We start from the raw sequence: 57671 nt of genomic DNA, 5'->3' as shown, positions 1-57671 counted from the left end.
ATTGATGATTTTTATCCGATCATTTATCCGTTAAAAATCCGTAAAAATGCTGATCTTGTCCAGTTGTGGCATGCTGTCGGCGCCTTTAAAACATTCGGCTACAGCCGAATTGGCCTGCCGGGAGGACCGTCGCCGCATTCGAAAAACCATAGAAACTACACAAAGGTAATTGTCAGCTCTGAAAATATACGGAAGCACTATGCAGAGGGCTTCGGCGTCGATATTGAGAACGTCATCGCAACCGGCGTACCGCGAACAGACTTTTTCTTTGATGAAGCGAAGAAGGCATTTGTGAAAGAACGACTATATACAGAATATCCGTTTCTGAAGGATAAGAAGGTCATTCTATTTGCACCTACCTTCCGCGGAAATGGTCAGCAATCAGCTCATTATCCTTTTGAGGTGCTTGATTTTGACCGTCTGTATCGTGAGTTAAAGGATGAATATATCTTCTTATTTAAAATTCATCCGTTCGTCCGAAACGACGCCAATATCCCTTATCAGTACAGCGATTTCTTTTATGATTTCTCTTCTTTCAGAGAAATTAACGAGCTATTGCTTGTAACAGATGTTCTGATTACGGATTACTCTTCTGTGTGCTTTGAGTATGCCTTATTAAATAAACCGATGATCTTCTTCAGCTATGATGTAGATGATTATATTCGCAAACGTGATTTCTATTACGATTACTTTGACTTTATCCCTGGTCCTCTTGCGAAAACGTCCGAGCAAATGATTTCAATCATTAAAGAAGAGAAGTATAACTTTGAGCAAATTGATTCATTTGTTCATTATTTCTTTGATGATCTTGACGGGAAAGCTAGTGAACGTGTTGTCGATCAAATTGTCTTCCCTCAGGAAGAGGAGCCGTCAGACGATAAAGTCCTTAAAAGATAAATGAAAAACACCTTTTGCAGCTGCAAAAGGTGTTTTTTTTATTGATATTCCGGAACATCAAAGTAAAGCGTATAACCGTCCAGCAATGAATACAGGCTGTACATTCGGTTTACTTGTTTGTACGCCCAGCCGATGTCTGTTGCGTATTGGTGTGTGGCTGTGGCTGACCATCTCATTTTGTACAATGTGTCCTGATTGTAAGCCGTGTTGTGGATATACGATGAGCCTATGAATTTTGCGCCGCCGATTATAGCAGCTTCTGGTGTGAACCAGCCCTGCTCATACGCATATTTCGCGCCGTAGTAATTCGGGTTGCTGTCGTAGGCACCAATTCCGTACATGTTATATACGGTTTTTCCATTATAGGTTAAGCCATTGGCTAAATCAGATGTTCCGTTGCCTGTTTCAAGGAGAGCGTGTGAGATTAAATACAGCTCATTGATTCCGTATTTATTGGCGGCATCAATAAATGCCTTTGCTTCCCCTGTCAGGATGCCTTTGCCGGCAAGCACCTTCTGATTGACTTCAGTAGCGTTTAGCCCGGCTGTCTGTGACAGCTTGAGAAATTGGAAGTAGTATTTGCTGTCTCTGGAAAAGTTATTCGGGTCCACGTATTGAACCACTTCATCACAGCTTGCGTTTCGCCAGCCTAAATTAATCTTGGCCCAGCCGTTTGTCTGGCCGATGATTTTTACCTTATCGCCTTTTTTAAATTGGCCGATCACGTTCGTCGGGCTGACTTCCGGCGTTGACCGGATATTTAGTGCATCAGCCGTAACGGTTGATGTTGCTGTATTAATGTACGTGAGCGATACGTAAGCCGCTCCGTCTGTTTGCGGACTCACTTTCATTTGTTTTTGAACCATATCACGAAGCGAAATATTGTAATTTGTTTTCATGATTTGCGGCCCGTTTTTGACTTTCACGATAGATGATGCCCATCCGTATAATTGTTTTAGCTTCGTTGATGCCGCAGCAGCTGCATCATTGCCCGTGAACTGTTCGTTTACGCTGATTTTATAAAGCGTATTGCTTTTCGTTGTGTAGCTCGGAGTTAAACCTTGCGATTTAAGATAGGTTAACCCATTGTTCAATGCAGTTTTGCTGCTGAGCTGGGCTGTCACGATTTTGTATTGTGTATATGCCGTCTGGCCTGTTTTTGCTGTTGTGCCTGCAGCATTGTTTTGTTTAAAAAATGCTAAAACGCGGTTAATGTCTTCCTGGCTGATGATTGCCTCAGTCATGATGTTATAGCTGCTTGCTGTTGTCTGACCAGTTTTCTGGCTTGCTGCTGATATATGATTTGATTTAAAAAACGCGAGTGCCTGATTGACTTTCGCTGTATCAAGCAAGGATTTAGTTGTGATTTTAAACGTGTCAGCCAATTGTTTTTTGACTGATTTTGCAGATGCACTCAACTGATTTTTCTTTAATACATTCAGACCCTTTGTGACTTTTGCTTGATCTGATGTTTCTTCTGAGATGAGCTGATATTGGTATACTGCTGTTGTACCAGCTGTAGTTTTTGTCGCTTTTACTTTTTTCTGGGCAAAGAAGGCCGCTGCTTTGTTTGCTTGCTGCTCGCCTGAAATCTTTGCTATCGTAATGTGATAGGCTGTAGACGTTGTCGTTTTTTTGATGGCAGATGATGTATAATGCCACTTTTTCTTTTTAAAGAAAGTGTCTACTTTTTGCAGCTGCTGTTTTGTTAAACCTTTCATATTTACGGTATACGAGGCGCTTTTGCCAACCTTTTGATAACTTCCAGATACACCGGTGTTTTTCTTAATTTGGCTGATGGCGTCCTTTACCGTATTCAGCCCTTTGAAATAAGCTGATTGGACATTGTATGACTCTGCAGTTGCGTTTTGATTGATAGTCTTGTAGCTTCCTGTAATGCCAGTGCTTTGTTTCAGCTGATTTAATAGATTCTTGGCATTTGTTTCACCTGAAATGGCGGCTGTTGTGATCGTATAGTAAGCTTGTCCTTTGACCGTTTCTGTTAATGATGCCTTAAGGCCCGTTTCTTTTTGGAATGCGCTTTTGATCTGTTCGGCCTTTCTGTCTCCCACGATTGTGCCAGACTGAATGGTGGTGATAGACACTGTGTGGGTGATGGGCTGATATGAGCTTTTAATCCCCGCTTGCTTAGCCAGGCTTTGGATAAGCGCCTTAGCTTTTGCCTCATCAGCGATGTCTGATGTTATCACGTTCACATAGGGCTGCGCTGCTCCGGAAGCTTTTACAGTGCCGGCCACTCCCGTCTCCTGTTTAAGCTTGGTCAGCAATGAGTTTGCCTGTTTTTCTCCGGAAACGGCCCCCGACGTGATGGTGACATACGGCTGTTTGCTGCCGACAGGGCTTGACGTGCCTGTAATCGCAGTCCGTTTATTGAGTCCGCTCAGTATGGCTTTCGCTTCTGCTTCGCTTTGTATGCCTGCTGCGGAAATTTGGTAGGTCGTTGTCGTGCCTGAAGCCTGATAGGATGCATCCCAGCCAGTATCTTTTTCCAGTTTGGCGACAGCCTGGGATGCCTGGCTGTCTGTACTGAACGTTTTTGACGGCTCTACCTCATATGTCGAGTAGTCCGTATATGCTGCAGCCTGTGCAGAATCAGATATGGCAAAAAAGGCAAGGGACGCGGCGGACAGAAGCATCGGTGCGATTAATCTCTTTTTCATTCCTTCTCCTCTTTCTTTTTCAATGAGTATATAAAACTAGTTTATTTATCGGCACGCGTAAGCTTCATTTATAGGTGCATCACTTCCATTTTTTAAAATAAAAAAACTTAATCTCGACGTGAGATTAAGTTTAAATATGAGACACGATCAGTGTACATGTTCCTTTTATTATGAAATCGGGCATTTGGGCAGGCAATATAAAGTGATCACCTTCTTTGAGCGGGCATGTTTCGTCTTCATACATCAGCAAACCGCTTCCTTCTATGACGCTGCATAGCAGAAAGGATTCATCCTGAGATAGCTCAGCCTCGCCATTTATGTCCCATTTATATACTGAAAAATATTCCCCTTGGACAAATGTTTTGATGGTTATTCCTTTTCTTGATTCGGTCGATTCATCTATATACCCGTCCACATGGGGAACGGTAGCCGCATTGACCGCTTTGGCAAAATGAAGCTCTCTTGGCTTCCCGTTGTCATCAACCCGGTCATAATCGTACACCCGGTATGTGGCATCTGAATTTTGCTGTGTTTCTAAAACAAGTGCCCCCTTACACAAGGCGTGCAGCGTTCCGCTCGGCACATAATAGAAATCACCCGGTTTAATTTTGATTCGCCTCAGCAGCCCTTCCCAGTCTCCGCTGTTGATCATTGTGACAAGTTCGGTTTTTGAGCGGGCTGTATGCCCGTAAATGATTTCCGCGTTTTCCTTACAGTCGATAATGTACCAGCATTCCGTCTTGCCGAGCTCACCCTCTTCGTATTCTCCGGCATAGTAATCATCAGGGTGAACTTTAATTGACGTATCTTCCTTCACATCCAGCAGCTTTGTCAGAAGCGGAAATCGCTCCCCCTCCACGCCGCCGAATACTTCCCGATGCTCATCCCAAAGCTCAGTCAGTGTCTTTCCTTTATATGGGCCATCCGCGACAGCGCTCGGTCCATTTGGATGTGCGGAAATGGCCCAGCATTCCCCCGTTTTTTCTGAAGGAATACCGTATCCAAATCTATCTCGTAAAGCGGTGCCGCCCCAGATTTTTTCTTTAAACACAGGCGTTAGAAAAATCGGTGATTGCGTCATGATCCGTACCCCTCCCCTATAAATAGCTGATCATTATTTTCCCGATGCGCCTCCCTTACAAACGCCCGTATGTCTGTCTGCTTTTCGATGACAACATATGTACAAAGCATTATGTATCAATGACCCCTTTTGAGAAAACGCTTCCTATTTATTATATCACTTTCAAAAGAAGGTTTGTTTCAGCCTTTTCCTTATGAAGAATAATTCTCCTTTATTGATACAAATTAAGAAAAACCGTCAATTTATGTTTTATAAAGGGGAGAGAAACTATGCAAATCGACTCTGATCTCCAACGCAATATAGAAACATTGAAAAAAAAGTTGGGACAAAACGACGATATCATGTTTTATACGTTTTCATTTGGAGGCAGCAGACAGAAAGCGTGCCTACTGTATATTGACGGTTTGACAGAAAATAAACTTCTAGCGCAATACGTCATTTCTCCATTACAAAAAGAAGCGTTAGACAAAAAAGAGGGCTTGATTGAAGAGTTATCCGCTTTTTTTTTCGGCTATCGCCACAGCGTTGTTTCTTCAATAAACGAAATTGAACAGCTCGTTTTTTCTGGCCAAGCGGTTTTGCTCGCAGACGGTTACGACGGAGGATTGGCATTTGATACAAAAACGATAATGACGCGCAACCTTGAAGAGCCTACATCTGAAGTCTTGGAACGCGGGCCAAAGGTTGGTTTTATTGAAAAACTGCGGACAAACACGGCGCTTTTGCGGGAGCGGTCTAGTGACCCTAATCTCGTCATTAAAGAAATGACCATCGGCAAAAGGACGAAAAAAAAGGTAGCTGTTGCTTATATTCAGGATATTGCTCCTGATTATGTCGTAAAAGAAGTGTTTAATCGGCTAAAATCCGTCATGACAGATGATGTGTCAGAATCAGGTTCACTTGAACAGCTCATTGAGGATGAACCTTTTTCGATCTTTCCCACAATATTAAGCACAGAACGTCCTGATCGTGTAGAAAGCTCGTTGTTAGAAGGACGGGTTTCGATTTTAGTAGATGGTACGCCATTTGCATTGATTGTACCGGCAACGGTTGATGAATTTATTCATTCACCGGATGATTACAACCAGCGCTGGATTCCCATGTCTCTTATTCGTTTGATTCGCTATACGAGCATTCTGATTACCATTTATTTGCCTGGCTTATATATTTCTCTCGTTACCTTCCATACCGGGCTTTTGCCGACGAGAATGGCCATTTCAATTGCAGGCAGCAGGCTGAATGTCCCTTTCCCGCCTTTTGTTGAAGCCTTTAATATGATATTTACGATAGAACTGATCAGGGAAGCCGGTTTAAGGCTGCCAAAGCCGATCGGACAGACGATTGGGTTTGTCGGGGGGGTTGTTATCGGACAAGTAGCCGTACAAGGCCAAATCGTCAGCGCATTAATGGTCATTGTAGTATCAATTACCGCATTGGCATCCTTTACCGTTCCGTCATACGCTTATAACTTCCCGTTGCGGATTATTCGTATCGCGGCAATGATAAGCGCGGCAGTGTTGGGCATGTATGGCGTCATCATGGTCTTTCTGTTAGTGATCGGCCATTTAATGCGTTTGAAAAGCTTTGGCCAGGATTACATTATTCCGATAATGGCACAGCCCGGACAAGATTTGAAAGACACTGTTATTCGCGTTCCCACCCTATTTTTAGAAAGAAGACCTACCCGCAAAGGCACAAAAGATAAAATCAGACAAAGGTGATGGCTATGAGGCAACCAGAGGACAAGCTTACATTTATGCAGACGCTTATTATGGTAAGCAGTACAATGATCGGTGCCGGTGTCTTAACCCTTCCCCGCTCAGCAGCTGAAACCGACAGTCCGAGCGGATGGATCATGATCCTGCTGCAGGGCGTTATTTTTATTATTTTCGCGCTGCTTTTTTTGCCTTTTCTTCAACGAAACAGGGAGAAAACGATTTTTGAGCTCAACAGCATTGCAGCCGGAAAAGTGATCGGTTTCTTATTGAATGTATTTATTACCTTTTATTTTATCGGTATCGTATGCTTTCAAGCACGAGTTTTGGGTGAGGTTGTCGGATTTTTTCTTTTAAAAAACACTCCGATGGCAGTTGTCGTGTTTATTTTTCTGGCGGTTGCCATCTATCATGTGGCCGGGGGCGTTTACCCCATTGCGAAAGTATATGCGTATATCTTTCCTATCACTATTATTATTTTCCTTATGCTTCTGATGTTTAGCTCTCGGTTATTTCAACTTGATTTTATCCGGCCTGTATTTGAAGGCGGCTATCGAAGTTTTTTCTCTTTATTTCCTAAAACTCTTTTATATTTTTCAGGATTTGAAGTCATTTTTTATCTCATTCCCTTTATGAAAGATCCCAAGCAGGTAAAAAAAGCTGTCGCTTTAGGCATTGCAACCACGACTGTTTTCTATAGCATTACTTTGTTTATGGTCATTGGCTGTATGAGTGTAGCTGAGGCAAAAACAGTGACGTGGCCGACGATTTCACTCATTCATGCATTAGAAATCCCGGGTATTTTTATTGAACGGTTTGACCTGTTTTTACAGTTAACTTGGACAGCCCAGCAATTTGCATGTATGCTTGGCTCCTTTAAAGGGGCGCATATCGGATTAACAGATATCTTTCACCTGAAAAATAAAAACAATCCGTGGCTGCTTGCTGCATTGCTGGCTGTTACATTTTTCCTGTCAATGTTTCCTGAAGATCTTAATGCCGTGTTTTATTACGGTACACTTCTCGGATATGTATTTCTAGGTGTCATTGCAATACCATTTCTTATCTGGTTTTTAAGCTGGGTACAGAAAAAACTGGGGAGGGATCAGCTGCAATGAAGACAATGATGAAGCTTGCAGCTATGGTTTTGATGCTGCAGATGCTTTGCGGATGCTGGGATGTCAAAGATATTGAAAAACTGTCTTTTGCCAGAGGACTTGCCATCGATGAGACCGATGACCATCAGTATAAATTAACGTATCAAAACCTTCTTCCCCAAAGTGAAGACAGCCAAGCATCCGGAAAACCCGAATTTGTCAATGTGACGTCCTACGGGAAAACCATTTTAGAAGCAGTCAGTGATGTATCCATCAAGGACCCTCCTATCTATAGCGACCATTTAAAAGTCATTCTTTTGGGAGAAAAGCTAATGAGGAATCAAAACATTGATCAGGTCTTCAACCATTTCATCCGGGATGATGAGCTCCGGCGCAGCAGCTATTTGATGGCTGCCAGAGGGAAAGCCGGAGATGTTTTTACGAAAGGAAGTCCGAAGCAGCAGCAGACGATGCCTTCCGAAAAGCTGATTGAACTGACCAATAACAGCGGGTATAACGGGAAGATTATGATGCCGCTTCGCATCGGCAGGGCTTCTATCTATTGCCAAAATGGCTACAGTTTTCTCATTCAAGCCGTAAAAAATCAAAAGGGAAAAGCGAAGTATGACGGGGCAGGCATTATCAAAAGCGGCAGCAATAAACTCGTTGGATTTCTTTCAGCTGATGAAATCCAGACACTGACATGGGTCATGGGAACGATCCAAGGCGGCGTCATGCCGACGACAGATAAAGGACATCCGATAACGTTTGAGATTAAGAAGTCGAAATCTAAAATCAAGCCGGCGATTGAAAACGGAAAGCCTGTCTTTCAGGTTTCTGTCAAAACAAAGGGTATCCTGACAGAAGACCAAAATCCGAATGAAAACTCCTTTCATAAAAGCTATTTACACAGGCTTGAGAACATTTTTGAGAAAAAGCTTGAACGCGATGTAAAGAAGGTTATGGATAAACTGCAGCATGAGTATAAAAGCGATCCGATCTTTTTATCCGACTACATCCGGATTCAATATCCTGAATACTGGCATAAAGTAAAAGGACATTGGGATGACATATTTTCTGAGGCTGATTTTAAATATGATATTTCTTTCAAAATCATTAACTTTGGCACCGTCGGGAAGTAAACGCTGAAAAGGGTGCGCCTAATTACGCACCCTTTTTTTATGTTCCGGCAGTCTGCTGTTTTCCAGCTGATCCTCCCTGCCCGTTTTTGTTTCTTAAATCCTGCTCAATTTCTTCAAGGCTTTTTCCCTTTGTCTCTGTCACTTTAAAACGGACAAATAAGAACGCCATGATACCGATCGCCGCATAAATCAGGAATAAATAACTGATGCCGATCGCTTCCATTAATACTGGATAGGTTAATGAAACAATCAATGTCCCAACGTGCAGCATCAAGGTAGATACCCCGGTTCCGATCCCTCTGACATGGAGCGGGAATAATTCAGGGAGCATCACCCAGACCACCGGGCCCCAGCTGACCGCAAAGACAACAATAAAGACACCTAAACAAATGACTGTCGTCCATGAGGCAGCAGGAGTGTTATCGAAAAAGAGATTCACCAGAGCGAGTACGATCAAGCTGATGACCATCCCGGCATTCCCGAATAACAATAGCGGCTTTCTCCCGATCTTATCTATGATTTTTATTGCTACTAGTGTTATGAGAACATTAACTGCGCCAATACCGACCGTTCCTAATATCGAAGCAGAGTTTCCGAACCCGACGTTTGTAAAGGTTTTTGGCGCATAATAAATGATCGTATTCGTTCCAATGAATTGCTGCAGAAACGCCAGCCCCAAGCCGGCAATCAGCGCGGGCCTCACCCAAGGATCGAACAGCTCCTTCAGGCCCCCTTCATCCTGCTTTTCCGCCTCCTCAATATCATGTATTTCCTGATCAATATCTTTCGTTCCGCGCAATTTTTCAAGAACCTTTTTCGCTTTTCCTTCTTCGCCATTCGTGAACAGCCAGCGCGGACTCTCCGGCATAAACAAAATGCCAATAAGCAGGAGCAGTGACGGCACAGCAGCCAATCCAAGCATCCAGCGCCACGCTTCGGCATCGGCAAATATGTAATTGACAATGTAAGAAAGAAGGATGCCGACCGTGATCATCAGCTGGTTCAGAGATGACAGCGCCCCGCGCTTATGTTTTGGCGCCAATTCAGATAAATAGAGCGGCACGATCGTAGTCGATGTTCCGACTGCAAGTCCTAAAATGATACGAAACAGCACCATAACTCCCGTATTCGGGGCGAGTGCCACACCCAGCCCTCCTATGCAAAACAGCAAGGCGGCCGCCATAATCGCTTTTTTTCTTCCGAAACGGTCAGTCAGCTTACCGGCCGCCCCTGAACCTAATATCGCCCCAACCAATAAGGAGCTGACGACAAGGCCTTCCGTAAAGGCATTCAAGCCTAAGTCCTTTTTCATAAACAAAATAGCTCCGGAAATCACTCCGGTATCATAACCGTATAACGCGCCTCCAAGAGCGCCGAAAAAATATAGCCATATATTCGACTGCTTTTTCATAAAAATGACTCCCTTTCTCCCTCAGCTGCAATACCTTTGTCTGTAGAGTTTTTTAGAAATCTTTTAACCTCTTTTTCTGGCCGTTAAACCTTTTCAATCCTGCCGATCATGAGTTTCCAATTATTCACTTGTATTTTTTTCAATAGCACCGAAACATTTTGCCTTCTGCGGCGTCCAATATAAGGTGGTTCAGCACTTCATCATTATTCATTTTCAAAAACAGGAACTTATAAATATAGGAATTTTTATCGAAAAATGTCTTTCGAGTAGTTGCCCTATGGCAAAATGAGTGGTACGCTTCAAATATTAAAGAAACGAGAGGTATAGATATGGAAGAACGATCACAGCGCAGAAAGAAAAAAAGACGGCTTAGAAAATGGGTGAAAGTCGTTGCCGGTTTGATGGCTTTTCTTGTCATTGCGGCAGGCTCTGTCGGCGCCTATGCTTATGTAAAGCTGAATCATGCTTCTAAAGAAGCCCACGTCAGCCTGGCGCGCGGAGAACAATCCGTAAAACGGATTAAAGAATTTGACCCTGGGAAAGATTCTTTCTCTGTATTGCTCTTGGGGATTGATGCCAGAGAGGAAAACGGTGAGAGTGTCGATCAGGCAAGAAGCGACGCGAATGTGCTGGTAACATTTAACCGGAAAGAAAAAACAGCTAAAATGCTGAGCATTCCGCGTGACGCCTATGTCAACATTCCAGGCCACGGCTACGATAAATTTACACACGCTCATGCCTACGGCGGCGTTGACCTCACTGTGAAGACAGTTGAAGAAATGCTGGATATTCCCGTCGATTATGTCGTAGAAAGCAATTTCACAGCTTTTGAAGACGTCGTAAATGAACTGAACGGCGTCAAAGTAACGGTAAAAAGCGATAAAGTCATTCAGCAAATCAAAAAAGATACAAAAGGAAAAGTGGTTCTTCAAAAAGGAACACATACGCTTGATGGAGAAGAAGCGCTCGCTTACGTAAGAACACGTAAGGCGGACAGTGACCTTTTACGCGGACAACGGCAAATGGAAGTGCTGAGCGCGATTATCGATAAATCAAAATCATTGAGCTCAATTCCGGCTTATGATGATATTGTAGATACGATGGGACAAAATCTGAAAATGAATTTATCTCTGAAAGATGCCATCGGCCTGTTCCCGTTCATCACTTCATTGAAATCAGTTGAGTCTATTCAGTTGACGGGTTATGATTATAAACCTGCCGGAGTTTATTATTTCAAATTGAATCAGCAAAAACTGCAGGAAATCAAAGAAGAGCTGCAAAACGATTTAGGTGTGTAATGAACGGGATGGCGATGATGCCATCCCGTTTTTACATACTTCCTTGTTGAAAATTATTTGAGTAACGTTTAGCCTTGATTTATATGGTTTATGTTTCTCAGAAAAGCTGAACATACTACACGAAGCAGCTTCATTTTTAAGGAGGTTTCCCCTACATATGAAATTAATTGCGATTGATTTAGACGGTACATTACTAAATAAAGAAAGCGTCATTTCTGCTGAGAACAGAGCGGCTATCAAACGGGCCGTTGATGCCGGCATCCTCGTCACCATTTGCACGGGAAGAGCAACATTTGATGTAAAAGCGCTGCTGGAAGACTTGGATATCCCTATCATTGCGGCAAATGGCGGAACGATCCACGATAAGGGTTACCGTTTGATCAGCCGGACATTAATGGATCAGGAGGCCGGCAAAGCGATCGCTGATTACTTACTCTCAAAAAATATTTACTTTGAGGTCTATACAGATGACCATCTGCTGTCTCCTTTTGACGGCGAAGCCAAGCTGCAAGCGGAGCTTGATATTCTAAAAAGCGCGAATCCAAACGAAAAGACGGATGAATTGTGGCAAGGAGCCATGACGCAGTTCAAGCAGTTTGGCATTAAGCCAATCCCGCATATCGAATCGGTTTTTGACGGCAGCGAAAACATTTATAAGCTTCTTTGCTTCTCCTTTGATATGGACAAGCTGAAACAAGCGAAGGAAGAATTGAAGCATCACAAAAAACTGGCACAAACCTCTTCCGGAAAACATATCATCGAAATCCTGCCGGCCTCTTCAGGTAAAGGACGCGCGCTGACAGAGCTTGCTGACATATACGGAATTGACACACAGGATATCTATGCAATTGGCGACAGCCCGAACGATTTGTCCATGTTTGAAGTCGCGGGACACCGTATCGCCATGGAGAATGCGATCGATGAATTAAAAGAAAAAAGCACCTTTGTTACAAAAAGCAATGACGAAAATGGTGTGGCTTACTTTATTGACCAGCTTCTTTCCGGCCAATATGCATAAAGAAAAGACTCCAGAGATTCTGGAGTCTTTGTCTTTTATTGCACCCGTATACTTCCCGCATATTTATCTTTCCAATACGTGCTCGTGTTCATATTGGTGATGGTCACACCGTTTGATAATGTGACATGAACAACTTGTCCGTTTCCGATATAGATGGCCGGATTTAGGCTTGTTGACTGGAAAAACACGATGTCTCCCGGTTTCAGGTCCGCCTTCTCAATCTTAGTTCCGGCTTTGAACTGGCTTGTTGCGTAGCGAGGCAGAGAAATACCGGCTGCTTTCTGGTACACATACTGGACAAAGCCCGCTGTATCAAAACCTGTCTCTGGAGACACTCCGCCCTGTTTGTAGGGAACTTCTCCGACATAAAGCGTTGCCTCCGACACAATCGGATTTTCTTTTGGAATGGTCAGATTGTCAAACCGGCGAATGCCAGTCATCTTCGATTTCCAGTAATCCTCTGACAAGTAGGAAATGGTTACTTTTTCTGACCGGCTTGCCTGAATAAATCTTCCTCCGCCAGCATAAATGCCTGCATGTGAAATTCCCGTTTTGTACGTATTGCTGAAATAGACGACATCACCAGGCTTTATGTTCTGAGGCGCTATCTTCTCGCCCACTGCCCACTGCTGTTCGGCTGATCGCGGCAGATAAATGCCGAGTGCCTGTTGAAACACATATTGCACGAGCCCCGAGCAATCAAAGCCCTCTGACGGCGTGCTTCCGCCAAACACATATGGAATGCCGATATATTTTTCAGCCTCTTGAACAACAGGGACGTCAGCTGTTGCCGGATCGGCTGCGATTCGTCTCGCCCCGATATAAGTCCCGCTCCAATAGCTGCTTTTTGTGTAATTGGTGATGATAACCCCTTTTGATTGCGTACTGTGAATCATTTGGCCGTCTCCGATGTAAAGAGCGACGTGTGTCGGAGCAGTCCCGCTGCTTCCCTCTTTTTTGAAAAACAATATATCGCCCGGCTTAAGGCCCTCCGGCTTGACGGCCGTTCCGACTTTATATTGGTCGTTCACAGATCTCGGCAGATGAATATCAGCCTTACTAAAAACATATTGAATCAATCCCGAAGGATCGAATCCCTCTTTCGGCGTTTCGCCGCCGTATTTATACTGATACCCAAGCAGTTTGTTTGCTTCGCTGACGATCAATTCAGATGATGTATCAGCCTCCGCAATCTCCGCTTTTGTCATAATTGGAACCAAAAAACAAATGATAACCGCCACAAGCAAAAACTTTTTCCAGTTTGCCAGTGTGTTCACTTTTATTATCTCCTCCTCTTTTTGCAGTTTTAACATCGGTATTTTTTTGAATATGTTAAGAAACTTTTTGATATTTTTACAGAATGAGTATGCTGGGCAAATAAAAAGAGAATGTCTCATCAGACACTCTCTTTTTTGAATTATTTACTCGCGTTTACCATTTCTTCCTGCTGCTGGATTTTATGCATTTCCGTATCAATCTTCTGCTTTTCCTGGTCTGTCAGCTGATCGTTGAATTTAAAAGCTGACATAAACATGAACACGATGGCTACGGCAACAAACGGCCAGATGGCTTTGACAAATTTCATCTTTATCACTCCAATTATTTAGATTTTAGTTTGTGGCTATGATCAACATCAAACATCAATTTTCCGTCTTCTACCTTCCATGCGAAATTAGAATCTTTCGTCAGTTCGCGAATAATGGTTTTCTGTTTAAGGCTGTCTTTTTTCACCGGTGCAGGTGTTGCTTCATGGATATCAATCGGTGTCACTTCAAAGTGGCCTGTTCCATTTTTCTTCAGATGATACTGAACCAGTGCACTGTCTCTCGTTCTTGTCCAGCCTTGGTCAAAGACAAAGTTGCCGAGGCTGTAGAAAATGACAGTTCCGTTATACACTTCAATCGGTTCTAAGACGTGCGGATGATGGCCGACGATGATATCAGCTCCCGCATCAGACATGGCTCTTGCAAGCTGGCGCTGACGGTCGTTTGGATCATTGTCATATTCTTGTCCCCAGTGTGACTGCACAACGACGATGTCTGCGTGTTTTTCCGCTTCTGAAATCATAGGGATAAAGATTTCGGGATCTGCTGGCAGCACGCCCGGTGAATTCTTTTTAGCCGCAAAGCCTTTTCCGGACACATCCGTAAAGCCAAGCGTCGCAATTGTTACCCCATTGACTTCCTGATACGAAATCTTCTTTTTCGCATCGCTTAAGCTGTATCCTGCTCCAACGATATCAAGACCTTGCTTCGCGAATTCTCCAAGTGTATCTTTCATGCCCTCAGCGCCGTAATCCATTGCGTGGTTGTTTGCGCTGTTGAGAACCGTGAAGTTCATATCTTTTAAGACTTGCACTGATTCCTTATTCGTCTGCAGATGAATTTCTTTATCTGCTTGTTTATAATTCTTTTGATAGGTTACCGGGTTTTCGAAGTTCCCTGCTACATAATCCGAAGCTTTAAAGATTGGTTCCACATATTGAAAAATACTGTCTGCCCCTTTTTGGTCCGTTACTTTTTCAACATAGCGCCCCATCATAATATCACCGACAAATGAGGCTGAGAGAACGTCGTCAGAATACGTTTTGACCTTTGGCGTTTCTGCTTTTCCCGCCCACATAAACGCGAACATGAGAAAAAAAACGATCGGAATAGCAATAAATACGTGCTTATTGGTTTTCTTTTTTTGCTGTTTTGTCAGCTTCAGCAGCTTTTCATGAAAGCTCAGTTCTTTTTTCATCGTTTGACACACCTTACATTAAATTAAGTAGTAAACAAACATGATAGCAAAGGTCGCTCCGCTCAACAGCAGCGTGCTTCCGAACGTAATGGTTAACCCTTGTTTCTGAATGGTATTGGCAATTAAACCTGGCACGATGATGCCGATTCCTCGAAATTCTGCGATTTCAAATGGTACAATCGGGTATAGGAAATCAAACGCAATTTTCAGGACAATCCCTGTTATCAGCATGGCAGCGAATTTTCTGCGGCCGTACAAAATCATAAATTTGGATAAACCATATTTCACAATGACATAAGTGAGCAAGCTTACTAACAAAACAAGTAAAATAAAGACCGGCTGATTAAACACAAGTCCTAAATATCCCGGTACAACAAGTCCTGCCGGCACGATTCCTGTTTTTTCTGCAAAAATCAAACTGAGTAGTACACCTAAAATTAGTGCAATGTATAAATCTGATCCGAACATGTCTGCATTTCCTCCTAGCTTACGAGCTGCTTAACCTTGTATTCGTGGATTTTTTCAATTAAAGGCTCTGCGGCACCATGAATATTGCCGACGCCATATATGACACGGTTGTGCATTCTTTTCTTTAACAATTCCATAATTTCATCTGTTGACTTATACTCTAGATCATGCAGTTTGTCTGCAGGAATTTTGCCTTCTTCATAGGCTTTTACAATCGGTTCTGTTGTTTCACCGATTAAGATCAGTTCACTTGCTTCAATATAAGGCAATACGTCATTTGCAAATTGCTGTGTCCGATCGACACGGTCTGCGCGGCAGTTCATGATGATGATCGGATCATCGGTCGGGTAACCGATTTCTTTTACACGTTTCCATATATTCAAAGTAGAAGAAGCGTCGTTTGCGGCAAACCCATTAACAAAGTGCCCAGGCTCGCTCGGACTGATCAGCGGAAGAATTCTCATTGCTCCCGGATCTGGCGGCGCATTCAGCATTCCCTTAAATGCTGTTTCTTCGTCAATGCCGAGTGCTTGAGCCACACCCAGTGCCAGAGAAGCGTTATCAGGGAATACCATGTATTCAAATTTACGCAAATATTCATCTGTAATTTTTGAGTTATCAGCAATGATGACTTTTGTGTTTCGTTCTTTTGCTTTTTGTTTAAAGAACTCGGTATATTCACTATCTGTAATAACAAGATGGCCATTATAAGGAATTGTAGCGGTAAACGCTTCCGCAATTTCATCAAGCGTCGGCCCCATGACATCCATATGGTCTTCTAAAACGTTAACAATCACACCAATATTGGCTTGCAGAAGTTCTTCCTGAAAGATAATTTGATAATCGGGGTTAACAGCCATGCATTCACTGACAATCGCATTAGCCCCTCTTTCTACTGTTTCTTTCATGACTTCTTTTTGCTCTCCGATATTCGGTCCCTGAGGTTTCCGTTTAATCGGCTTTTCCTCCGGTGTATCCCAGTAAATCATTCTTGCATCTGTTCCTGTTGTTTTTCCAACAGTCTTGTAACCGGCTTCTATTAAGATACCGGTTGTCAGCCTTGTCACAGTCGATTTTCCTCGGATGCCGTTAATATTCACCCGAACAGGGAGGGCATCAATGTTTTTCTGATGTCGTCGTTTTTCTAATATTCCGATGACCAGTATGACAGCACAGGCTATAATGAGTAACCACATTGCTTTTCGACATCTCCTTCTATATTGTTGTAAATTCATTCATCAGTATATAGAATCACTATGAATTCTCAATCGGCATTATGTAACATAATCTTCCCTAATCCACTAAGCCAAACTTCTCTTTTGGAAGAGATTTTGTACCTATAAACCATTTTCTATTTTTGGAAAAAGACAGGACTTACACCTTATTACTTTTTTTAAAAAATATGAGGAATGCGCTTTCATTTTTCTCCTGATATCCTTCTGGACGAATAGTCACACTATGGTATGTGCATTTAATATGTATTCCAAATCAATCTTTTTATCAGCCCGTGATATCAAGCTTTCCCTGCTGGCATGCGTATTTCCGGTTCTTATGAACATAAAATATTTATCACCTGTTTCTTAAGGACAAGGTCATAATGTCATCCTTTCTGCATGGAAGCGGCAATATTAGGCCCATTCCAAAATGACTAATGGGACCAGCCATGAAAATGCTAAACATCCGGGTCCGAATTCTCTAACATTATTAAACATTTTCTGGGCGGATAGTCTTTTCTGTTTCTCCTTATTTACAGGTCTAAAAGCATAACTTTGAAACAATTTTAATAAAACTTAATATTTGTTCAAGAAATCTTCATCCAGAAAAGTGAAGACTTTGTCAAAAAAAGAGTGAAAACCTCAAATTTCTCAATTTTATACACAATTTACAATTAGATTTTTAATGATATTTTTATTGCCAACTTCGGATTGCTCATGATAATCTATCTATGTAAACGGTTACATAAACAAGGAGGAGCTGTTTTGGCTACAATTAAAGATGTCGCCGGAGCGGCGGGCGTTTCTGTTGCGACGGTATCCCGCGTCCTGAATGACAACGGCTATGTACACGAAGAAACGCGAACACGTGTCTTAGAGGCGATGGAGAAGCTGAACTATTACCCGAATGAAGTCGCCAGATCTCTTTATAAAAGAGAATCCCGGCTGATCGGACTTTTGCTCCCGGATATCACAAACCCTTTCTTCCCCCAGCTAGCCCGCGGTGCGGAGGATGAATTGAACCGGGAAGGCTATCGCCTTATTTTCGGCAACAGTGACGAAGAATTGAAAAAAGAACTTGAATACCTTCAAACCTTTAAGCAAAATCATGTCGCTGGCATTATTGCCGCAACAAATTACCCGGATCTTGAGGAATACAGCGGCATGAATCACCCAGTCGTGTTTCTGGACAGAACACCAGAAGGGGCCCCTTCTGTGTCCAGTGACGGCTATACAGGAGGAAAATTAGCAGCCGAAGCCATCATTCACGGAAAAAGCAAGCGCATTACGTTATTGAGAGGACCCGCTCACCTTCCGACCGCTCAAGACCGCTTTAACGGTGCCTTAGAGGTCTTACAGCAGGCTGAAGTGAATATTCAAGTCATCGAGACCGTTTCATTTTCTTTCAAGGATGCGCAAGCGATGGCGAAGGAACTGTTTGCCTCATATCCTGAGACAGACGGTGTGATTGCGAGTAACGATATTCAAGCCGCAGCAGTTTTACACGAAGCATTGCGGCGCGGAAAAAACGTGCCGGAGGATATTCAAATTATCGGTTATGATGATATTCCGCAAAGCGAGCTGCTGTTTCCGCCCCTGTCTACAATAAAACAGCCCGCATATGATATGGGGAAAGAAGCAGCCAAACTGCTTTTGCGTATCATCCAAAAGCAGCCGCTGGCAGAAACGGCAATTCAAATGCCTGTCACCTATATAGGAAGAAAGACGACAAGAAAGGAAGATTAAGATGCATAATATTTGTGTGATTGGTAGCTGCTCTATGGATTTAGTGGTCACCTCGGACAAACGCCCAAAAGCCGGTGAAACGGTTCTTGGCACGTCATTTCAAACTGTGCCGGGCGGCAAAGGCGCAAATCAGGCTGTTGCCGCAGCCAGACTTGGGGCGCAAGTGTTTATGGTCGGCAAGGTTGGAGACGATCATTATGGAACAGCTATTTTGAATAATCTCAAAGCTAACGGCGTTTGCACTGACCATATGGAACCGGTTACACATACGGAAAGCGGAACCGCTCATATTGTGCTTGCTGAAGGCGACAACAGCATTGTCGTTGTCAAAGGCGCGAACGATGACATCACCCCAGCGTATGCGTTAAACGCGCTCGAACAGATTGAAAAGGTCGATATGGTGCTGATTCAGCAGGAAATCCCGGAGGAAACGGTTGATGAAGTGTGCAAATACTGCCATTCTCACGATATCCCGATTATGCTCAATCCGGCACCAGCCCGCCCGCTGAAGCAGGAAACAATTGATCATGCCACCTATATCACGCCGAATGAGCATGAGGCTTCGATTTTATTCCCTGAGCTTACCATTTCCGAAGCCTTGGCGCTTTATCCGGCAAAGCTCTTTATTACGGAAGGAAAACAAGGCGTCCGCTACTCTGCAGGAAGCAAAGAGCGGCTCATCCCGTCCTTCCCTGTTGAGCCCGTTGATACAACCGGAGCAGGTGATACGTTTAACGCAGCCTTCGCCGTTGCTCTGGCAGAGGGAAAAGACATTGAAGCCGCATTGCTGTTTGCCAACCGTGCCGCTTCCCTTTCTGTCTGCTCCTTCGGCGCCCAAGGCGGAATGCCGACAAGAAATGAAGTAGAGGAGCTGCTGACATGAAAAAACACGGTATACTGAACAGCCATCTTGCCAAGATTTTAGCCGACCTTGGCCACACTGATAAAATTGTCATCGCGGATGCAGGACTGCCGGTACCTGACGGCGTTTTGAAAATTGATCTTTCACTGAAGCCGGGCCTTCCGGCTTTCCAAGATACAGCGGCAGTACTGGCTGAGGAAATGGCGGTCGAAAAAGTCATTGCTGCAGCTGAAATAAAAGCATCCAATCAGGAGAATGCAAGATTTCTAGAAAATCTTTTCTCTGAACAAGAGATTGAATACCTTTCTCACGAGGAGTTTAAGCTGCTGACAAAAGAAGCAAAGGCAGTCATAAGAACAGGAGAATTCACACCATATGCCAACTGCATCCTGCAGGCAGGTGTGCTTTTCTAGAAAGGAGGATGAAACATGCAGATTGAAATGAAAGACATTCATAAAGCATTCGGAAAAAACCAAGTATTGTCAGGTGTTTCCTTTCAGCTCATGCCTGGCGAGGTACATGCATTAATGGGAGAAAACGGCGCCGGCAAGTCCACGCTTATGAACATTTTGACAGGCCTGCACAAAGCAGATAAAGGACAAATCAGCATAAACGGAAACGAAACGTATTTTTCCAATCCAAAAGAAGCGGAACAGCATGGAATAGCCTTTATCCATCAGGAATTGAATATCTGGCCGGAAATGACCGTTCTTGAGAATCTATTTATCGGTAAAGAGATATCCTCCAAGCTGGGCGTCTTACAAACAAGAAAAATGAAAGCGCTAGCAAAGAACCAGTTTGACAAACTCTCCGTCTCTCTTTCTCTTGATCAAGAAGCCGGCGAATGTTCCGTCGGACAACAGCAAATGATCGAAATCGCAAAAGCGCTTATGACAAATGCCGAGGTAATCATTATGGATGAACCGACCGCAGCGTTGACTGAACGTGAAATCAGCAAGCTCTTTGAGGTTATTACAGCGTTAAAAAAGAACGGCGTCTCAATTGTCTATATTTCGCATCGCATGGAAGAAATTTTTGCGATTTGCGACAGAATCACCATTATGCGTGATGGAAAAACCGTAGACACAACAAACATCTCAGAAACAGATTTTGATGAAGTCGTCAAAAAAATGGTCGGACGCGAGCTGACTGAACGATATCCGAAACGCACTCCTTCTCTCGGCGACAAAATGTTCGAGGTAAAAAACGCCACCGTCAAAGGACGTTTTGAAGATATCAGCTTTTCTGTTCGTTCCGGTGAAATCGTCGGTGTTTCCGGATTGATGGGAGCCGGCCGTACAGAGATCATGAGGGCGCTGTTCGGCGTTGACAAACTGGATTCGGGTGAGATATGGATCGCTGGAAAAAAGACAGCCATTAAGAACCCGCAGGATGCTGTGAAAAAAGGGCTCGGCTTTATCACAGAAAACCGCAAAGATGAAGGGCTTCTGCTCGACACATCAATTCGCGAGAATATCGCCCTGCCCAATCTGTCCAGTTTTTCTCCAAAGGGTCTCATTGATCACAAACGGGAAGCTGAATTTGTCGATCTCTTAATCAAGCGCCTGACCATCAAAACGGCGTCATCTGAAACACATGCACGCCATTTATCAGGAGGCAACCAGCAGAAAGTAGTGATTGCCAAGTGGATCGGCATCGGACCGAAAGTGCTCATCTTGGATGAGCCGACCAGGGGTGTGGATGTGGGTGCGAAACGGGAAATTTATTCGCTGATGAACGAGCTGACAGAGCGCGGCGTCGCTATCATTATGGTGTCATCAGAGCTGCCGGAAATTCTCGAGATGAGCGATCGCATTATCGTTGTCCATGAAGGCAGAATCAGCGGAGAAATCGATGCGCAGGAAGCAACACAAGAACGAATTATGACACTTGCCACGGGAGGGCGGTAATATGAAAACGGAACAACTGCAAACAGAACAAAAACGGATTCACTTCGACGGAGTCATGCAAAAACTGGGCCCGTTTCTCGGTTTATTTATTCTCGTGATCATTGTATCGATTTTAAATCCCAGCTTTCTTGAACCGCTGAATATTTTAAACCTGCTTCGCCAGGTCGCCATTAACGGATTAATCGCATTCGGCATGACCTTTGTGATTTTAACTGGCGGCATTGATCTTTCTGTCGGCGCTATTCTTGCCCTGTCAAGCGCTTTAGTTGCCGGAATGATTGTATCCGGTGTCGATCCGGTTCTTGCGATCATCCTCGGCTGTATCATTGGTGCCGTACTCGGGATGATCAACGGACTATTGATCACAAAAGGAAAAATGGCGCCCTTTATCGCTACGCTTGCAACCATGACTGTATTTCGCGGACTGACGCTTGTGTATACAGATGGAAACCCGATTACCGGACTTGGCACAAACTACGCTTTTCAGCTGTTCGGACGCGGTTACTTTTTAGGCATTCCTGTACCGGCGATTACGATGGTTCTTGCCTTTGCCATCCTGTGGGTGCTTCTTCACAAAACACCGTTCGGGCGCCGAACATACGCAATCGGAGGCAATGAAAAAGCCGCGCTCATTTCAGGCATTAAAGTAACGCGTGTGAAAGTGATGATCTATTCCTTAGCCGGGCTTTTATCCGCCCTTGCCGGCGCAATCTTGACTTCCCGGCTGCATTCAGCCCAGCCGACTGCCGGGGAATCGTATGAGCTGGATGCTATCGCGGCGGTCGTCTTAGGAGGAACAAGTCTTTCCGGCGGCCGTGGACGCATTGTCGGCACGTTAATCGGGGTGCTTATCATCGGCACACTGAATAACGGGCTCAACCTGCTTGGTGTCTCATCGTTCTACCAGCTGGTTGTCAAAGGGATAGTCATCTTAATTGCGGTGTTATTAGACCGAAAGAAGTCAGCATAGGAGGGGTTTTTCATATGAAAAAGGCTGTATCCGTCATTTTAACGTTGTCATTGTTGTTATTAACCGCCTGTTCGCTTGAGCCGCCTCAGTGGGCAAAGCCGTCAAACTCAGGGAACAAAAAGGAATTCACCATCGGCTTGTCTGTCTCAACGCTTAACAACCCCTTTTTTGTCTCATTAAAAAAGGGCATCGAAAAAGAAGCTGAAAAACGGGGAATGAAAGTCATCATTGTTGATGCACAAAATGATTCATCGAAACAGACGAGTGACGTGGAAGATTTAATTCAGCAAGGTGTTGATGCATTGTTAATCAACCCGACTGATTCCTCAGCGATCTCAACGGCAGTAGAATCTGCAAACGCAGTCGGTGTGCCCGTTGTAGCAATCGATCGATCTGCCGAACAAGGAAAAGTTGAAACCCTCGTCGCTTCCGATAATGTGAAAGGCGGTGAAATGGCCGCGGCGTTTATTTCCGACAAACTTGGAAAAGGAGCAAAGGTGGCAGAGCTTGAAGGCGTGCCCGGTGCATCTGCCACACGGGAACGCGGTTCAGGATTTCATAACATCGCAGACCAAAAGCTCGACGTTGTTACCAAGCAATCAGCTGACTTTGACCGCACCAAAGGCCTGACGGTCATGGAAAACCTGCTGCAGGGCCATCCGGATATCCAAGCTGTTTTTGCTCACAATGATGAAATGGCGCTCGGTGCTCTTGAGGCAATTAACAGCTCAGGAAAAGATATTTTAGTGGTCGGCTTTGATGGCAATAAAGATGCGCTCGCTTCCATTAAAGACGGAAAGCTATCGGCCACCGTCGCTCAGCAGCCTGAATTGATCGGTAAACTGGCTACAGAAGCAGCAGATGATATTTTGCACGGAAAAAAAGTGAAAAAATCAATATCCGCACCTCTCAAACTAGAAACGAAAAAATAAATGCCATGGGTCAGATTTTCATCTGATCCTTTTTATGTTTAGGGATCTTCTAAAACGTGAATAGGGATATAGAATGAATTATTTCTCTTACGTGAGGAGAGGAACGAAATGAACAAAACAACAAAAGTATTATCAACTTTAGCACTTGCAGCTGGAATGACTGCGGCTTCTGCAGGGACTGCAAGCACACTCCATGCACAACAGCCAGAAACAAGTGTAAGCATTGATGATTTATACAGCTATCCGATTGATTCTTATTTGGTATCAGCAGAGGCTCTAAATGTCAGAACGAAGGCTTCCGCATCAAGTCATAAAGCCGACACGCTGCATTTGGGCGACAGCTTAAAGCTAATTTCCTTCGCAAACGCTGACTGGGCAAAGGTTCATTATAAAAACGGCAAAACAGGTTTTGTCTCTACTCATTACATTGTAAAAGAAGCGACAACAGTAAAAACCAAAACATCAACGAAAGTATATACTTCCGCTGAAGGAAAAAACATCAAGACTTTACCGGCAGACACAAGCGTTTCTTTTTTAGGCTGGAGTAAAACGAAAAAAGGCGGTTTTGATTTTGATTGGGTATTCGTTGATTACGGCGGTTCGACAGGCTATATGAAAACAAAAGACTTGCAAATGACAAAATAACTTAAAGGGATTCCGTGTTTTGCGGAATCCCTTTGATTATGGATTGATTTGTCACATTCCCACGATATTTCTCAGGAAATATTGTCGTATGCCGTGCGAAACCATACATGAACATCACCATTTTTGTTCACGTTAAAAAATGGAGGTGTAAATATGGATCAATTTGAATCAGCATATGAATCGTATAGAGCTCGGCAAACAGCCGATCAGCAAGCTGCTCCATCTGGAAAAGAAGAAATTATTGCGGTCAGAAGAAATGAGGAAGATAATATTATCGCCGTGAAAACGAACACAGGTAGAGAGCTCGACTATCCCACTGCGCTGTCAGAAGCAAAAGCAGGAAACCTCGCTCATGTTGATGTCTTCCATAAATACGGGCGTGACATATTGCGGAGTGAACCGGACGGCATAAAAGAAAACAATCTTTCTGAGCTGCCTGATTTTTAAATTAAGAAAATGCCCTGCCGCATGCCGGACAGGGCGTTTCTTTTTAAGCAAAAGGCTGCTGAATGTACTCGGCTAACCGCTTTGCACTAAGTGATATATCCTCTGCAGTTGCATAATTCACGCCATAGAAGACATATGGAGGCAGGTACTTCATGCCGATCAGATTACTCGTGGCCTGAAATGGTTTCAAAAGCTCACTGATCGAATAATGATTTGCTCCGCCCGCTTGATATTTTTCCGCTTCGCTTCCTGTTGAGACAGCCAGCATCAACTCCTTGCCATGCAAGGCGTTTCCTTCTGAACCAAAGGCCCAGCCGTAAGTCAGCACAAGATCCTGCCATTTTTTTAAGAGCGGCGGAGAGCTGTACCAGTAAAGCGGGAATTGGAAGACAATCCGGTCGTATTCCTCGCACAGCTGCTGCTCCTTCCCAACATCTATCGCTTCATCCGGGTATTCCTTATAAAGCTCCCGTACTGTGATATTGTCATGTTTACTCAATTCCTCTGTCCATGCCTTATTAACGACTGAGGTTTCCATATGTGGATGAACTGCCAGAACCAATATTTTCATCAGACCACACCTTTACCGTTTTGACATCATTTTATCTAAAATCAGGAATAGAGCCAAATAAAAAGAAAGCCCTGCGTACAAGAGGCTTTCTTTTTTCTTTTATTCAGGGCTTCCTTCAGTTGTTTCAATATCTTTAGCAAAATCAGGATTATCCAGATTTGCATTAAAGAAATCCGCTGTATTCGGAAGTCTGAGATTCATGTTCATTTTTTGAGAAATCGAAACCGTGCAATCCTCAAGCACATAGTCAAAAACGTGTCCGCCTGAATTGCGTCCTTCGTCAATGAAGTGCAGGTGATAGCCGGAAACGGCGATTCCGTTTGCATAAGCTGGCGTCAGAAAACCTACGATCGTTCCTCTCACGTTGTCGAAGTTGAAAATCGGCTGCGTTTTGACCGCTTCAACCATCGGCACGTAAGGTTTTTCTTGGAGTTCTACCGTTCTTGTCTGCACTTTTTTAAACAATCCGTCAATGCGGATCGCATAAAATAAGTTTTTGCTTGGCAGAATGCTGTTGATCTCTTTTTCAAATTCTTCACGTGTCATTGCCGCATCGATTTTATGCGTCATGTCCGGTGTAAAGAACGTAAATGAGCAGAACGGAGAACGGTCCCCGTTTTGGACCGGTGTCGCAGTTCCGTCCGAACGGAGACGGTAAAATTCACCGTCAAACCCAATCAGCTCTCCGTCAAGCTTGTTAAAGGTTCCAATACCGAAGTCTCCGTATTTCGGAATCTCTGACAGTTCAAAGTCTCCGTCATATACTCCGTCTAATAGAGAAGTCATTGTTGATACTTGATAAATCTGGCTCACAGGCTGGTCTTTTTGGCCGCGGCTGAGCACTTGAATATTGCTTTCGCGTTTCATAATTCCCTTCACTCCTTTTGTTTAGTGCTGTTCATAAAACAGTGACGTGATGCGCAGAGTGCTAGAGAGCTTTTGTTTTCATCCGTTCTCCGAATTCTTTCGGAAGCTTGTCACTTGCTAAAGTAATGTTATCACTGTAGTCAACCGGGACATCAATGATGACAGGACCCTCAGCGTTCATGCCTTGACGCAGAACATCTGCCAGCTGGTCTGGTGATTCTACGCGCAAGCCAGTTGCTCCGAAGCTTTCCGCATATTTCACGATATCAATATTACCGAAATCAACTGCAGATGTACGATTATATTTTTTCAATTGCTGGAATGCAACCATGTCATATGTGCTGTCGTTCCATACAATGTGTACAATTGGCGCTTTTAAGCGTACCGCTGTCTCTAGTTCCATTGCTGAGAATAAGAAACCGCCGTCACCAGAGACGGATACCACTTTTTCTCCCGGTTTTACCAATGAAGCACCGATTGCCCACGGAAGCGCAACGCCGAGTGTTTGCATACCGTTACTGATCATTAGTGTTAACGGTTCGTAGCTGCGGAAATACCGTGACATCCAAATTGCATGGGAACCGATATCGCAAGTCACTGTAACATGATCATCGACTGCGTTTCGCAATTCTTTTACGATTTCAAGGGGATGCACTCTGTCTGATTTCCAATCTGCAGGCACCTGCTCACCCTCATGCATATATTGTTTTAAATCAGAAAGAATATGCTGCTCACGTTCAGCAAGGTCCACCTTAACAGCATCGTGTTCGATTTGATTGACCGTAGATGGAATATCACCGATTAATTCAAGTTCCGGCTGGTAAGCATGGTCGATATCTGCCAAAATTTCATCTAGATGGATGATCGTCCGGTCCCCATTTACATTCCAGAATTTCGGATCATATTCAATTGGATCATAGCCGATTGTCAGAACAACATCTGCCTGCTCAAGCAGTAAATCGCCAGGCTGGTTGCGGAACAAACCGATACGGCCAAAATACTGGTCCTCTAAATCTCTCGTAAGCGTACCTGCAGCTTGATAGGTTTCGACAAATGGAAGCTGAACCTTTTTCAAAAGTTTGCGAACAGCTTTAATCGCTTCCGGTCTTCCGCCCTTCATGCCGACTAAAACAACAGGAAGTTTCGCTGTTTGGATTTTCGCAATGGCCGCACTGATGGCATCGTCTGGTGCAGGACCTAGCTTTGGTGCCGCGACAGCCCGCACGCTTTTTGTATTTGTGACTTCATTCACAACATCCTGCGGAAAGCTCACAAAAGCGGCCCCAGCCTGACCTGCTGACGCTATCCTAAATGCATTTGTAACAGCTTCCGGTATATTTTTTACATCTTGAACCTCTACACTGTATTTTGTAATCGGCTGAAATAGTGCCGCATTATCCAAAGATTGATGTGTCCGTTTTAAACGATCTGCACGAATCACATTCCCAGCAAGCGCAACGACAGGGTCACCTTCAGTGTTTGCTGTCAGCAATCCTGTTGCCAAGTTAGAAGCACCCGGTCCTGATGTGACTAACACGACTCCCGGTTTTCCAGTTAAACGGCCGACTGCTTGCGCCATAAATGCTGCATTTTGTTCATGCCGGGCAACGATAATTTCTGGCCCTCTATCTTGTAAAGCGTCAAATACCGCATCAATTTTTGCACCTGGAATGCCAAATACATGTGTGACACCTTGCTCCACTAAGCAATCAACAACAAGCTCCGCCCCTCTGTTTTTCACAAGGGATTTTTGTTCTTTTGTTGCTTTTGTCAACACCCTCACTCCTTATTATGCATTTTAAACATTAAATTTTAAATATATCTTGTGATACGTTTCACTATACACTCTTTGGAAATTGACCTCCAATATCGATTCGCCTTATGATTAATATGTATTACGAATTATTAACCTATGGAAAGGAATGCATATTGATGGAGCTTCGCCATCTTCAATACTTTATCGCAGTAGCCGAAGAGCTTCATTTCGGAAAAGCTGCGCGGCGGCTGAATATGACACAGCCTCCTCTCAGCCAGCAGATCAAACAGCTGGAAGAAGAAGTCGGGGTGACGCTTCTAAAGAGGACAAAACGATTTGTGGAGCTATCCGCAGCCGGCGAAATCTTTTTAAATCACTGCCGGTCAGCTTTGATGCAGATTGAACAAGGAATTGAACTTGCACAGCGGACAGCCCGCGGCGAACACGGCCATCTTGTCATTGGTTTTGTCGGATCGGCTACATATGAATTTCTGCCGCCGATTATCCGGGAATACCGCAAAAAGTTCCCTTCTGTGAAAATTGAACTGAAAGAAATCGCTTCTTACCGGCAGCAGGAGGAGTTGCTTAAGGGAAATATCGATATCGGCATTCTCCATCCGCCGTTAGAGCATCCCGAGCTGCAAATTGAGACAACCCAGAGCAGCCCATGCATCCTTGCATTGCCAAAACAGCATCCGCTTGCATTGAAAGAATCAATCGACATCACAGATTTGGAAAACGAACCGATCATCACCCTTTCCAAAGAAGCGTGGCCTACGTTATATACCGACTTTATTCAGCTCTGTGAAAAGGCAGGTTTTAAGCCGAATGTCGTTCAGGAAGCGACAGAATATCAAATGGTGATCGGGCTGGTGACAGCGGGCATCGGCATTACCATTGTCCCATCCTCGGCCAGACGGCTGTTTAATCTTGATGTTACGTATCGAAGCGTTGACCATTTTCAGCTCAAAGCAGAATGGATCATCGCATATAGAAAAGACAGCCAAAACCCTGTATTGGGACAATTTGTGGATATATGCAAATCATTAAACGAACGGAAATAATCCGCCCGTTCATCGTCAGGATAAAAGATCAAGCTCGCTTTTAAGATAATCAGCTCTATTTACAATATATTCACATATCACATCCGGCTCACGGTCAAAACGCTCAATATCATTCTTTTTATATGGGTCCATCAGGACAAATGGTCTAATTTGTTCATACATCGTCATAATTTTCGGTTTCATATATTCTATCGTAAAAAGAGATTGGAGCGTATTTTCTAACAGATGTTTGTAGGACCTGCGAAAATCGGGTTCATCCAAAATTCGGGCGGTTAATGTATTAAATCCTTGAATTCTTACATAATCGGCAGCCATCCGCTCTCCATGGATATCCCTGCCCCAGGTCGCATCATAATCCCAAGGAATCACCTCAAATAATCCGGTTTCACTGCTTCTGTACAGCGCGTAGTTGTGGACAAACCCGTCATAGTTTGAGGTGAATACAATGCCGGCGAGCCAGCGCAAATACTTATCGATATCAACATGCTTTGTCACTTCTGATTTAAATTGGGCTTTAGGGACCGTATTAATTTTAAAGATCATATCCTGTAAATAAAAATCGTCTTCCTCAGTCCCTGTTTTCTTTTCATATCCATGCTCAAGGGACGTCTTCGTTTCCCTTTGCAAATCGCTCATCAGAGAGAAATTCGCATCATCATCAACCGCGTAAAAAATCGCCCCGTCCGCCAGCTTCCTCTTCGCTAAATAAAACTCATCGACGGATTCAAGTTCAAGATATACCCCTTCGTTTTTCCCATTCACCTTTAAAAACACAAACTCTGCCTTTGGAGACAGTGTTCCAAGCTCTGAGAAAAAATCCAAAGACAATTTGTTCCTCATCATAGAAGGGTCTTTATACTCCGCATTTAAGTGAATCTCCCGTGCACCCCGGAATGTTTTCGGCTGATAGAAGGAAACATGGTACGACTTCTTTTTGAAGTCTCTGATATGTGAACCCCGATAAGCGATATCAATATCAAGCCTTTTCTGATTCACTTTCAGCACTGCCGGAACCGGTTCATCGTCCCAAATATCCTTTTTCAATTCCCGTAAATCTTTTGGATGAACAAACAGCTGATAAAGCGGCAAATTGGATTGGTTCTTCATCCGTAATCCCCCTTACAAATTTTAGGCTTTTATTTTTGTGAGATCTCAGCGGAACACTTATACACTTTTTCAAACCGTGCGTACTATGTGGGTAATAAGGATATTCATCCTTAACACATTTTGTAGAAGGAGGAGTTCGAATTGGGCCACTATTCCCATTCTGACATCAAAAAAGCGGTGAAATCCGCAAAAAAAGAAGGTTTGAAAGATTATTTATACCAAGAGCCTCACGGAAAAAAGCGCAGCCATAAAAAGTCGTACCGCTCTCACAAAAAATCTCGCAGCTTCAAAAAATCATACCGCTCCAAGTCAAGCAGCTATAAGAGCTATTCCAAGAAATCACGCAGTTTCAAAAAATCATACCGTTCTTTCAGAAAGTCTCGCAGCTTCAAAAAATCGTATCGTTCATTCAGTAAATACCGCAGCAAAAAATCGTATCGTTCTTACAGCGTACACCGCAGCAAAAACAAATCGTACCGTTCCAAGAAAAAATCATACAGCTCTAGCAAAAAGTCATACCGTTCACACAAAAAATCGTACCGTTCTTTCAGTAAATCGTTCCGGACGCACAAAAAATCACATCGCACACACAAAAAATCATACCGCACGCACAAAAAGTCATACCGTTCACCTAAGAGATACTACGACAAACACAAAAGCTCACATCACTACAAGAAACACGATGATTATCACAGCAAAAAAGAATTCTGGAAAGACGGCAATTGCTGGGTAGTCAAAAAGAAATACAAATAAGCTAAGTTTCATTTTTCAATAGGCTGCCGGCTAACGTACGGAAGCCTATTTTTACATTTCCCCTGTATTAGATATATGTCATGACATAACATATGCAACCCGCATCATTTGGTTTCCTTGAAACCATTTCGTTATAATCAAAATATCCTAACGATAAAGGCGGTTGTTGCCATGTACATATTTGAAGCGGATCAGCTTAGCGCCAAAGACACATACAAGTTATTATCAGGTGCCGTCATCCCCCGCCCCATTGCATTTGTGACCACACTTTCTTCAAGCGGAGCGGTAAATGCCGCGCCTTTCAGTTTTTATAACGTTGTCAGCTCAGACCCTCCGCTTCTCAGTATTTCTGTTAACCGGACGGAAGGACGCCAAAAAGATACAGCCCGAAACGCAGTAGAGAACGGAGAATTCGTTGTTCATGTCAGTGATGAGGCCATCATTGAAGACATCAATGAAACGGCGGCAAGCTTAAGCCCCGACGAAAGCGAACTTTCACGCACCTCGCTTCATCCTGTCGAAAGCAAAGCTGTTTCGGTCCCCGGGATTAAAGAAGCACGCATTCGCTTTGAATGCACATTAGAGCGGCATATCACGTTCGATAATGATCAAGGTGTGACTACAGCAGACCTGCTCATCGGCAGAGTTCTCTGCTTCCACCTCGATGCAAAGGTGTATGATGCAGATAAAGGGTATGTTTTGACAGATGAATTAAAGCCGGCCTCAAGATTGGCGGGAAATCACTACGCGAAGCTTGGCGAAGAATTTACGCTGATTCGTCCCAGCTGAATAAAAGGACTATTTAAATAGAAGAAACTAGTCAAAAAGACCTTATGATTACAAAATATTGTCTGTACAACACTGAAAAAAATAACATAAAAAAGGAACACCCAGAGCGTGCTCCGGGTGTTCTTTTATGAAACATTTTTCCTCTGTCCACCGTATATACAGGTAGATTAGGAGGGATTTATATGACAGGCACTCATTTTTTGATTGTGATACTTATCGGCGCTTTTATCAATACTGTTTTTTATATTTATGCTCGAAAAAAACTAGGCATCCCTAAATTGCCTTGGTGGTACAAACCTGTAAATAGCACACAAGGATTGCTGGAAATCGTCTTGCTTATTTTATTAGGTTTTTCTCTTTTACGGTTTCCTCCAGAGATTATGCTTTTTCTCTTTCTATTTCTGTTAAATTGTTTACGTACATTTATGGAATGGACATATGAGCGTAAAGAAAAACAATATTTACACTACTTATTTAGCACTGTCCTTTCTCTAGTCATTTTTATTTATATTTGTATTTTGTTCTAATATCTCAAATCCCAACAGCTGCCCCATCTCCCCGAGGATCGGCTCCGCCTTGGAGAAAGCCTTCCTCATCCACTTTGATCGCTGCTGCGTGTCCCATCAGCGGATCATAATCACCGACAACCTCCACGAGATGGCCGCTGTCTTTCAGCTTTTGGATTGTGTCCTCTGTGAATCTGCCCTCGACTCTAAGACCTTCATAATCCTCTCCCCACGTTCTTCCCCATACCCAGCGCGGTTCGCTGATTGCCTGCTGTGGATTCATTCCGTAATCCAGCATTCGGGTAATAATGGCCGTCTGGGTCTGCGGCTGGCCCTCGCCGCCTTGCGTGCCGTACAAAATGACCGGTTTTCCGTCCTTGCAGGCCATAGCCGGCATAAGCGTATGGAAGCTGCGTTTTCTCGGTTCAAGCGTATTGACATGTTCTTGATCCAAAGAGAAAAATGACCCGCGGTTTTGCAGTAATATCCCTGTATCACCAGCAGTGACTGCCGAGCCAAATTCAAAGTACAGGCTTTGAATGAATGACACTGCGTTGCCTTCCGCATCGATTACAGCCGCATATGCCGTATCGCTTCCCACCGGCCTGCTTTCTGCCGGTTCTGCCAGATAGCCGATTTCTTCCGCCAATTGTTTTGCATAATTTTTGTCCAAAAGCCTTTCAAGCGGAATGTAAGCAAATGCCGGGTCAGTCAGGAAAGCATTCCGGTCTGCGAAACTCTTTTTCAACGCCTCCACAAGCACATAATAGTATTCAAATGAACCGTGCTCGATATGGTGAAAATCATAGTTTTCCAAAATGTTCAGTGTTAATAAACCGGTAAACCCCTGAGAATTCGGCGGCGCCTGGTACACACTATACCCTCGATAATCACTTGATATAGGCTCCGCCCACTCACCCCGGTGCGCTTTAAAGTCATCGAGTGTCATGTAGCTGCCGTTATGCTGCAAATACGAAACAATCCGCTGAGCGATATCTCCTTCATAAAATGCGCTTCTCCCTTTTTCGGCAATCATGTTCAGACTGTCTGCAAGCTCTTTTTGCACAAACCGCTCTCCCGGGATAGGCGCTTTTCCGCTTCTTGTGAAAATGTCGGCCGTGTAGGGTATGGAGGCCAGCAGTTCAAGATTCGTTTCCGTGTGACGGCACTGATCGGCTGATACTGGAAACCCATTTTGGGCATAATCGCGTGCGGGCTCCAATACATCCGCAAGAGACATACGCCCGTACTCCTTCAGTACCGCATCCCAGCTGTCAACCATCCCCGGCACGGTAATGGCACTGTCGATTCCCCTGAGCGGAATCGCGCTTTTTCCCTTATATACATCTCTCGTTATATTTTTACCTGAACGGCCGCTGCCATTGTAGACTTTTACTGCCTTTGTTTCCTGGTGAAAGGTCAGCCAAAAGGAATCCCCGCCAAGCCCCGTCATATGCGGATACACAACAGCCAGACAAGCACTTACCGCAACAGCGGCGTCAAACGCGTTTCCTCCCTTGTCCAGTATGCGATTGCCGGCTTGAGAAGCGAGATAATGCGGACTGACAACCATTTGCTTTGTACCGATGACAGATTTGTTCATCACAAGTCCCCTTTTTAAGAGATTTTCTTCAGTATAGGGAGCCTGATGTATTGCATCTACTGATCCGGCAGAAAAACTGACGAACTTTCTCCTTTTCGCAAACAACAAGGTTTATTTCTATTCATTTTGAAAACAAATGAAAACTTTTTCATTCAAAACGTAACTTTTTGTGATAAAATGATGTCTAAAAGGCTACGAAAGCAGGTGGAACAATTGAGTGAGGAATATCAAATTCCCAACCTTGTTCTTGATGAGATCGACAAACAAATTCTCACCATTTTACACGAGGAAGGCAGGATATCTTATACGGATCTTGGCAAAAGAGTCGATTTATCACGGGTCGCTGTCCAGGCTCGAATAAACCAATTAATCGAAGCCGGTGTGATTGAAAAATTCACCGCAGTCATCAATCCCGCTAAAATCGGCATCCATGTATCCGTGTTTTTTAATGTCGAGGTCGAGCCGCAATTTTTAGAAGAGGTGGCACTTAAGCTTGAAAAAGAGCCTGCGGTCACCAGCCTATATCACATGACAGGCCCGAGCAAGCTGCATATGCATGGGATCTTTGCCAACGATCAGGAAATGGAAGAGTTTTTAACAAAACGGCTGTATCCGCTGCGAGGCGTCGTCAGCGTTGATTGCCAGATGCTCATCAAACGCTACAAAAGCCGTATGGGCATGAAGCTGTAAAGGAGAGAAACAAATGAAAAACCATCCATATCGGGATATGACGGCCGCAATGGTGCGCACAGGAATATTAGGGTTTGGGGGCGGACCTTCCGTGATTCCGCTGATTCGCCATGAAGCGGTGAATAAATATAAATGGATTGATGATGATGAATTCGGAGAAATATTAGCGATCGCCAATGCGCTTCCCGGACCGATAGCCACAAAAATGGCCGCGTACCTTGGGTTCAAACTAAAAGGCACGTTGGGCGCAATCGTGGCAACCCTCGCTCATATTCTGCCTACATGCCTTGCGATGGTAGGATTGTTTGCAGCTGTAAACGTGCTAAGCCATTCAGCAGTTGTTGCAGGCATGATAGGTGCCGTCACCCCGGTGATTGCGGTAATGCTCGGCATCATGGCGTACGAGTTTGGTCAAAAAACGCTTAAAGGTTTCGGCTGGGTCACTGGCATCCTGTTTTTCATCATCGCTTTTATCGGACTGCAAACTTTACAGATCAATCCAGGTCTTGTCATTATCATTTTCTTAGCGTACGGGGCGTTTCATTTTAAACTGAAAGACAAAATCACAAATAAACATTCAAAAGATAAAGGAATGTCGGCCTCATGATCATGATGTATTTATTTATGGCATTTTTTATTGCAAACGTACTCGGATACGGCGGCGGCCCCGCGTCTATCCCGCTGATGTTTGAAGAAGTCGTAAACAGATACGGCTGGCTGTCAAACGACCAATTCTCAAACATGCTCGCACTTGCGAACGCATTGCCGGGCCCGATCGCCACCAAAATCGCCGCATATGTCGGCTACAGCGCAGGCGGGTGGCCCGGCTTCCTGATTGCCCTGATCGCAACCGTTGTACCGTCGGCGCTCGCATTGATCGTCCTGCTGCGCATCATCCAGCGCTTCCGCCAATCTCCTGTTATCAAGGGCATGACGCTGTCCGTGCAGCCTGTCATCGCGGTCATGATGCTCATTCTTACCTGGCAAATCGGCGCAGACGGCATCCAGGCGATTGGCTGGGTTCAATCGATCGTGATTGCGGGAATTTCCCTCCTCGCCATGACAAAGTTCAAGATGCATCCCGCATTCCTGATTATCGCGGCGTTTTTGTATGGGGGGCTTGTGATCCCTCATTTATAGAAAAAAGCACCTCTAAAGGTGCTTTTTTATTTTGGCCCTGCAATATAGGGTTTCTCTCATTCTCCCAGATTGACAGCATGAGGCGAATCGATGTTTAAGCCGAAGGCTGCCTATATATAGGAATTAATTAAAAACTTGCAGCTCCGGGCCTGCAAGTGTTACCTGTGTTTTTCTGATAAAACGTTCGCAAGACATGTGTTTCAAGGTCAGCAAGGCGGACAGGGATCGGCAGTCTGCTTTCATGACTGATCATGCTCATCGTGATTTGATAGCTGCTTTCTAAATCAATGTTATGTCCGCAAGACAAGAAAATAGGCTTCACGTCCCGCCGCGTCCGCAGCGCCCGGCCATATACCTCACCGCCAATGATAATATCTGTGTATGAACCGACTTCATTTTCAGGCATTATGAAATCACAGCCTTTGATTTTGAGATAGGTTTTCGCAATCCCAATTGTCGGCTTACCCAGAAAAAAAGCCGCATGGGTGGCAACGCCCATATGGTTGTAATGCAGATACCCGTTGCCATCAAACAAAAACACATCCGGTTCCGTCTCCAGCTTTTTGGCCGCCTCGATGATTAGCGGCAGCTCGCGAAACGCAAGGAAACCAGACACATACGGCACGCTGATTTTCCCCATGCTGTGCACTTTTTCAATAACTTCTTTTGTATCAGCGTCAATGACGATGATACTGCACACTCCATACGGTTCTCCGTCCTGTTCCCAATAGGCAAGGTCGACGCCTGCGCAGGTTTTGATGGAGTCTGGATGGATCGTGGGGGATAGGTTGATACGATTTTTAAGGGATTGTTGTGTTTGAACAATATCCGATTCATCTTTTAGATGAAAATCGTGAATTTGATGTATTTCCATTTTACTTGTTTCCCTCTCTTCGCGCTCAATTGTCCTGCATGTCGATTCTAGCAATGACACCAAATTATATCATTGAAAAAAGCAGATAGTATAATCTGCTTTTTTATTAATATTCATTTTTCATTTCTTTCATAAAAATATAATCCAATTGTTTAATTAATTCTTTAAGTTCAGTACACATAATATCCTCTAAAGGATTTTCCCAATCTTCGTTTTTTATCAATTCAATCCCATAGCTTCCGGTTGGATCCCCTTCTGGGTACCACCCTACGTCAAGCAGCAAATTTTTTGTCTTATGAGAAATCTGCAGGAGATCTTGATTAAAGTCAAATAACCAAGCATCATCATTTGCCTCTAGCTTCTTAGGATCAGTATCCTTTAATGTAATGTAATCAACAGTCCAACCAGCCGGTATCTTTAGCCTTAAAAAATTGGGAATCTGTTGGCTTAGTGGCTGCAAACCCTCTAAAACCCCGCTTCCCACACTCCAGATTTGATATTCTAACTCTTCTAATAATTGTTCTATTTCATCAAAAGACTCATCTTCATAAATCTTATCTATTTTTAAGCCAGCTACTTTGATATGGTATTGATTATTTTCATATACTGCCTTCATAACAGCATTACGTTTTTCATTTTGTAGTATTAGTAATTCACATTTTTCTTGCATTCTTTTTTCTGAACATAAATTGTTCAGAACTACAGACCAGCCATTACAGATTTTTAATGGCTGCAGTTGAGAAATATGATCTCTTTCCATCCCGCTTCTCCTTCATTATTCTAAAAAATCTGCCAATTGACAACCTAGAAAGAAATTTAAACTATTCTAATATATCAGTAAACAAGGCACTTCTAACGTTAACCTCCTATTGAAAGCTGTATACAATGAGAAACAAAAACGCCAGCCCTTGGTGTCCATAGACTGACGTTTCTTGAAAACCTCTCTTAACCTTTATTAAAAACGATAAAATTCCCGTTAGGATAATCGCCATTCCAACCACACGGGAAATAACCCGCTTTATAAATTTCAAAAACCTTTTCAAAAAAATTATTTGTATTACCATTAATTGCTCTATTAATAGCACAATTGTTTAGGTCAGCTACTATATCCTCAAAAAAAGTCTTGAATTCAGTAGAAGCATGTCTGATGCTCTCAGAAAAAATATCTAATAATGCGTCTATATTTTCCGGCTTTTGATTATCTTCTAATTCGTAAAACCGCTCCCATACTTCACTCATTTCAATTTCCCTTATATCTTTCCATGTATACTCATCTTCTCCATATACTTCTTCATAAGCCAAGTATTCAGCCTTTTCTTGGTCATTAATTATTTGAGTAAAATTAGATACATTAACTGAATTTATAGGCTTGAAGGTTTTTGAAAATTCAATTACCTCTTCCACCAGATTATGATATTTTCCAAAATTCATTACTTGTTATACCACCTTTCCCAAAGATCAACTGTTGCTCCACCGCCTCTTTTCCAAACGGGTTTTCTTGAGGCGCTATCTTCTTTCCTTTCTAGTTTATATGCTTCTAATCCTTTCTCCTTTATTTTCTTTAATTCTGTTTCTAAATAATCATCCCTCATATAAAGAGGCAACCCTTTTTCTTGTAATTCTCTTAATTTTTGTTGTAAATCATATACCTGTTTTTCAATGACGTCTACACTTTGGTTAACATTAATCTCATCTAATTTTTTTCTCACAAAACTACTATAAACTGAATGATATCCCTTATGCCGTGAAGTAGCACTTATATCATCATCCGGGACCCTTAAGAAAAAGCCATTTGACGCATCATCCATATCCATTCCTAACTTCTTCAAAACAGGATGACTTCGAAACTCCTTCGGGATAATATGTTGAGCCTGATATGGAGTACGTTTTGTTGAACGTGGAAGTCCCATTTGCTCAAACATATTTTTACCTAATTTAGTTGAACTCCCCCCTGTAACCTTTCCTGGGGTCCCTGGAATTAATCTTGTGGTAGTGCTTCCACTGCTACCTCTACCCACCATCTTCACAACCCCAAGATCTTTCACAGCTTTCGTTTTCACATCAGCGTGAACAATTGGGAAAGTTGTCCCATCCGGTGTGACAGTCTTGTGGACACGAATTTTCACATTCGTCGGCACTTTGAATTCTTTTACTTGATCTAGAATCTTTCTCCCTTTTTCAACTTTTGCTACTTGTGGCGATTTAGCAAGCGGTATGCCTTTATCTATATGTTTCGCCAATGCACCGGCTCCAACCAGGCTTAACACTGCTTCCAACGCACCCGTTTTCCTCTTCTAACCGCTTTTCTAGTTTTGCAGATGGCTTTTCCGCCTTTGAAAGCACGGCCCTGCCCAGCCGACGACCGGCATGAATCCAGCTGCGGCCATAGCTCCTGCGGTCACACGTTCTGCGGTGGAGAGTTTTTTCTCCGGTAACCGGTCAACGCCTTCGGTTTTTTTAAATCATAATAACCAGTGACTTCGCCACCGATTTCACGAGGCACAGCCATTACGAATTATCTATTTCAAGTAAACATTTTTAATTTTTCAAGCATAAGTACTTTGTAAAAAACAAAAGCACTTGTTGCCTAAAAGGAAATCAAGTGCTTTTTTCTATGCATTAGGAATTCCTGCAACTATTAACTGCAAACATCCTTTTCAATTGAGTAAATAATTAGTTTTGTATTTGAAGTTCCCTTAAAACCTCTGTCCGTAGATCACTCGCAATGTTCCCATTCTTGTATCTATCCAATAAAATATTCATTTTTCTAATATAACTATCTGCATTATCTATGCATTTTGTAAAACAATCCATAAAATGGTCTACTAATGTATCATCAACTAAAGCAATTGGTTCAGGATAATATTTGACGCCTTCTCTTTCATATGCTTTTCTACTAGTATAAGCAACTGCATCTATAATACAGTTCCAAGCTGTTACATCTGTTTCATTAACTGACATCTCTTGAAGTAATGTTATCCCATTTTCTTCATTATCTAGTGATTCATAAAGAATATCCCCTATATTTTCTTTTTCTTTTAGCCAATCCCAACATTTATATATAACTTTCTGAGCTAAAACTTGATCTTCCTTTTGAGAAAATACCGTCAAAACTTTTTCTGAAAGTCCAAGGAAAAATACTACTTTACCGTCTTCTGTTAAACTACTGAAATTTGTATTAGCCATAATTAACCTCCAACTATTCAATATACTTTCCATTTTTAATCATTAGATTAAGCCTACCAGTTACTTTTATACTTTCATCCATTTCCGATGTTACTTCAATTTTCAGATTGGGATATTTTAAACTTAATTGTTTTAATACACCAGGCGGAACTTTATCGTTTGCCAATCCCTGATAACACTTTCTACATACACCGGAAGGATTCGATTGATGAAGTCTTAATGTTCCCGTTACATCTTCTGGTTTTATATCTGCCTTTATTACTGCTGAATCAAATTCATTCAGAACTCCTTCTTCTGCATGCCTAGTGAACAATGGGTTATTACCTGGAGCTTTAATATTCCTGTCAGGCATTATTTCATCTAAATCAGGTAATCCAGCTTCTTTTCTGACTTTCGGCGAACCTCCTTTAAAAGTCAAATCTTCTAACCCTTTTATATCTGTCTTTCCAACTGCAATTGTTTCAGTTTCTGGAACATTCCATTTCTTTCTCAGTGCATCTAGATCAGCTTTTCCAATATCAATGTTATTTCGTTTACCCGTACCCTTAATACCTTTACCACTACTAACCATCTTCACAATCCCAAGATCCTTAACAGCCGTCTTTTCCACATCGACACGTACTGTCGGGATTCCGAATGTAAAGCCCTCCGGAGTTACTGGGCGTTCTGCGTACACGCGGACGTTTGTTGGGACTTTGAATTGTTTTACTTTCTCTAGTGTTTTGTTTGCTTTTTGGACTTTTGAATGGGTTGCAAGCGGGATGCCTTTATCAATGTGTTTCGCCAATGCACCGGCTCCAACGAGGCTTAATGCCGCTTCCAGCGCGCCCGATTTCCGCTTCTCCTCAGACACTTTGTTTCCAAACATGTCTCTTCCTGTCACGGCTTCTGAGAATCCGTTTGAAGCAACAAGGCCGTATGCGCCCATTTCAGACATTTTGAGAATGTCTAAGGATTTGCCTGTTTTGTAGGCATCTAAAGCGTGTTCGGCCGCGATAGCCGCTTTTCCGGTTTTGTAGATGGCTTTTCCGCCTTTGAAGGCGCGGCCTGCCCAGCCGACGACCGGTATGAATCCGGCAGCGGCCATAGCTCCTGCGGTCACTCGTTCTGCGGTGGAGAGTTTTTCGCCGGTAACCGGATCAACGCCTTCGGTTGCTCTTTTATAATCATAATAGCCAGTGACTTCTCCAGTAAAGTTGCAAACTCCATCCCATGTTTTTTCGTACCATGGTTTATTTGCTTCTTCTTCAGCCTTTTCCTGAAGCCGTCTTGCTTCGGCTTGCTGGGCTTTTGCATCAATATAGGTTGTTCCTTGCTTTTCTACTTCAATGACGCTTTTGTAGACTTCATTGCTGTGGAAGGCTTTTTTGTCATAGTACATTGGGGATGCGCTCTTCCCATTGCTGGTGGCCTGCATGAGAACAGAATATTTGGTGAGCACTGCGTTGTCGAGAGATTCTAAATTTTGATATTCAGTGGTCAGGGATTCATCAAGCTGATCGACTGCCGTAATCGTGTCACGCCTGATTTTTTGGGCATCGCCCATCTTATCTGCATAGTCGTCAAGCGTGTACATGTCGAGATCAATAATATCGCTGATGCCTGACAAAATAGAATCGATTTCTTCTTTATGAGCGGAGACTATCTCTGAGGCTTTCAGGTCTCCATTGGGCAGCTCATGATCCAAAAAAGAAGTTTCCACATATGAATCATTCAGTTCTTGATCTTTAATATCTCCTGAAACGCCATTTAAAAACGCAATTTGAGCAGAGACAAGCGTCAGCCAGCTGTCAACGATTTCCCCCTGCCCCTGAAAGAACGCTTTAATATTGTCCGCGCCTTTGCCTTTAAAATTATCGCCTAAATCCGCCACTTCCTGAAACGCTTTTTTCAGCGTGTTCAGCTGCTCTTCAAGCGTCTCATATTGCTTTTTTCTGCTCTTCGCTTCTTCAATTAAAGATTTAGATTCAAATACTTTGCTCATCGCACTGCCCTTTCTGTTCTATTTTACCGCTATCGCCTCGTCCTGCTCTTTGAGTGAATCTACGTTATCCTTTGTATCCTCAATATTTTTCTGTACCGCTTTTTTGTAGTCCCCGAGCATGGTTTTGATGTTCTCCTCACGCTCATGATATTTTTTCGTATAATCGAGGCTGTTTTTTCCGTTGGAGCCCGCGGCGCCGATTGATACGTCAGCAAGCGCGTCTTTGACAGACTCTAATGTTTTGATGACTGTGTCGTACTTCAGCTTAATTTCTGACATAAGAAAAGATCACCACCATTTCAGTTTACTTATATGTTTTCCTGCTTCTTCCACGAAATCTTCTCCCTTAGCAAGAAGATCGCCTGCGGTATTTGCTAACACCAATTCTCCTGCATAAGTGGCTTTTTGGATTTCAAGATCTAAAATTTTCCCACTAATAGACGCCATATACTCGTTATATTTATCATTCACAATCTTGGATGCTTCCGATTTCGCCTCTTCTCTCCCTTTGTCGAAATCATCCGCTTTTGTTCCCGTCCAGTGCTTGCCCAATTCCGGTTTCACAATTTCTTTAATTTCAGTGATAGCCTCTTCTTGCAGTGTGTCTATGTCCTTTTTTGCTTTTTTCAGCTTTTCGATCTTGTCTTCCACGTCGGAAATTTTTCCGTTGAGCGAACTTTTGATATCCGCCAGCATACTTTCATAACCCATCTGAATCACCTCTTAATACTCAAAAAGTCGTATGGAGGGGCTGATGAAGATAGACTTTTCCATACTTTATTTCCATATATTATATTTTAAAATAGCCAGATGGCGGCTTAAATAGGGTAAATGGCTTAATTTAGGCGTATAACGCTCTTGAAATGTAGGTATATGAGCTTGTTTTCGTTCGTTATACAGCTTATGAAAACGTTTTATAAAATGAAAACTCCTAAAGTCATAGTTAAAAAGGCACTTGAAAGAGACAGATTCTGTTGATCTGCCTCTTCCTATTTATTGGTAATTAATGTAAGATGATATAAGGTGATGATGATGAGTTTTTTCAGTCCGATGATGTTATTTTTTGTTGTCTTTCCTTTTCTGTCCTTCTTTGTTTTCGGTGTTGCAGGCGCATTGTTATTTCATAAACACGGCCTTTGGTCAATGCCTCTTACGGTGCTCAGCTTATTGGTCATATTTATGTTCTGCATTGACTCGGCAACGCCTGATTTTGTTGTGTGGCTTATTTCATTTCCGCTTTTGACCCTATTGGCATCAGGTGTGACCCTGTTGATCAAAAGCTTGTATTAGCTGCAGTCCCAGTTGTACAGCACGTTTGAAAAGTCTTTTTTCCTTAAATCGTCAGGTGTGATGAAAAAATTAGCGATGCCAACGTCTCCCCACATTGAATCGATATCATCGTCTGAATCAATTTGCAAAAGGAGAACGGTATGTTCTTTATACGCATATTCCCGCGGGTCATGCTGGGTAAAAGATGCGTACCCGCCAATTTTATGGCCGAATCCGTTTTCAGCCAGTTCATTATAAATGTCTTCTTCATCCTCGCCGAACTGATCAAAGAACTCCATTGTTTCCATGCCCGTATATTGCTCAAATTGAAAATCTGTAGGCAGGACCCATTCCGCAGATTTCACAGGCTCGACTGCTGCTTCTGATAAAATCGGAAAATCACATTCGTCTGTGCCGATAAATGAAAAATCCGAAACAAGCTCCTCTTCGTTTTCTATGATATTTTCAAAATAAATCACCCTGAAATTCTTTTGTTCACATTGATCGTCAAAATTCAACCCATACACGTCATCATGCACAGAAATATAAAACTGCAGGATACCCGCGGAAGGAAAGCTGGCAAGTTGGGGAATTTGCGAGAAATTAATCTGCGCCAGAAGCTTCATCGGCCGTCCATTTTCGTCAGTCGGGTATGTTTCATGCTTGGGGAAATAGGGATCACCGGCAATTTTGCTGTCATATCGTCCTGTTGCCCCTTTTCGGAGATTCAATTTCACATATTCTTTTGCTGATTACTCCAACATGTCTCGATACGGTCCCATTTTTTCAGGCAGATGATTCATCAGATAACTCTCCTTTTCCGGCATCTCCAATTGATTTAGAAGATCTTGTTTTCTAGTTTTTCTATTGCTTCTTCGAATGCTTTTCTTCCTTTTGTTTAAGGAACCTAATTCTGTATCCTTTTCCAAACAATAGTTAAATAGTAGCAAATGAATTCAGCCCCCGCAATAGACGAAAAAAAGACTGGTTCACAACCAGTCTTTGCTATTACATCTATTGAATTGCACCAGACGGAACAACCGCCTTCCGCCCCACTGAATAATACTCTACCCCTGCAGCTGCGGCTTCATCCAATGTGTAGCAGTTTCTGCCGTCAAAAATGAGCGGCGTCTCCATTAAATCCTGATAAGCTGCTAACGGGAATTGTTTAATGTCAGCCCAGTCGGTTAAAATCATGACGGCGTCGGAGCCTTTGACAGCTTCCTCGATCGTCTCCATATATTCAACAGCTTGCGGGAGAACATGCTTCGCATGGCTTGCGGCAATGGGATCGTAGGCTTTAATACGGGCGTCGAGCGCAGCGAGACGGTCTGCAATGACAATCGACGGCGCTTCCCTCATATCGTCCGTATTCGGTTTAAATGACAGCCCTAAAAGGGCAATCGTTTTTCCCGTGACCCCGCCGAGCCTGTTCAGCGCTTTATCCACCAGCATCGCCTGCTGATTGTTGTTGACTTTAATGACCGATTTCAGCAGTTCAAAATCATGCTCGACATTTCCTGCAATTTGCACGAGAGCGTTTGTGTCCTTTGGGAAACAAGAGCCGCCGTAGCCTATGCCCGCTTTTAGGAACTGGCTCCCGATCCGCTTATCCTGTCCCATGCCGTACGCGACTGCTTCAATATCGGCGCCGACCTTTTCACATATATTCGAAATTTCATTTATAAAACTGATCTTAGTGGCCAGAAATGCATTTGAGGCATATTTGATCATCTCGGCGCTTCTGATATCCGTTTGGTAAATCGGGATTTGAAATGGGCGGAAAAGCTCCTCAAGCGTCTTGGCTGTTGTCTGATCTGCTGTTCCGATCACGATTCTGTCACCGTGAAACGTGTCATAAATCGCCGATCCTTCACGTAAAAATTCCGGATTGGATGCGACAGATATGCTGACAGGCTCCGCAAGATGTTTAGAGATCAGCCCCTCAATCAAATCGTTTGTCCCGACGGGCACTGTGCTTTTCGTTACCACGATGGCATCCCGTTTGATATGCCGGGCGATGCGTTTGGCCGCATCTGTAATATGCTCCAGGTTGGCATGCCCGTCGCTTTTCTGCGGTGTGCCGACCGCTATAAAAATAATGTCTGCCTGTGCCAAGCCTGACTCATAGCTCGTTTCAAAGCTAAGCCGCCCATCAGCTGCATTTTTTCTCATCAGCTCTTCAAGACCCGGTTCAAAAATGGGGGAAATGCCCTTTCTCATTTCATCAATCTTGTGAGCGTCAATATCTAAGCAGGTTACATGATGTCCAATCTCAGAAAGAGAAACACCTGTCACAAGACCGACATAGCCTGTTCCGATGACTGTTATATTCATTGTTTCCCTCCAACAGTTAAATTGCTGCTTTGCAGCTTCCGTATTATCGTATGAGAACATCCTATCATGAATGCGGATGATCTCCCGCATAGCCTGTCGGGTACAGCCTGTACAGATTTCTGAAATGTGATTCAATCATACAATATACTATTATATCGCTCTCAAAAAGAATGTGGTGAAATGAGAACCGGCTGTTTAAAAAAGCCCAAATAATTTTTTTCTTTTGACCGGCTGTGCGGGCTGTCTGATAATCGTCTGATTCTGCAAGAGAAGCTCGGCGTTTTCCGTTAGCATATAAGGAAATTCCGGACCGAATTCTTTCTCTAGCACACATAGGGCCTCTTGAGTGTGGAAAGTTCTCGTTTTCACATTATGGGCATCTGAGGCTACGAAATGGATCAAATTGGCTTCAGCCAGCCGGAGAGAAAATGCTTTCAGCTGTCTGCCGAAAGTCCCCGCAAGACTTCCTGAAGTTATCTGAGATGCTGCTCCTTTTTCTACAAGATGATACAGCAAGGACGGATTCTCGCGAATTTCCCTGTTGCGTTCAGGATGGGCGATGACCGGAATATATCCTTTCAGCTGCAAATCATAAAACAGCTGCTCCGCATATCGGGGAACCTGGTCAAACGGAAATTCAATCAGAATGTACTTCGTACCGTTAAGCGAAAGCAGCTGCCTTTCCGCAAGGTCCCGTTCCAAATTGCCGTATATTCTGATTTCTTGCCCCGGAAGCACGGTTAAAGGGATGTCTTCTTTGATTAAACGTTTGTTTAACTGATCTGCCGCTTCTCTGACTGCGGCTGGTTCGTTTTCATACACACCGTTCTTATGATGCGGTGTCGCAATGATAGTCCGAATCCCCTGGCAAACAGCGGCTTTTGCCATTTCTATGCTTTCGGCTGAATTACCTGCCCCGTCATCCATTGCCGGAAGAATGTGACAGTGAATATCTATCATGTCTTAGCCCCCTTTTTACGCAAAAATAAATAACGGGCAAGATGCACGTTATTTATTTTTGTATGAAATTTTCCTTATTTCCGTAATATCCGTACTCGGAATGCTTCGAAAGCTTTTTGCCGTTCATAATCGCCCCAAGGAGCTTGCTTGTGCACGATTCAAGTGCCTCTTTCGCTTTTGCAGCTTGTTCCTTATCGGTTTTCCCGCTTGAAATGACCAGAACAGAACCGTCTGCCACGTTGCCTAAAATTTGTGCATCCGCTACGGCAAGAATAGGCGGCGTATCAAAAATGACCATATCATATGCCGCACACGCTTCGTCCGTCAGTTCTTTCATCCATTTTGAGGAAAGAAGCTCAGCCGGGTTTGGCGGGACCGGGCCGCTCGTCAGCACGTCTAGATGTTTTTCATTAGAAGCTTGTACAGCCTGTTCCAGTGAGCTTTTCTTTAATAAAACGGATGTTAAGCCAATCATATTTTCAAGGTGGAAGGCCGTATGTACTGTTGGTTTTCGCAAATCAGCATCAATCAGAAGCACTTTTTTTCCCTGCTGGGCAAATACGACAGCCAGGTTAGCAGCCGTCGTTGACTTTCCCTCCCCGGGACAGGCCGATGTGATCATCACTGATTTCATCTGGCGGTCTACTGAAGCAAACTCTATATTCGTACGAATCGTCCGATATTGTTCAGAGTTCAAGGATTTCGGCTCTGTCATCGCAATGACATTCCTGCGCATCCAAGAACCCCTGCTTTTTCTAAACGCCAAAATGTCCACTCCCCGTTTTTTCAGATTGCATACCATGCAAGCTCTTCGCTGTTTTCGGCTCATTGGCAATGGTGGAAACCGTGCCTAAAACCGGTATATCCAGCAAGGATTCGAGCTGCTCTTCCGATTTGATCGTATTATCCAAATGCTCAAGCAGGAAGGCCAGTCCGATGCTTCCCGCCAATCCCGCTGCAAACGCGATGGCAATGTTGAGAAGCGGCTTTGGCGATACAGGGGACGGATGTTCTGAAACCTCGGCTTTTGACAGAATGCTGACATTGTCAACATTCATAATGGATGTAATTTTGTCTTGAAAAACAGATGCGATGGTATTGGCAATATGAGCCGCTGTTTCTGCATTTTCATCCTTGACTGATATGTTGACCACTTGGGAGTCCTGCTCGCTGGATACCGTAATTTTGTCATTCAGTTCCTGAGAGGTCATCGACAGGCCCATTTCTTTAATGACTTCGTCTAAGATGGCAGGGCTCTTAATGATGACGTTATACGTATTGATTAACTGAAGATTTGTTTGGACATCGTTAAATTGGACTTCTTTTTGGTTGTTTTTCGATTGATTGACCAGAATCTGTGTTGAATTTTCATAGATGGGTGTAAGTGCGAAGAAGCTGATGAGTCCGCCGGCAGCAGTGGCAGCTGCGGTTACAATCATAATCAAAAGTATGCGTTTTGTTAACGTAGATAATATCTCTTTTAAACTAGTAGATTCTCCCATGATACCTCCAAATCTCTTATAGCATCCTTTTCCATCTACGATTATACAACGTAGAAACCGCATTTCTCCAGCTTTTCACATGACACAATTCGACATTTTTTTACAAAACGGTATATTGCGGCTTTTTATGTAAGCGCTATATTTACTGTTTTGGCAATGCTGTCTCTTTTTCTTCTATTCAGGCAGACACATCATCTCGCATAAAAAAAATCCCGCAAAAGGCGTGCGGGATTCTTATGTTGCATATCCATTTTTAATATGAGAAATCAAATTTTCAAGCATTTCCTTCGTCGTCATCTCAGATGACCGCTCACCAATTTCATGTGCATGCATCAAAATTTTCAGAAATTCCTCTTGATTCAATTTCTTTTCACTCATTTTTTTGTTCCTTTCAGCTTCCATTAAGTTGAAAACACGATTATTATATGATGCCGGTTATCAATTTGCAATCTCTAATACATCATTCGACACATCCCATTTTTTATGTCCTTTTTTAGGAAAAACTTTTTCAGGCCGATGTGTTGCGATATAATAGAGAAATTGGATCTTTTTATTACGTGACTCGGTTAGGAGCGATAATCATGCTTCAGAATATGATTTCCAAAGACGATGTGCTGGCATCTGCTGAACAGTTAAAAGAACTTCTTCCTTACAATGAAGAAAATGTTCAGCTGATCAAAAAAGCCCTTATTTTATATCGGCAGGATTCAGTCTATCGTTTACAAGCAGTGAGTCCGACGGAAGTTACGGCTTACGTGCAGGATGTTGTGCCTGTACGGGTCACATTGAACTTGTTTGTCATAGTCAAAAGCGGCTGTTCATGTCCGTCCGGAAGAATCTGCCGCCATATGCTGGCTGTGTTTTTATATGTATATGCAATGTTCGAACGGGTGGGTACTTTTACAGAGTATTGGCTGGAGCGGGAAAAGCTTGAGGAAAGCAAAGAGCTCGTCCGCCGCCAGTTTCAGGAAAAGGTGCTGCCTAATGAAGAATCGCTTTCAAGCTGGCTTGCTTTTTTTGATTCAGAGTTCTCTCTCTGGCAGGCGCGCACGCCGGAAGGCAGCCAAAACATGCAGGGCCTCTATTATGGGTACCTGTCCGCATTAAAAAAGCATGCGCCGAACAAGCCGGAGCTGAAAAGCCTGTACCAGATTCATTCCGCGATTGCGGTTTGGCTTCGCATGTTCACATTGATTGAAGCAGGCAAGCTGAACCCCGAGCAAGATTTTTATTCCCTCAATCCGTACGTTGAACAGCTGATGGATACAATCTACAGCTCTATTGATAAATTAAAAACATACGCGCTGTCTTTTGCGCTTGATCCATTTTTGGAAAAAACACCGGATGTTATCCGAAACTTGCTGCTGAAAGAAGAAATTTTTCAATATGAACGCATCCGCATCTTCGGTGAAATTTGGAGTGCGCTGCTGGCCCGCCCAAAATGGGTGGTGCGCGAACAGGAGATTTTGAAAAAAGAAGCCGGACGGCGTTTTTCCCCTGAATTGCAATTCGGGCGCCTGCATTTGGAATTCTTGCAGAAGAATGATGATGCTATTTTTGCGGAAACCGATCAATTCCCGCCGGAAGCGCTGCCGTATACGTTTCAGTGGCTGAGTGAAATCACGGCCAAGAAGGATTGGAGACGGCTGAAAATATGGTACCAGCGGATTGAACCGATTGCGATGGGTTATACGAAGCTGGATAAGCCGTTTAAAGAGATTCGCGACGTGATCGGCGAGCTGTTCCTTCTCCTGAATGCCTATGTGAAGCAAACCAATGACCAAGCGCTGTTTGAACGCTATGCCGCGGGCTGTCTGCCGTATACGTTCACAGAATACAGCCATCATTTATATGAGAAAAAACGATATGCCGAGTGGATCGAGATTCACAGCCTTGTCGGCTTTTCCATCTATGAAATGGATAAAATCATGCTGAAGGAAATTGCAGCGAGCGATCCGGAGGCGCTTATACCGGCTTATCACAGAGAAGTGGCCTTTTTTATCGATCAGAAGAACCGCAGCTCGTACAAGGAAGCCGCCCGGTATTTGAAAAAATTGCGCACCCTGTACAGAAAAGCGAAGAAAATGAAGGTGTGGGAGCGGTATATTCAGCAGCTGAGCTCGCATTACAAGCGCCTGCGCGCACTTCAAGAAGAACTGCAGAAAGGAAAGTTGATTGATGGCGAGTCTTAAAGAAATTCTCATTCACGTCGAACAAATGGAAGATGGATCATTTACACTCTCAGCCTTTGATGAGAATGAGCAGCCTCTTCCCTACAGCCACATGAAAAAGCATTTGTTCCAATGGCACGAATCCTCATTTTACGGAACCTTTCTTGAGGATGTCAGCTTCATCGGGACAACCGCTGTTTTGCTTTCTCCATGGATGACTGTAGAGCTTCTCGGCAAAAACTCGTTCAACTCATTCAGCTCCGTGCAGCTTACAGAAGAAACGGAGCCGCTGATCGAGGCGGCATCGACCATCTATGAATTTATCGCGGACGGCGATTTTCTGCCTGACTATGAAGCGTGGACAAACGGGGTTTTTCGCTGGAAGGACCGCGACAATATACTGGATGGCTTTACCGCGGATTGGTTTTCCGCTGCCGTGCAGGATTACATCCAATATGACGATGACCTGCGGGAGAAATGGGAACACATCAAGGAGAAATCGCCTGCGGTCACGACATTCCGCGGACATTTTCTCGATGAAACGGATTTTCTTGAAGGGATCGGCTGGATTGACGATCAATCTCCATTTACAGTCGGCCTGCGCTTAAATGAACCGGACTTCGACGGAGACGATTGGAAAATTGAGTTGTTTTTACGGGATAAAAAGAGCGGCGCTGTAGAATTCTTTGACGGACTGAAGAGCCTCAAAAAATCGTGGCAGGCATACAGCGATAAAATCGCGCGTGAGCAGGACCGCTTTCACAGAACGGTTCCATGGCTGTCATTTGATTCCGGCACAACGCTGATTTCCGAGGAAGAAGCCTGGATCTTCCTGTCAGAAGCGAGTGAGACGCTTGTCGATATGGGCGTTGAAATTCTCCTCCCTTCCTGGTGGCAGATTGTCAGAGACAGCAACATGATGCTGAAGGCAAAGGTGTCGTCCGCTCCGCGCGGCGAGTCATTTGTCGGCATGAATGCGCTGCTCGATTTCAATTGGCGGTTTGCGACAAATGGAATTGAGCTGACTGAGGCTGAATTTAATGAGCTCGTCGCCAACAACAGGCGCCTCGTTAATATCCGCGGACAATGGGTAAAAATCGATCCGCAGTTTATCAAACAGATGAAGCGCCTGATGGAAAAAGCGGAATCAGAAGGACTCCACATGTCTGATATTCTGGCCCGCGAACTAATGGATCAGCAGGAAGGCGGGCCAGAAGACGCAGATCTGATTGATACAACCGCTTTTGCCGGCATTCAATTTGATCTGTCCAAACAGCTCAGGTCACTGATCCGGAAGCTCACTGCCGCGGAAAATCTGCCGGAGCACGAAGTCAGTCCTTCTTTCAAAGGAACGCTCCGCCCTTATCAGAAATACGGCATGAACTGGCTGCTGTTTCTAAGGGAAAGCGGTTTTGGCGCCTGTCTGGCTGATGATATGGGGCTTGGAAAAACAATTCAAATGATCGCCTATTTCCTTCACGTGAAGGAAAGCGGCCGGCAAAAAACGCCGAATTTGATTATCGCGCCGACATCTGTACTCGGCAACTGGCAGCGAGAGCTTCAAACCTTTGCCCCTGGTCTGTCTGTCGCTCTCCACTATGGGCCGCGCCGTCCAAAGGGTGATGATTTCAAAGCGCATTATGAAAACGCAGATGTGGTACTCACTTCATACGGACTGTCGCATGCCGATTCGGAAGAGCTGTCTTCTGTGACGTGGAGCACGATCTGCCTTGATGAAGCGCAAAATATTAAAAACGCGCATACGAAGCAATCACGCGCCATCAGAAAGCTTAAAGGGGTTCACCATATCGCGCTAAGCGGCACGCCGATGGAAAACCGCTTAACGGAGCTGTGGTCCATTTTTGACTTCATGAATAAAGGCTACCTTGGCAGTCTGACAGGTTTCCATAAACGCTATGTGCTGCCGATCGAAAAAGACCGGGACGAAAAGAGAATCGGACAGCTCCAGCAATTAATTCGGCCGTTCCTTCTCCGGCGGACGAAACGGGATGAGGAGGTCGCGCTCAACCTTCCTGAGAAGCTGGAAGAAAAAGAATTTATCCCGCTGTCAGCCGAACAGGCATCACTTTATGAGCAGCTTGTCAAAGACACATTTGACCATATGACGTCACTGACCGGTATGCAGCGAAAAGCCTTGATTCTCAGCATGCTCGGACGGCTCAAGCAAATATGCGATCATCCTGCACTCTATTTAAAGGAAGATCAAACCGAACTGCTGGCCGGCAGATCGGTCAAGCTCGAAAAACTGCTTGAGCTCATGACAGCGATCCGCGCCCAAAACGAAAGCTGCCTCATTTTCACGCAATACATTCAGATGGGGAACATGATGAAGCGGCTGCTTGAAAAAACGTTTGGTGAACCTGTGCAATTTTTAAACGGGAGTCTCTCCAAGCAAGAGCGGGATACACTCGTAGAAAAATTTCAGAAGAAAGAATACCCGACACTGATTCTTTCACTCAAAGCTGGAGGCACCGGGCTTAATTTGACCGCTGCCAATCACGTCATCCATTATGACAGATGGTGGAACCCAGCGGTTGAAAATCAAGCGACTGACCGGGCATACCGCATAGGGCAAGAGCGCTTTGTCCACGTGCATAAAATGATTACGACGGGAACAATCGAAGAAAAAATTGATGTCATGCTCGAATCGAAGCAAACGCTGAACGATCAAATTATCCAAAGTGAAAACTGGATTACCGAGCTTTCCACACAAGAACTCGAAGAATTATTTACATTGAGCGCCTCAGCGCAATAATTAACTATAAAAAAAGCTGGCTCCTAAAAGAGCCAGCTTTTTTCCGTTCATAGCCGTCACGCCGAATTTCCCAAAGAATCCGTTACGCCGGTTATCAACAGGATACACTTTTGGTGCAGCATATAAACCTACAGCAAATTCTTAATCATATAGGCGACGCCGTGTTCGTCATTGGTCAAGGTGACAGCGTCGGCCATCGCTTTGATATCTTCCCGCGCATTGCCCATCGCTACACCCTTGCCCGCAGCCTCCAGCATTGATTTGTCATTTAAGCTGTCACCCACAGCTGCGGTTTCTTCGATCGGAATATTCAGCCGTTCCGCAAGCCTCTTCAGCGCCTGCCCCTTAGAAGCTTTGCGGGAAGAAAGCTCAAAGTTGTGCTCAGCAGAACTGACAAGCGTCAAATCTTCAGCATGCTCATATCTTTTCCAGCCTGCCTCAAGCTTCTCTTTGAAGAAGGAAAAGCCGAGAATATTATAAAAGTCGATCTCCTGATCGGACTCAAACAGTTCTTGAAACGAGCCAATGTAAGCAAAACCGGATTGGCTGTATTGCACCTCGGCCGCCTGCATCAGCACGGAAAGATCCGCGTCCGGATTCGCACTCTTAAATCGGTCCAGCTCAACATCAAGAAGTTCTCTCCCGTTTTGCGGCGTATAAATGGCTGAACCTGTGAATACCTCGTAGTAATAGTTTTCCGACTCAAGCCATGAGAGAATGTCATAGGCCTGTTGTTTTTCAATGGTTTCCTGATGATAAAGCCTGCCGTCAGGATCGTGAATAACGGCGCCGTTTGCGCTGATGACCCACGTTTTGATTCCGAGCGGCTTAAAGATCGATTCGACGTCAAAATGAGCGCGTCCAGTAGACACCACCACTTCAATGCCGTCCAGCTGTGCCTGCCGCAGTGCGCTTTCATTTTCCAAGCTTACCTGATGCTTGCTGTTGAGTAAGGTTCCATCTAAGTCAATCGCAATTAATTTCACGTTTGTCAGCCCTTTCCTTCATCCTGCTCTGTCACAAGAAGTTCTACACCGTTACGGTCAAGCAAGTCACAAAACCCCTGACTCGGCAGCCTGTCTGTGATCAACAGATCGATTTCGCTCAGCTCCGCATATTGATAAAAACTGGTGCTTCCTAGCTTCGAATGATCTGCAAGCGCGATCACTTGCTTTGCCTGCTGAATCATTTTTCGTTTGACCATTCCATCTTCTTCATGCGCAATCGTAATGCCATGCTCAGAAATGCCCACTACACCGATGAGCGCTTTATCGACGTGGTAGCTTGAGAGCTTTTCAATCACAGAGGCGCCGTACAGAAAACGGTGCTCCTTTTCCAGCTTGCCTCCGAGCAGATAGATTTCAATTCCCTCTTTATCGGACAGCACGTCCGCAAGATTAATCGAGTTGGTGATTATCGTACAATCACCCGCATTCAAATGCTTTGCACATGCCTGAACAGTTGTAGAGGCGTCTAAAATCACACGGTCACCATCATGTATGAGCGATGCGGCAAGCCTGCCGATCTTGTTTTTTTCTTCTGATACTGTTTTCAGGCGGCCAGAGTAGTTTTGAATTTTCTGATGCACAGTCGGCAAAATGGCCCCGCCCCTTGTGCGAATGATGGCATTCTGTTCCTCCAGCTTCACGAGATCCCGTCTCGCTGTATCCCTTGATACTTGAAGGAGCGTACAGATTTGCTCCGTTGTAATTCGGTTATGCTGTTTTAAAAAATCCAAAATCGCTACTAATCTTTCTTCTTGGTACACGCCCTCATTCCTTTTCTTAGCATTCATCTTTAAGTAATTATAAGTTTTTACTCAATTACAATCAACATTATTAAGTGGTTTTAAGCGAAAATGCATCTTAAGAACCAATTTTTCCTAAAAAGAAAAACCAGTCTGGTCGACTGGTCAATGTTGAGGGGATGATGCGGGGATCCGATTAATCATGAATGGATGGGATAGAAACGGGGAGGAGCAGAGGGATCAATCGGCAGCTTTTTCCCGGGGTTTAGTGTCCATAAAACGAACAGTATCTGCCAGCACTTCGGTTACATACACGTTAACGCCCTCTGCGTTTTCATAGCTTCGTGTCTGGATCCGTCCGCTTACACCGACGAGAGAACCTTTTTGGCAATACAGCGCCGTGTTTTCAGCTGTTTTTCTCCAAAGCGTGCAATTGACGTAATCAGCCTCAATTTCACCTGAAGCGTTTTTGAAGCTGCGGTTTACCGCGAGCGTAACGTGTGCAACTGCCGCACCGGCGGAAGTGTAGCGAAGCTCAGGATCTTTTGTAAGACGTCCGACAAGCATGACCTGATTGAACATGCGATTCCTCCTCTCCTTGCGGTTATAAGTATTGTAGATGATGCAATGAGAAAAGAAAAACGCTTAAAAATGGCTTTCAGCCTCTGTTTTTATCCTTCGTTTTCATTTTTCCTTCAGCTAAAAACATCTTTTGTTTTTTCCCTTTAAAGAAATATGTGCTTTTTAAAAACCGGAAAAAGATTTGCTTTGTCAGCCAATTTTGCGTATTCATACACACATAGGAAGAGCCATCCCATGCAAACCACTGAAAGCTCAATTTTTTTTCCGGCAATGACACCTCAATTTTATACTGCTCCATGCCATCGTGTGTTTCGTATAAAAAACTCATCCTCCCTTTTTTGTTCAAATGAACCTCAAACACTTCTTTACGGCTTAATATATATGCTTCATCCTTTTGAATCAAACGGTTTTCAGAAGGAGTGCCGTCAATATAGATTTCTTTTAAACGAAATTGATTCATACCACATCTCTCCGTAATCCATAGTCAGTTACAGTATAATGAAAAAATAGAAATTATTAAATGTTTCGCTAATACAAAATTCTTTAGCCCCAGCATTGCAGCATTTTTTCCTAGAAAACGTTTATGTTATAATGGAAGGCAAGAAATCTTTGGAAGTAATCGGGGTGAGAAAAGAAATGAAAACCTTCAAACTGGTTGACTTGAATGTGGAACGAGTGGACAAGGAAGAGAAATCAATTGAACAGTTTCCCCTTATTGACGGACTGATTATAAATAAAGAAGACGGTGAAAATCACTGGCTGATCGAAGCGCTTGTACCGACAGAACACCTGTCTTTTTTTGAACAGCTTCAGAACAGCCAAACTGAAGCCAAAGTATTTGTAACGATCACGAAAAAAAGCAACCGCCCCGCCCAGCTGACAGCGGCAGTGAAAAATATTGTCAAGCTGGAAGAAAGCATACAGGTTTTAATCTACGGACAAATGGTCACTAGAAAACAGCAAGGCACTGAGACCATTCTGGAGTCTCTTGTAAAAGAGGGCTATACAGGAACAAAACTGATTGAGGCGTTTAAGCAAAAAATATAGGGGACATTTTTCCGAGAGAACCGGCTCAGAAGCGAAGAGCCTCAAAATATATTCTGCATTAAAAAAACTGCCGTTTTGAACGGCAGCTTTTATTTTCGTGCTTTCACTCTTGCATTTTTAATTTGTATGGCCAAAGGAATCAACCAATTTCCCTTTAACAACGAGACGCCCTTCGGTTTTGACCGCCTTGTCACATGTGATTAACGTAATCTCCTTTTTGTTTGTCTCCTCAATTACCTCAGCATCCATCTCCGATATGATGTCTTTCGATGTCACAGAAAAGATATAATCCTTTTTAAAATCAGTGATAACAATTTGGGCACCTGTTTTTATGTTTTCCAGAGGTCCGAACAAAAGGCTCTTTTGCTTCAGATGATGGCCCGCCAACGGATAATTTCCCTCGCCCATTTTCTGATCCGGGCGCATTGTTGCCGCCCCGATCAAAAGATTGTCGTTGGTAGTGCCTTTTAGGATCGGAAGCTCCAGACCGATACTTTTAATGGTGATCCGCCCGATGATCGTTTTCTGATCGTGATCAAAGCCAGCCTTTATTGCTTCCATCAAATCAGGCGGCTGGATGGAGTCAAATTCAAAAACCGCTTCTTTCTCATTATTTTCTTTCAGCTGCTCCACAGTTAATGCCGACTCAGTCTGGCTTTTGCTAAGATAGGCTATGATTCCCCCTTTGATATAAGGAGAAGAGATCAGCAGCAGTCCGAAAAGAATGAACACCGTCATGATCATTTTCTTGTACATGCAAAAAAATTCCTTTCTTATGCTTCTCAAAAATAAGCGTAGCACTTTTAAAAAAGCACCTGATCGGTTCTTCAATGATCAGGTGCCTTCATATTTATCCTTTTCTTTGCTTCTTTCTTGAGGCAACGGCTAAGCCTCCGCCTGCCATAAGCAGCAGAATACCAATCATGGCTGTCAGCATGCTGTCTGTATCTCCGGTTTTCGGAAGGGTTTTATCTGTGTTCGGCTGACCATTCGAGCTGCCATCTGTACCATTGGTTTTCGAGTGATCTCCGTCATCCTTCATGTCTCCACCCGGCGCAGGTTTATCAGGTTTGTCAGGTGTTGGTGGCGTTTTTACTTTCTGATTAGAAATCACGATCTCGACAGCTTTTGGCTGTCCTTTTTCTATTGTGAATTCAATCGGTGTTTCATCCAGTTTGTAACCTTCTGGTGCCTTTGTTTCAATCAATTGATAGCTTCCCGGCGCAAGCCCGTTTACTGTGAACTGGCCCTGTTTATCCGTTTTCCAGAGTTCAGGCAGCTCTTTTCCATAGCCGTCAGTTTTTACAGGCTTGCCGCTTGCGTCCACTAACTTGAATTCAGCGCCCTCCAAAACTGTCGTTTTATCGTCTTGATCCACTTTCGTCACTTTCACGTCACCTGGTGCCAATATGTTTTCCGCGGTGATTTTGACTGGCTTCGTGTCAGTATTTGTGATCTTGAATGATATAGGTGTTTGATCCAAATGATAATCCTTAGGCGCTTTTATTTCGACAAACTGATATTCGCCAGCTTTGAGGCCGTGAACCGTAATCTGTCCTTTTTCATCGGTAGTCAAGCCGGATTTCAGCACTTTTCCGTTGGCGTCTGTCAGATTGAACTCCGCGCCTTGCAGAACTTTATTTTTATCTTGCTGATCCACTTTGGTGAGAACGACAAGGTTCTTCGTATTAACTGCTGTCACTTTCACTTGTTCAGGTTTGCCGCCATCTTCAGCTTTAATGGTGAATGACACTGGTTTTTCGGATAAAAGATATTCATCTGGCGCCTGTTTTTCAACAAATTGATAGCTTCCCGGCGCTAACCCGTCAACTTCAATTTTGCCGTCTTCTTTTGAGACTAGATCATCTCTCACTGTTTCCCCATTGCTGTCAGTGATTTTGAATACCGCGCCTGCTAAGCCTTTTCCATCTTGATCTTCTTTCGTCAGCTGAACCGATCCTTGATAGTTCATGACGATCCCGGCATTCGCGGATTTTGGCTTTCCTGTTGCTGATTCAGAAATGGTAAACTCTTTTTTCTCCGTGTTTAGCACATAACCGGCTGGCGCTTTTGTTTCAACAAAGGCGTAACGGCCCGGCGCAAGGCCTGAAGCT

Annotated in this window: 56 protein-coding genes and 2 pseudogenes (1 of these 58 cut by a window edge); 24 read left to right on the top strand and 34 right to left on the bottom strand. The window is 43.8% G+C overall.

All coding sequences use genetic code 11. The features are described 5' to 3' along the window. Positions 1 to 897: the end of a CDP-glycerol glycerophosphotransferase family protein gene (locus MOB98_RS09410; protein ID WP_311766004.1), read on the top strand. 963 nt of this gene lie to the left of the window's left edge; only the last 897 of its 1860 coding nucleotides appear in the window; its start codon lies beyond the left edge, outside the window; the stop codon is at positions 895 to 897. Positions 898 to 935: 38 nt separating this feature from the next. On the opposite strand, the gene MOB98_RS09405 is transcribed toward MOB98_RS09410, so the two are convergent. Further along, positions 936 to 3578 carry an N-acetylglucosaminidase gene (locus MOB98_RS09405; protein ID WP_268359642.1) on the bottom strand — a complete coding sequence of 881 codons (2643 nt, stop codon included), beginning with the start codon at positions 3576 to 3578 and terminating at the stop codon, positions 936 to 938. A 130-nt stretch (positions 3579 to 3708) separates the two neighbouring features. Further along, a complete protein-coding gene (gene manA / locus MOB98_RS09400; RefSeq protein WP_268359640.1) occupies positions 3709 to 4659 on the bottom strand; it encodes a mannose-6-phosphate isomerase, class I in 951 nt (316 codons plus the stop codon). 269 nt (positions 4660 to 4928) lie between these two features. On the opposite strand from manA, the gene MOB98_RS09395 reads away from it, so the two are divergent. The 3 genes from MOB98_RS09395 to MOB98_RS09385 are packed head-to-tail and all read left to right on the top strand — an operon-like array spanning position 4929 to position 8613. Next, on the top strand, positions 4929 to 6380 hold the full coding sequence (locus tag MOB98_RS09395) for a spore germination protein (RefSeq protein ID WP_268359638.1): 1452 nt from the start codon (positions 4929 to 4931) through the stop codon (positions 6378 to 6380). A 5-nt stretch (positions 6381 to 6385) separates the two neighbouring features. Beyond that, positions 6386 to 7492, top strand: coding sequence for a spore germination protein (locus MOB98_RS09390; RefSeq protein ID WP_268359635.1), 1107 nt, complete (start codon positions 6386 to 6388; stop codon positions 7490 to 7492). Further along, positions 7489 to 8613 (top strand): Ger(x)C family spore germination protein, encoded by a 1125-nt coding sequence (locus MOB98_RS09385; RefSeq protein WP_268359632.1) that lies wholly within the window; start codon positions 7489 to 7491, stop codon positions 8611 to 8613. The genes MOB98_RS09390 and MOB98_RS09385 overlap by 4 nt, the downstream gene beginning before the upstream one ends. A 37-nt stretch (positions 8614 to 8650) precedes the next feature. Here MOB98_RS09385 and MOB98_RS09380 read toward each other — a convergent pair whose 3' ends face one another. After that, entirely contained in the window at positions 8651 to 10024 is a 1374-nt protein-coding gene (locus MOB98_RS09380) for a sugar porter family MFS transporter (protein ID WP_268359630.1), read from the bottom strand. A gap of 329 nt (positions 10025 to 10353) precedes the next feature. Between MOB98_RS09380 and tagT the strand changes: the two genes are divergently transcribed. Together tagT and ywtE are read left to right on the top strand one after the other, a co-directional pair. Continuing rightward, positions 10354 to 11322, top strand: coding sequence for a polyisoprenyl-teichoic acid--peptidoglycan teichoic acid transferase TagT (gene tagT, locus MOB98_RS09375; protein ID WP_268359628.1), 969 nt, complete (start codon positions 10354 to 10356; stop codon positions 11320 to 11322). A 157-nt stretch (positions 11323 to 11479) separates the two neighbouring features. Further along, complete coding sequence (gene ywtE / locus MOB98_RS09370) at positions 11480 to 12340, top strand: 5-amino-6-(5-phospho-D-ribitylamino)uracil phosphatase YwtE (protein WP_268359626.1); 861 nt, start codon at positions 11480 to 11482, stop codon at positions 12338 to 12340. 35 nt (positions 12341 to 12375) lie between these two features. Here the strand turns inward: ywtE and pgdS are convergent, their stop codons facing one another. The 5 genes from pgdS to pgsB all read right to left on the bottom strand — a co-directional run bounded on the left by pgdS (position 12376) and on the right by pgsB (position 16746). Continuing rightward, positions 12376 to 13617: a gamma-DL-glutamyl hydrolase gene (gene pgdS / locus MOB98_RS09365; RefSeq protein ID WP_268359624.1), complete on the bottom strand. Its 1242-nt coding sequence runs from the start codon at positions 13615 to 13617 to the stop codon at positions 12376 to 12378. Positions 13618 to 13757: 140 nt separating this feature from the next. Continuing rightward, a complete protein-coding gene (edmS, locus tag MOB98_RS09360; RefSeq protein WP_268359621.1) occupies positions 13758 to 13925 on the bottom strand; it encodes an extrachromosomal elements maintenance protein EdmS in 168 nt (55 codons plus the stop codon). A gap of 14 nt (positions 13926 to 13939) precedes the next feature. Further along, a complete protein-coding gene (gene pgsA, locus MOB98_RS09355; protein WP_268359619.1) occupies positions 13940 to 15082 on the bottom strand; it encodes a capsular polyglutamate synthetase PgsA in 1143 nt (380 codons plus the stop codon). 18 nt (positions 15083 to 15100) lie between these two features. Next, on the bottom strand, positions 15101 to 15550 hold the full coding sequence (gene pgsC / locus MOB98_RS09350; RefSeq protein WP_003227889.1) for a poly-gamma-glutamate biosynthesis protein PgsC: 450 nt from the start codon (positions 15548 to 15550) through the stop codon (positions 15101 to 15103). Positions 15551 to 15564: 14 nt separating this feature from the next. Continuing rightward, positions 15565 to 16746, bottom strand: a complete 1182-nt coding sequence (gene pgsB / locus MOB98_RS09345; RefSeq protein ID WP_174227759.1) for a poly-gamma-glutamate synthase PgsB — start codon at positions 16744 to 16746, stop codon at positions 15565 to 15567. A 783-nt stretch (positions 16747 to 17529) separates the two neighbouring features. On the opposite strand from pgsB, the gene MOB98_RS09340 reads away from it, so the two are divergent. The 8 genes from MOB98_RS09340 (at position 17530) to MOB98_RS09305 (ending at position 24276) form a co-directional block, all read left to right on the top strand. After that, on the top strand, positions 17530 to 18510 hold the full coding sequence (locus MOB98_RS09340) for a LacI family DNA-binding transcriptional regulator (protein ID WP_268359617.1): 981 nt from the start codon (positions 17530 to 17532) through the stop codon (positions 18508 to 18510). 1 nt (position 18511) lies between these two features. After that, positions 18512 to 19393, top strand: a complete 882-nt coding sequence (gene rbsK, locus MOB98_RS09335; protein ID WP_268359615.1) for a ribokinase — start codon at positions 18512 to 18514, stop codon at positions 19391 to 19393. Next, positions 19390 to 19785: a D-ribose pyranase gene (gene rbsD / locus MOB98_RS09330; protein ID WP_014478163.1), complete on the top strand. Its 396-nt coding sequence runs from the start codon at positions 19390 to 19392 to the stop codon at positions 19783 to 19785. Before rbsK ends, rbsD begins: the two co-directional genes overlap by 4 nt. 15 nt (positions 19786 to 19800) lie before the next feature. Continuing rightward, positions 19801 to 21282: a ribose ABC transporter ATP-binding protein RbsA gene (gene rbsA, locus MOB98_RS09325; RefSeq protein ID WP_268359613.1), complete on the top strand. Its 1482-nt coding sequence runs from the start codon at positions 19801 to 19803 to the stop codon at positions 21280 to 21282. 1 nt (position 21283) lies between these two features. After that, positions 21284 to 22252 carry a ribose ABC transporter permease RbsC gene (rbsC, locus tag MOB98_RS09320; RefSeq protein ID WP_268359611.1) on the top strand — a complete coding sequence of 323 codons (969 nt, stop codon included), beginning with the start codon at positions 21284 to 21286 and terminating at the stop codon, positions 22250 to 22252. A 14-nt stretch (positions 22253 to 22266) separates the two neighbouring features. Then, positions 22267 to 23184 carry a ribose ABC transporter substrate-binding protein RbsB gene (gene rbsB / locus MOB98_RS09315; protein ID WP_268359608.1) on the top strand — a complete coding sequence of 306 codons (918 nt, stop codon included), beginning with the start codon at positions 22267 to 22269 and terminating at the stop codon, positions 23182 to 23184. Positions 23185 to 23292: 108 nt separating this feature from the next. Beyond that, positions 23293 to 23829, top strand: coding sequence for an SH3 domain-containing protein (locus MOB98_RS09310; protein ID WP_268359606.1), 537 nt, complete (start codon positions 23293 to 23295; stop codon positions 23827 to 23829). 153 nt (positions 23830 to 23982) lie between these two features. Further along, positions 23983 to 24276 (top strand): DUF3892 domain-containing protein, encoded by a 294-nt coding sequence (locus tag MOB98_RS09305; RefSeq protein ID WP_268359603.1) that lies wholly within the window; start codon positions 23983 to 23985, stop codon positions 24274 to 24276. Positions 24277 to 24319: 43 nt separating this feature from the next. Here MOB98_RS09305 and MOB98_RS09300 read toward each other — a convergent pair whose 3' ends face one another. From MOB98_RS09300 to alsS, 3 genes are all read right to left on the bottom strand, one after another. After that, positions 24320 to 24847, bottom strand: coding sequence for an NAD(P)H-dependent oxidoreductase (locus MOB98_RS09300; RefSeq protein WP_268367352.1), 528 nt, complete (start codon positions 24845 to 24847; stop codon positions 24320 to 24322). Between the two features lie 99 nt (positions 24848 to 24946). After that, entirely contained in the window at positions 24947 to 25714 is a 768-nt protein-coding gene (gene budA, locus MOB98_RS09295; RefSeq protein WP_268367351.1) for an acetolactate decarboxylase, read from the bottom strand. Positions 25715 to 25775: 61 nt separating this feature from the next. After that, complete coding sequence (gene alsS, locus MOB98_RS09290) at positions 25776 to 27488, bottom strand: acetolactate synthase AlsS (protein ID WP_268367350.1); 1713 nt, start codon at positions 27486 to 27488, stop codon at positions 25776 to 25778. Between the two features lie 158 nt (positions 27489 to 27646). On the opposite strand from alsS, the gene alsR reads away from it, so the two are divergent. Next, positions 27647 to 28534, top strand: a complete 888-nt coding sequence (alsR, locus tag MOB98_RS09285; protein WP_268367347.1) for an acetoin biosynthesis transcriptional regulator AlsR — start codon at positions 27647 to 27649, stop codon at positions 28532 to 28534. Positions 28535 to 28549: 15 nt separating this feature from the next. Here the strand turns inward: alsR and cotH are convergent, their stop codons facing one another. Then, positions 28550 to 29641, bottom strand: coding sequence for a spore coat protein CotH (gene cotH, locus MOB98_RS09280; protein WP_268367346.1), 1092 nt, complete (start codon positions 29639 to 29641; stop codon positions 28550 to 28552). 141 nt (positions 29642 to 29782) lie between these two features. On the opposite strand from cotH, the gene cotG reads away from it, so the two are divergent. The 3 genes from cotG to MOB98_RS09265 all read left to right on the top strand — a co-directional run bounded on the left by cotG (position 29783) and on the right by MOB98_RS09265 (position 31710). Next, positions 29783 to 30394, top strand: a complete 612-nt coding sequence (gene cotG / locus MOB98_RS09275; RefSeq protein WP_268367345.1) for a spore coat protein CotG — start codon at positions 29783 to 29785, stop codon at positions 30392 to 30394. Between the two features lie 171 nt (positions 30395 to 30565). Next, on the top strand, positions 30566 to 31183 hold the full coding sequence (locus MOB98_RS09270; RefSeq protein WP_268367344.1) for a flavin reductase family protein: 618 nt from the start codon (positions 30566 to 30568) through the stop codon (positions 31181 to 31183). 182 nt (positions 31184 to 31365) lie between these two features. Further along, entirely contained in the window at positions 31366 to 31710 is a 345-nt protein-coding gene (locus MOB98_RS09265; protein WP_268362971.1) for a DUF4181 domain-containing protein, read from the top strand. Between the two features lie 4 nt (positions 31711 to 31714). Here the strand turns inward: MOB98_RS09265 and ggt are convergent, their stop codons facing one another. Then, the gene (gene ggt / locus MOB98_RS09260; protein ID WP_268367343.1) at positions 31715 to 33292 is read right to left on the bottom strand and encodes a gamma-glutamyltransferase; all 1578 of its coding nucleotides are present in this window, start codon (positions 33290 to 33292) and stop codon (positions 31715 to 31717) included. Positions 33293 to 33505: 213 nt separating this feature from the next. Here ggt and chrS point away from each other — a divergent pair, with 213 nt between their 5' ends. Genes chrS through chrA form a run of 3 tightly spaced genes read left to right on the top strand, consistent with a single transcriptional unit; the run spans position 33506 to position 35122 of the window. After that, entirely contained in the window at positions 33506 to 33982 is a 477-nt protein-coding gene (gene chrS / locus MOB98_RS09255; RefSeq protein ID WP_268360242.1) for a chromate efflux transcriptional regulator ChrS, read from the top strand. 13 nt (positions 33983 to 33995) lie between these two features. Next, entirely contained in the window at positions 33996 to 34589 is a 594-nt protein-coding gene (gene chrB / locus MOB98_RS09250; protein WP_268360241.1) for a chromate efflux transporter subunit ChrB, read from the top strand. Then, positions 34586 to 35122 carry a chromate resistance efflux protein ChrA gene (gene chrA / locus MOB98_RS09245; RefSeq protein ID WP_268360240.1) on the top strand — a complete coding sequence of 179 codons (537 nt, stop codon included), beginning with the start codon at positions 34586 to 34588 and terminating at the stop codon, positions 35120 to 35122. Before chrB ends, chrA begins: the two co-directional genes overlap by 4 nt. Positions 35123 to 35249: 127 nt before the next feature. On the opposite strand, the gene MOB98_RS09240 is transcribed toward chrA, so the two are convergent. The 15 genes and pseudogenes from MOB98_RS09240 to MOB98_RS09175 form a co-directional block, all read right to left on the bottom strand. Continuing rightward, on the bottom strand, positions 35250 to 35996 hold the full coding sequence (locus tag MOB98_RS09240; protein ID WP_268360239.1) for an endonuclease V: 747 nt from the start codon (positions 35994 to 35996) through the stop codon (positions 35250 to 35252). Between the two features lie 106 nt (positions 35997 to 36102). Next, on the bottom strand, positions 36103 to 36756 hold the full coding sequence (locus tag MOB98_RS09235; protein WP_268360238.1) for a hypothetical protein: 654 nt from the start codon (positions 36754 to 36756) through the stop codon (positions 36103 to 36105). Between the two features lie 185 nt (positions 36757 to 36941). Continuing rightward, a complete protein-coding gene (locus MOB98_RS09230) occupies positions 36942 to 37427 on the bottom strand; it encodes a hypothetical protein (RefSeq protein ID WP_187956482.1) in 486 nt (161 codons plus the stop codon). After that, a complete protein-coding gene (locus tag MOB98_RS09225) occupies positions 37427 to 38263 on the bottom strand; it encodes an AHH domain-containing protein (RefSeq protein ID WP_419900973.1) in 837 nt (278 codons plus the stop codon). The genes MOB98_RS09230 and MOB98_RS09225 overlap by 1 nt, the downstream gene beginning before the upstream one ends. Positions 38264 to 38295: 32 nt before the next feature. Then, positions 38296 to 38481, bottom strand: a pseudogene (locus MOB98_RS20875) (pre-toxin TG domain-containing protein); the annotation flags it as partial. Positions 38482 to 38669: 188 nt separating this feature from the next. Then, positions 38670 to 39182 (bottom strand): Imm6 family immunity protein, encoded by a 513-nt coding sequence (locus tag MOB98_RS09220; RefSeq protein ID WP_268360237.1) that lies wholly within the window; start codon positions 39180 to 39182, stop codon positions 38670 to 38672. A 13-nt stretch (positions 39183 to 39195) separates the two neighbouring features. After that, positions 39196 to 41166, bottom strand: coding sequence for a T7SS effector LXG polymorphic toxin (locus tag MOB98_RS09215; RefSeq protein WP_268360236.1), 1971 nt, complete (start codon positions 41164 to 41166; stop codon positions 39196 to 39198). A gap of 18 nt (positions 41167 to 41184) precedes the next feature. After that, positions 41185 to 41445 (bottom strand): YwqI/YxiC family protein, encoded by a 261-nt coding sequence (locus MOB98_RS09210; RefSeq protein WP_010332154.1) that lies wholly within the window; start codon positions 41443 to 41445, stop codon positions 41185 to 41187. Positions 41446 to 41454: 9 nt separating this feature from the next. Further along, positions 41455 to 41877: a YwqH-like family protein gene (locus MOB98_RS09205; protein ID WP_268360235.1), complete on the bottom strand. Its 423-nt coding sequence runs from the start codon at positions 41875 to 41877 to the stop codon at positions 41455 to 41457. A 575-nt stretch (positions 41878 to 42452) separates the two neighbouring features. Continuing rightward, positions 42453 to 43238 (bottom strand): annotated as a pseudogene (locus MOB98_RS09200) (YwqG family protein). A gap of 211 nt (positions 43239 to 43449) precedes the next feature. Then, positions 43450 to 44772, bottom strand: coding sequence for a UDP-glucose 6-dehydrogenase UglF (uglF, locus tag MOB98_RS09195; RefSeq protein WP_268360234.1), 1323 nt, complete (start codon positions 44770 to 44772; stop codon positions 43450 to 43452). A 195-nt stretch (positions 44773 to 44967) separates the two neighbouring features. Next, positions 44968 to 45732: a tyrosine-protein phosphatase gene (locus MOB98_RS09190; RefSeq protein ID WP_268360233.1), complete on the bottom strand. Its 765-nt coding sequence runs from the start codon at positions 45730 to 45732 to the stop codon at positions 44968 to 44970. A gap of 52 nt (positions 45733 to 45784) precedes the next feature. Beyond that, positions 45785 to 46498 (bottom strand): CpsD/CapB family tyrosine-protein kinase, encoded by a 714-nt coding sequence (locus MOB98_RS09185; protein ID WP_268360232.1) that lies wholly within the window; start codon positions 46496 to 46498, stop codon positions 45785 to 45787. Further along, positions 46488 to 47234 (bottom strand): protein-tyrosine kinase activator TkmA, encoded by a 747-nt coding sequence (gene tkmA / locus MOB98_RS09180; RefSeq protein WP_268360231.1) that lies wholly within the window; start codon positions 47232 to 47234, stop codon positions 46488 to 46490. The genes MOB98_RS09185 and tkmA overlap by 11 nt, the downstream gene beginning before the upstream one ends. A 234-nt stretch (positions 47235 to 47468) precedes the next feature. Further along, complete coding sequence (locus MOB98_RS09175; protein ID WP_003221769.1) at positions 47469 to 47612, bottom strand: hypothetical protein; 144 nt, start codon at positions 47610 to 47612, stop codon at positions 47469 to 47471. A 203-nt stretch (positions 47613 to 47815) separates the two neighbouring features. Between MOB98_RS09175 and MOB98_RS09170 the strand changes: the two genes are divergently transcribed. Together MOB98_RS09170 and MOB98_RS09165 are read left to right on the top strand one after the other, a co-directional pair. Beyond that, on the top strand, positions 47816 to 49426 hold the full coding sequence (locus MOB98_RS09170) for an SWIM zinc finger family protein (RefSeq protein WP_268360230.1): 1611 nt from the start codon (positions 47816 to 47818) through the stop codon (positions 49424 to 49426). Next, positions 49413 to 52181, top strand: coding sequence for a DEAD/DEAH box helicase (locus MOB98_RS09165; protein ID WP_268360229.1), 2769 nt, complete (start codon positions 49413 to 49415; stop codon positions 52179 to 52181). Before MOB98_RS09170 ends, MOB98_RS09165 begins: the two co-directional genes overlap by 14 nt. A gap of 128 nt (positions 52182 to 52309) precedes the next feature. Here MOB98_RS09165 and MOB98_RS09160 read toward each other — a convergent pair whose 3' ends face one another. The 4 genes from MOB98_RS09160 to MOB98_RS09145 all read right to left on the bottom strand — a co-directional run bounded on the left by MOB98_RS09160 (position 52310) and on the right by MOB98_RS09145 (position 54970). Beyond that, on the bottom strand, positions 52310 to 53167 hold the full coding sequence (locus tag MOB98_RS09160) for a Cof-type HAD-IIB family hydrolase (RefSeq protein WP_268360228.1): 858 nt from the start codon (positions 53165 to 53167) through the stop codon (positions 52310 to 52312). Between the two features lie 5 nt (positions 53168 to 53172). Continuing rightward, positions 53173 to 53949 carry a transcriptional regulator GlcR gene (gene glcR / locus MOB98_RS09155; RefSeq protein WP_268360227.1) on the bottom strand — a complete coding sequence of 259 codons (777 nt, stop codon included), beginning with the start codon at positions 53947 to 53949 and terminating at the stop codon, positions 53173 to 53175. A 219-nt stretch (positions 53950 to 54168) separates the two neighbouring features. After that, positions 54169 to 54510, bottom strand: a complete 342-nt coding sequence (gene ssbB / locus MOB98_RS09150; protein ID WP_268360226.1) for a single-stranded DNA-binding protein SsbB — start codon at positions 54508 to 54510, stop codon at positions 54169 to 54171. Between the two features lie 76 nt (positions 54511 to 54586). After that, a complete protein-coding gene (locus MOB98_RS09145) occupies positions 54587 to 54970 on the bottom strand; it encodes a hypothetical protein (RefSeq protein ID WP_019259681.1) in 384 nt (127 codons plus the stop codon). A 176-nt stretch (positions 54971 to 55146) separates the two neighbouring features. Here MOB98_RS09145 and MOB98_RS09140 point away from each other — a divergent pair, with 176 nt between their 5' ends. After that, a complete protein-coding gene (locus MOB98_RS09140; protein ID WP_268360247.1) occupies positions 55147 to 55557 on the top strand; it encodes a YwpF-like family protein in 411 nt (136 codons plus the stop codon). A 117-nt stretch (positions 55558 to 55674) separates the two neighbouring features. Here MOB98_RS09140 and MOB98_RS09135 read toward each other — a convergent pair whose 3' ends face one another. Then, on the bottom strand, positions 55675 to 56313 hold the full coding sequence (locus MOB98_RS09135; RefSeq protein WP_268360225.1) for a class A sortase: 639 nt from the start codon (positions 56311 to 56313) through the stop codon (positions 55675 to 55677). 94 nt (positions 56314 to 56407) lie between these two features. After that, positions 56408 to 57671 (bottom strand): SpaA isopeptide-forming pilin-related protein (locus tag MOB98_RS09130; protein ID WP_268367260.1); only part of this gene is annotated, 1264 nt, incomplete at its 5' end.

It is taken from the genome of Bacillus sp. N13C7, from assembly GCF_026790065.1.
GTDB lineage: Bacteria > Bacillota > Bacilli > Bacillales > Bacillaceae > Bacillus.
The sequence above is the reverse complement of the archived record's forward strand: the minus strand, read 5'-3'. Positions and strand labels throughout refer to the sequence as shown.

What these genes read in the sequence shown, in the direction of transcription:
- MOB98_RS09405 (WP_268359642.1), bottom strand. Translation starts at nt 3,578, where the DNA reads ATGAAAAAGAGATTAATCGCACCGATGCTTCTGTCCGCCGCGTCCCTT.
- manA (WP_268359640.1), bottom strand. Translation starts at nt 4,659, where the DNA reads ATGACGCAATCACCGATTTTTCTAACGCCTGTGTTTAAAGAAAAAATC.
- MOB98_RS09395 (WP_268359638.1), top strand. Translation starts at nt 4,929, where the DNA reads ATGCAAATCGACTCTGATCTCCAACGCAATATAGAAACATTGAAAAAA.
- MOB98_RS09390 (WP_268359635.1), top strand. Translation starts at nt 6,386, where the DNA reads ATGAGGCAACCAGAGGACAAGCTTACATTTATGCAGACGCTTATTATG.
- MOB98_RS09385 (WP_268359632.1), top strand. Translation starts at nt 7,489, where the DNA reads ATGAAGACAATGATGAAGCTTGCAGCTATGGTTTTGATGCTGCAGATG.
- MOB98_RS09380 (WP_268359630.1), bottom strand. Translation starts at nt 10,024, where the DNA reads ATGAAAAAGCAGTCGAATATATGGCTATATTTTTTCGGCGCTCTTGGA.
- tagT (WP_268359628.1), top strand. Translation starts at nt 10,354, where the DNA reads ATGGAAGAACGATCACAGCGCAGAAAGAAAAAAAGACGGCTTAGAAAA.
- ywtE (WP_268359626.1), top strand. Translation starts at nt 11,480, where the DNA reads ATGAAATTAATTGCGATTGATTTAGACGGTACATTACTAAATAAAGAA.
- edmS (WP_268359621.1), bottom strand. Translation starts at nt 13,925, where the DNA reads ATGAAATTTGTCAAAGCCATCTGGCCGTTTGTTGCCGTAGCCATCGTG.
- pgsA (WP_268359619.1), bottom strand. Translation starts at nt 15,082, where the DNA reads ATGAAAAAAGAACTGAGCTTTCATGAAAAGCTGCTGAAGCTGACAAAA.
- pgsC (WP_003227889.1), bottom strand. Translation starts at nt 15,550, where the DNA reads ATGTTCGGATCAGATTTATACATTGCACTAATTTTAGGTGTACTACTC.
- pgsB (WP_174227759.1), bottom strand. Translation starts at nt 16,746, where the DNA reads ATGTGGTTACTCATTATAGCCTGTGCTGTCATACTGGTCATCGGAATA.
- rbsK (WP_268359615.1), top strand. Translation starts at nt 18,512, where the DNA reads ATGCATAATATTTGTGTGATTGGTAGCTGCTCTATGGATTTAGTGGTC.
- rbsD (WP_014478163.1), top strand. Translation starts at nt 19,390, where the DNA reads ATGAAAAAACACGGTATACTGAACAGCCATCTTGCCAAGATTTTAGCC.
- rbsA (WP_268359613.1), top strand. Translation starts at nt 19,801, where the DNA reads ATGCAGATTGAAATGAAAGACATTCATAAAGCATTCGGAAAAAACCAA.
- rbsC (WP_268359611.1), top strand. Translation starts at nt 21,284, where the DNA reads ATGAAAACGGAACAACTGCAAACAGAACAAAAACGGATTCACTTCGAC.
- rbsB (WP_268359608.1), top strand. Translation starts at nt 22,267, where the DNA reads ATGAAAAAGGCTGTATCCGTCATTTTAACGTTGTCATTGTTGTTATTA.
- MOB98_RS09310 (WP_268359606.1), top strand. Translation starts at nt 23,293, where the DNA reads ATGAACAAAACAACAAAAGTATTATCAACTTTAGCACTTGCAGCTGGA.
- MOB98_RS09305 (WP_268359603.1), top strand. Translation starts at nt 23,983, where the DNA reads ATGGATCAATTTGAATCAGCATATGAATCGTATAGAGCTCGGCAAACA.
- MOB98_RS09300 (WP_268367352.1), bottom strand. Translation starts at nt 24,847, where the DNA reads ATGAAAATATTGGTTCTGGCAGTTCATCCACATATGGAAACCTCAGTC.
- budA (WP_268367351.1), bottom strand. Translation starts at nt 25,714, where the DNA reads ATGAAACGCGAAAGCAATATTCAAGTGCTCAGCCGCGGCCAAAAAGAC.
- alsR (WP_268367347.1), top strand. Translation starts at nt 27,647, where the DNA reads ATGGAGCTTCGCCATCTTCAATACTTTATCGCAGTAGCCGAAGAGCTT.
- cotH (WP_268367346.1), bottom strand. Translation starts at nt 29,641, where the DNA reads ATGAAGAACCAATCCAATTTGCCGCTTTATCAGCTGTTTGTTCATCCA.
- MOB98_RS09270 (WP_268367344.1), top strand. Translation starts at nt 30,566, where the DNA reads ATGTACATATTTGAAGCGGATCAGCTTAGCGCCAAAGACACATACAAG.
- MOB98_RS09265 (WP_268362971.1), top strand. Translation starts at nt 31,366, where the DNA reads ATGACAGGCACTCATTTTTTGATTGTGATACTTATCGGCGCTTTTATC.
- ggt (WP_268367343.1), bottom strand. Translation starts at nt 33,292, where the DNA reads ATGAACAAATCTGTCATCGGTACAAAGCAAATGGTTGTCAGTCCGCAT.
- chrB (WP_268360241.1), top strand. Translation starts at nt 33,996, where the DNA reads ATGAAAAACCATCCATATCGGGATATGACGGCCGCAATGGTGCGCACA.
- chrA (WP_268360240.1), top strand. Translation starts at nt 34,586, where the DNA reads ATGATCATGATGTATTTATTTATGGCATTTTTTATTGCAAACGTACTC.
- MOB98_RS09240 (WP_268360239.1), bottom strand. Translation starts at nt 35,996, where the DNA reads ATGGAAATACATCAAATTCACGATTTTCATCTAAAAGATGAATCGGAT.
- MOB98_RS09235 (WP_268360238.1), bottom strand. Translation starts at nt 36,756, where the DNA reads ATGGAAAGAGATCATATTTCTCAACTGCAGCCATTAAAAATCTGTAAT.
- MOB98_RS09230 (WP_187956482.1), bottom strand. Translation starts at nt 37,427, where the DNA reads ATGAATTTTGGAAAATATCATAATCTGGTGGAAGAGGTAATTGAATTT.
- MOB98_RS09220 (WP_268360237.1), bottom strand. Translation starts at nt 39,182, where the DNA reads ATGGCTAATACAAATTTCAGTAGTTTAACAGAAGACGGTAAAGTAGTA.
- MOB98_RS09215 (WP_268360236.1), bottom strand. Translation starts at nt 41,166, where the DNA reads ATGAGCAAAGTATTTGAATCTAAATCTTTAATTGAAGAAGCGAAGAGC.
- MOB98_RS09210 (WP_010332154.1), bottom strand. Translation starts at nt 41,445, where the DNA reads ATGTCAGAAATTAAGCTGAAGTACGACACAGTCATCAAAACATTAGAG.
- MOB98_RS09205 (WP_268360235.1), bottom strand. Translation starts at nt 41,877, where the DNA reads ATGGGTTATGAAAGTATGCTGGCGGATATCAAAAGTTCGCTCAACGGA.
- uglF (WP_268360234.1), bottom strand. Translation starts at nt 44,772, where the DNA reads ATGAATATAACAGTCATCGGAACAGGCTATGTCGGTCTTGTGACAGGT.
- MOB98_RS09190 (WP_268360233.1), bottom strand. Translation starts at nt 45,732, where the DNA reads ATGATAGATATTCACTGTCACATTCTTCCGGCAATGGATGACGGGGCA.
- tkmA (WP_268360231.1), bottom strand. Translation starts at nt 47,234, where the DNA reads ATGGGAGAATCTACTAGTTTAAAAGAGATATTATCTACGTTAACAAAA.
- MOB98_RS09175 (WP_003221769.1), bottom strand. Translation starts at nt 47,612, where the DNA reads ATGAGTGAAAAGAAATTGAATCAAGAGGAATTTCTGAAAATTTTGATG.
- MOB98_RS09170 (WP_268360230.1), top strand. Translation starts at nt 47,816, where the DNA reads ATGCTTCAGAATATGATTTCCAAAGACGATGTGCTGGCATCTGCTGAA.
- MOB98_RS09165 (WP_268360229.1), top strand. Translation starts at nt 49,413, where the DNA reads ATGGCGAGTCTTAAAGAAATTCTCATTCACGTCGAACAAATGGAAGAT.
- ssbB (WP_268360226.1), bottom strand. Translation starts at nt 54,510, where the DNA reads ATGTTCAATCAGGTCATGCTTGTCGGACGTCTTACAAAAGATCCTGAG.
- MOB98_RS09145 (WP_019259681.1), bottom strand. Translation starts at nt 54,970, where the DNA reads ATGAATCAATTTCGTTTAAAAGAAATCTATATTGACGGCACTCCTTCT.
- MOB98_RS09140 (WP_268360247.1), top strand. Translation starts at nt 55,147, where the DNA reads ATGAAAACCTTCAAACTGGTTGACTTGAATGTGGAACGAGTGGACAAG.
- MOB98_RS09135 (WP_268360225.1), bottom strand. Translation starts at nt 56,313, where the DNA reads ATGTACAAGAAAATGATCATGACGGTGTTCATTCTTTTCGGACTGCTG.